The 49,170-nt window shown below is 34.4% G+C and carries 45 protein-coding genes, 3 pseudogenes and 1 riboswitch; of the genes and pseudogenes, 19 read left to right on the top strand and 29 right to left on the bottom strand.

Going from position 1 to position 49,170, the window contains the following annotated elements; all coding sequences use genetic code 11:
- From ACGH6Q_RS09080 to ACGH6Q_RS09070, 3 genes are all read left to right on the top strand, one after another.
- Positions 1–588 (top strand): hypothetical protein (locus tag ACGH6Q_RS09080; RefSeq protein ID WP_411592647.1); only part of this gene is annotated, 588 nt, incomplete at its 5' end.
- 916 nt (positions 589–1,504) lie between these two features.
- The gene (locus ACGH6Q_RS09075; RefSeq protein ID WP_411592646.1) at positions 1,505–2,518 is read left to right on the top strand and encodes a hypothetical protein; all 1,014 of its coding nucleotides are present in this window, start codon (positions 1,505–1,507) and stop codon (positions 2,516–2,518) included.
- Between the two features lie 956 nt (positions 2,519–3,474).
- The gene (locus tag ACGH6Q_RS09070; protein WP_411592645.1) at positions 3,475–4,452 is read left to right on the top strand and encodes a hypothetical protein; all 978 of its coding nucleotides are present in this window, start codon (positions 3,475–3,477) and stop codon (positions 4,450–4,452) included.
- A gap of 326 nt (positions 4,453–4,778) precedes the next feature.
- On the opposite strand, the gene ACGH6Q_RS09065 is transcribed toward ACGH6Q_RS09070, so the two are convergent.
- The 3 genes from ACGH6Q_RS09065 to ACGH6Q_RS09055 all read right to left on the bottom strand — a co-directional run bounded on the left by ACGH6Q_RS09065 (position 4,779) and on the right by ACGH6Q_RS09055 (position 8,312).
- Positions 4,779–5,810, bottom strand: a complete 1,032-nt coding sequence (locus ACGH6Q_RS09065) for an AI-2E family transporter (RefSeq protein ID WP_065589472.1) — start codon at positions 5,808–5,810, stop codon at positions 4,779–4,781.
- 280 nt (positions 5,811–6,090) lie between these two features.
- Positions 6,091–7,029, bottom strand: a complete 939-nt coding sequence (locus ACGH6Q_RS09060) for a hypothetical protein (RefSeq protein ID WP_411592644.1) — start codon at positions 7,027–7,029, stop codon at positions 6,091–6,093.
- Positions 7,030–7,376: 347 nt separating this feature from the next.
- Positions 7,377–8,312, bottom strand: coding sequence for a hypothetical protein (locus tag ACGH6Q_RS09055; RefSeq protein WP_411592643.1), 936 nt, complete (start codon positions 8,310–8,312; stop codon positions 7,377–7,379).
- A 122-nt stretch (positions 8,313–8,434) separates the two neighbouring features.
- Between ACGH6Q_RS09055 and ACGH6Q_RS09050 the strand changes: the two genes are divergently transcribed.
- Together ACGH6Q_RS09050 and ACGH6Q_RS09045 are read left to right on the top strand one after the other, a co-directional pair.
- Complete coding sequence (locus ACGH6Q_RS09050; RefSeq protein WP_034912296.1) at positions 8,435–8,635, top strand: heavy-metal-associated domain-containing protein; 201 nt, start codon at positions 8,435–8,437, stop codon at positions 8,633–8,635.
- Between the two features lie 179 nt (positions 8,636–8,814).
- The gene (locus ACGH6Q_RS09045; protein ID WP_296318155.1) at positions 8,815–9,273 is read left to right on the top strand and encodes an STY0301 family protein; all 459 of its coding nucleotides are present in this window, start codon (positions 8,815–8,817) and stop codon (positions 9,271–9,273) included.
- Between the two features lie 66 nt (positions 9,274–9,339).
- Here ACGH6Q_RS09045 and thiD read toward each other — a convergent pair whose 3' ends face one another.
- From thiD to ACGH6Q_RS08980, 13 genes are all read right to left on the bottom strand, one after another.
- Positions 9,340–10,134 (bottom strand): bifunctional hydroxymethylpyrimidine kinase/phosphomethylpyrimidine kinase, encoded by a 795-nt coding sequence (thiD, locus tag ACGH6Q_RS09040; protein ID WP_411592642.1) that lies wholly within the window; start codon positions 10,132–10,134, stop codon positions 9,340–9,342.
- A gap of 11 nt (positions 10,135–10,145) precedes the next feature.
- On the bottom strand, positions 10,146–10,787 hold the full coding sequence (gene thiE, locus ACGH6Q_RS09035) for a thiamine phosphate synthase (RefSeq protein ID WP_411592640.1): 642 nt from the start codon (positions 10,785–10,787) through the stop codon (positions 10,146–10,148).
- 12 nt (positions 10,788–10,799) lie between these two features.
- On the bottom strand, positions 10,800–11,585 hold the full coding sequence (gene thiM, locus ACGH6Q_RS09030) for a hydroxyethylthiazole kinase (protein WP_411592638.1): 786 nt from the start codon (positions 11,583–11,585) through the stop codon (positions 10,800–10,802).
- A gap of 64 nt (positions 11,586–11,649) precedes the next feature.
- Positions 11,650–11,751: riboswitch (TPP riboswitch) on the bottom strand.
- Between the two features lie 37 nt (positions 11,752–11,788).
- The gene (trkA, locus tag ACGH6Q_RS09025; protein ID WP_065589479.1) at positions 11,789–13,150 is read right to left on the bottom strand and encodes a Trk system potassium transporter TrkA; all 1,362 of its coding nucleotides are present in this window, start codon (positions 13,148–13,150) and stop codon (positions 11,789–11,791) included.
- A 108-nt stretch (positions 13,151–13,258) separates the two neighbouring features.
- Positions 13,259–14,254, bottom strand: a complete 996-nt coding sequence (gene trpS, locus ACGH6Q_RS09020; protein WP_411592636.1) for a tryptophan--tRNA ligase — start codon at positions 14,252–14,254, stop codon at positions 13,259–13,261.
- Positions 14,255–14,277: 23 nt separating this feature from the next.
- Positions 14,278–14,973, bottom strand: coding sequence for a phosphoglycolate phosphatase (locus tag ACGH6Q_RS09015; protein WP_411592634.1), 696 nt, complete (start codon positions 14,971–14,973; stop codon positions 14,278–14,280).
- A complete protein-coding gene (gene rpe, locus ACGH6Q_RS09010; RefSeq protein ID WP_065625683.1) occupies positions 14,966–15,643 on the bottom strand; it encodes a ribulose-phosphate 3-epimerase in 678 nt (225 codons plus the stop codon). Before rpe ends, ACGH6Q_RS09015 begins: the two co-directional genes overlap by 8 nt.
- 36 nt (positions 15,644–15,679) lie before the next feature.
- A complete protein-coding gene (locus ACGH6Q_RS09005) occupies positions 15,680–16,501 on the bottom strand; it encodes a Dam family site-specific DNA-(adenine-N6)-methyltransferase (RefSeq protein WP_065589483.1) in 822 nt (273 codons plus the stop codon).
- 48 nt (positions 16,502–16,549) lie between these two features.
- Positions 16,550–17,371, bottom strand: a complete 822-nt coding sequence (locus ACGH6Q_RS09000; RefSeq protein WP_411592633.1) for an SPOR domain-containing protein — start codon at positions 17,369–17,371, stop codon at positions 16,550–16,552.
- A 67-nt stretch (positions 17,372–17,438) separates the two neighbouring features.
- Positions 17,439–17,960: a shikimate kinase AroK gene (gene aroK, locus ACGH6Q_RS08995; protein WP_034912252.1), complete on the bottom strand. Its 522-nt coding sequence runs from the start codon at positions 17,958–17,960 to the stop codon at positions 17,439–17,441.
- Positions 17,961–18,145: 185 nt separating this feature from the next.
- Positions 18,146–19,108, bottom strand: a complete 963-nt coding sequence (gene gutQ, locus ACGH6Q_RS08990) for an arabinose-5-phosphate isomerase GutQ (protein ID WP_065589485.1) — start codon at positions 19,106–19,108, stop codon at positions 18,146–18,148.
- 165 nt (positions 19,109–19,273) lie between these two features.
- Positions 19,274–19,897 (bottom strand): LysE family translocator, encoded by a 624-nt coding sequence (locus ACGH6Q_RS08985; RefSeq protein ID WP_065589486.1) that lies wholly within the window; start codon positions 19,895–19,897, stop codon positions 19,274–19,276.
- A gap of 9 nt (positions 19,898–19,906) precedes the next feature.
- Positions 19,907–21,349 (bottom strand): LTA synthase family protein, encoded by a 1,443-nt coding sequence (locus ACGH6Q_RS08980; RefSeq protein ID WP_411592632.1) that lies wholly within the window; start codon positions 21,347–21,349, stop codon positions 19,907–19,909.
- A gap of 250 nt (positions 21,350–21,599) precedes the next feature.
- Here ACGH6Q_RS08980 and ACGH6Q_RS08975 point away from each other — a divergent pair, with 250 nt between their 5' ends.
- The 10 genes from ACGH6Q_RS08975 (at position 21,600) to ACGH6Q_RS08930 (ending at position 31,082) form a co-directional block, all read left to right on the top strand.
- The gene (locus ACGH6Q_RS08975; protein WP_167370044.1) at positions 21,600–22,238 is read left to right on the top strand and encodes a nitroreductase family protein; all 639 of its coding nucleotides are present in this window, start codon (positions 21,600–21,602) and stop codon (positions 22,236–22,238) included.
- 16 nt (positions 22,239–22,254) lie between these two features.
- Complete coding sequence (locus ACGH6Q_RS08970; protein WP_411592631.1) at positions 22,255–23,451, top strand: FTR1 family protein; 1,197 nt, start codon at positions 22,255–22,257, stop codon at positions 23,449–23,451.
- Between the two features lie 118 nt (positions 23,452–23,569).
- Entirely contained in the window at positions 23,570–24,133 is a 564-nt protein-coding gene (locus tag ACGH6Q_RS08965; protein ID WP_034943540.1) for an iron transporter, read from the top strand.
- Positions 24,134–24,229: 96 nt separating this feature from the next.
- Complete coding sequence (locus tag ACGH6Q_RS08960) at positions 24,230–25,480, top strand: Fe-S-containing protein (protein WP_411592630.1); 1,251 nt, start codon at positions 24,230–24,232, stop codon at positions 25,478–25,480.
- Positions 25,481–25,503: 23 nt separating this feature from the next.
- Positions 25,504–26,790 (top strand): ABC transporter permease, encoded by a 1,287-nt coding sequence (locus ACGH6Q_RS08955; protein ID WP_085163998.1) that lies wholly within the window; start codon positions 25,504–25,506, stop codon positions 26,788–26,790.
- A 17-nt stretch (positions 26,791–26,807) separates the two neighbouring features.
- Positions 26,808–27,950 carry an ABC transporter permease gene (locus ACGH6Q_RS08950; RefSeq protein WP_411592629.1) on the top strand — a complete coding sequence of 381 codons (1,143 nt, stop codon included), beginning with the start codon at positions 26,808–26,810 and terminating at the stop codon, positions 27,948–27,950.
- Between the two features lie 10 nt (positions 27,951–27,960).
- Positions 27,961–28,620, top strand: a complete 660-nt coding sequence (locus ACGH6Q_RS08945; protein ID WP_065561315.1) for an ABC transporter ATP-binding protein — start codon at positions 27,961–27,963, stop codon at positions 28,618–28,620.
- A gap of 20 nt (positions 28,621–28,640) precedes the next feature.
- Entirely contained in the window at positions 28,641–29,120 is a 480-nt protein-coding gene (locus ACGH6Q_RS08940) for a DUF4418 family protein (protein WP_411592627.1), read from the top strand.
- Positions 29,121–29,205: 85 nt separating this feature from the next.
- Positions 29,206–30,417, top strand: coding sequence for an ABC transporter permease (locus tag ACGH6Q_RS08935; protein ID WP_411592626.1), 1,212 nt, complete (start codon positions 29,206–29,208; stop codon positions 30,415–30,417).
- Positions 30,417–31,082: an ABC transporter ATP-binding protein gene (locus ACGH6Q_RS08930; protein WP_296302605.1), complete on the top strand. Its 666-nt coding sequence runs from the start codon at positions 30,417–30,419 to the stop codon at positions 31,080–31,082. The genes ACGH6Q_RS08935 and ACGH6Q_RS08930 overlap by 1 nt, the downstream gene beginning before the upstream one ends.
- A gap of 24 nt (positions 31,083–31,106) precedes the next feature.
- On the opposite strand, the gene ACGH6Q_RS08925 is transcribed toward ACGH6Q_RS08930, so the two are convergent.
- Positions 31,107–31,688, bottom strand: coding sequence for a Maf family protein (locus tag ACGH6Q_RS08925; protein WP_411592625.1), 582 nt, complete (start codon positions 31,686–31,688; stop codon positions 31,107–31,109).
- A 251-nt stretch (positions 31,689–31,939) separates the two neighbouring features.
- Between ACGH6Q_RS08925 and ACGH6Q_RS08920 the strand changes: the two genes are divergently transcribed.
- Complete coding sequence (locus ACGH6Q_RS08920; RefSeq protein ID WP_065561310.1) at positions 31,940–32,368, top strand: universal stress protein; 429 nt, start codon at positions 31,940–31,942, stop codon at positions 32,366–32,368.
- A 365-nt stretch (positions 32,369–32,733) separates the two neighbouring features.
- Here the strand turns inward: ACGH6Q_RS08920 and rlmL are convergent.
- The 7 genes and pseudogenes from rlmL to ACGH6Q_RS08885 all read right to left on the bottom strand — a co-directional run.
- Positions 32,734–33,070: pseudogene (rlmL, locus tag ACGH6Q_RS08915) on the bottom strand (23S rRNA (guanine(2445)-N(2))/(guanine(2069)-N(7))-methyltransferase); the annotation flags it as partial.
- A gap of 109 nt (positions 33,071–33,179) precedes the next feature.
- Positions 33,180–33,731, bottom strand: coding sequence for an MltR family transcriptional regulator (locus ACGH6Q_RS08910; protein WP_411592624.1), 552 nt, complete (start codon positions 33,729–33,731; stop codon positions 33,180–33,182).
- Between the two features lie 6 nt (positions 33,732–33,737).
- Complete coding sequence (locus ACGH6Q_RS08905) at positions 33,738–34,901, bottom strand: mannitol-1-phosphate 5-dehydrogenase (RefSeq protein ID WP_411592623.1); 1,164 nt, start codon at positions 34,899–34,901, stop codon at positions 33,738–33,740.
- Positions 34,902–34,979: 78 nt separating this feature from the next.
- Positions 34,980–36,857: a PTS mannitol transporter subunit IICBA gene (locus ACGH6Q_RS08900; protein ID WP_411592621.1), complete on the bottom strand. Its 1,878-nt coding sequence runs from the start codon at positions 36,855–36,857 to the stop codon at positions 34,980–34,982.
- Between the two features lie 380 nt (positions 36,858–37,237).
- Positions 37,238–39,358, bottom strand: coding sequence for a bifunctional 23S rRNA (guanine(2069)-N(7))-methyltransferase RlmK/23S rRNA (guanine(2445)-N(2))-methyltransferase RlmL (gene rlmKL, locus ACGH6Q_RS08895; RefSeq protein ID WP_411592620.1), 2,121 nt, complete (start codon positions 39,356–39,358; stop codon positions 37,238–37,240).
- A gap of 433 nt (positions 39,359–39,791) precedes the next feature.
- Positions 39,792–40,283 (bottom strand): hypothetical protein, encoded by a 492-nt coding sequence (locus ACGH6Q_RS08890; protein ID WP_085164009.1) that lies wholly within the window; start codon positions 40,281–40,283, stop codon positions 39,792–39,794.
- A gap of 166 nt (positions 40,284–40,449) precedes the next feature.
- On the bottom strand, positions 40,450–40,866 hold the full coding sequence (locus ACGH6Q_RS08885) for a hypothetical protein (RefSeq protein ID WP_065589504.1): 417 nt from the start codon (positions 40,864–40,866) through the stop codon (positions 40,450–40,452).
- A gap of 381 nt (positions 40,867–41,247) precedes the next feature.
- Between ACGH6Q_RS08885 and ACGH6Q_RS08880 the strand changes: the two are divergent.
- Positions 41,248–41,595: pseudogene (locus tag ACGH6Q_RS08880) on the top strand (DDE-type integrase/transposase/recombinase); the annotation flags it as partial.
- A gap of 228 nt (positions 41,596–41,823) precedes the next feature.
- On the opposite strand, the gene ACGH6Q_RS08875 reads toward ACGH6Q_RS08880, so the two are convergent.
- Complete coding sequence (locus ACGH6Q_RS08875; protein WP_174798609.1) at positions 41,824–42,438, bottom strand: hypothetical protein; 615 nt, start codon at positions 42,436–42,438, stop codon at positions 41,824–41,826.
- A 78-nt stretch (positions 42,439–42,516) separates the two neighbouring features.
- Between ACGH6Q_RS08875 and ACGH6Q_RS08870 the strand changes: the two are divergent.
- Positions 42,517–42,754, top strand: a pseudogene (locus ACGH6Q_RS08870) (integrase core domain-containing protein); the annotation flags it as partial.
- A 148-nt stretch (positions 42,755–42,902) separates the two neighbouring features.
- Entirely contained in the window at positions 42,903–44,828 is a 1,926-nt protein-coding gene (locus ACGH6Q_RS08865) for an ABC transporter ATP-binding protein (RefSeq protein ID WP_411592619.1), read from the top strand.
- A gap of 105 nt (positions 44,829–44,933) precedes the next feature.
- Here the strand turns inward: ACGH6Q_RS08865 and ACGH6Q_RS08860 are convergent, their stop codons facing one another.
- The 4 genes from ACGH6Q_RS08860 to ACGH6Q_RS08845 form a co-directional block, all read right to left on the bottom strand.
- On the bottom strand, positions 44,934–46,115 hold the full coding sequence (locus ACGH6Q_RS08860) for a sugar transporter (RefSeq protein WP_065589508.1): 1,182 nt from the start codon (positions 46,113–46,115) through the stop codon (positions 44,934–44,936).
- Between the two features lie 140 nt (positions 46,116–46,255).
- A complete protein-coding gene (tpx, locus tag ACGH6Q_RS08855) occupies positions 46,256–46,768 on the bottom strand; it encodes a thiol peroxidase (protein ID WP_085166029.1) in 513 nt (170 codons plus the stop codon).
- A gap of 523 nt (positions 46,769–47,291) precedes the next feature.
- Positions 47,292–47,618, bottom strand: a complete 327-nt coding sequence (locus ACGH6Q_RS08850; protein WP_411592617.1) for a hypothetical protein — start codon at positions 47,616–47,618, stop codon at positions 47,292–47,294.
- Between the two features lie 14 nt (positions 47,619–47,632).
- Positions 47,633–48,934, bottom strand: a complete 1,302-nt coding sequence (locus ACGH6Q_RS08845; protein WP_411592616.1) for a PAAR domain-containing protein — start codon at positions 48,932–48,934, stop codon at positions 47,633–47,635.
- Positions 48,935–49,170 lie beyond the last annotated feature (236 nt).

Raw genomic sequence — 49,170 nt, 5'->3', positions numbered from 1 at the left:
ACAGTTAACACAAGAGGTAGTTTGGGAGCAACGGTGAGTAGGGTTGGTTCAAACACACGGGTAACGTTAAATGGTCCAAGGGCAAGTAGTAGTCAGATAAGTTCAAGTAATCCTGGTCAAATTACCGTGCCATCTTTGCCACAGACATTTGAGTTGGTGGGTAGGGATAGTAATGGTAATGAGGTTCGGTATGGTTTTAAGTTAAAGCAGTGGTTCGTCCATCGGGGTGATGAATATGATACCGTTTCAGCTCAAACAGCATGGTGTAATAGTTTGGGTTATCGATTGTCTAAGGTAAGTGATTTAACCAATGCGAAGTGTGGTGTTGATACTTACTTTCCATGTGTAAATGGCATAGATGGCGCAGCCCCTAGTTCATCAGTTAATAATTACATGCGTCACATAGGAGCTGGCTTTTTCACGGAGTGGGGCATCATGTACCACTACGCTGATGCGGGCTTCGTCTTCAGCGACCACTGGACAAGCGACGTGTCAGGTAGCAACCAGTTCACTGTCTCCTCGTACTTCGGTAACGTCGACAGCGACCGCACTTCACGCGGCTGGTACGCTGTTTGCACCGCACCTTAGTTCTTAGTGTTTAGTCCTTAATCCTTGGGCTGCGGGGTTGGTTATGGTGCTTGAGGGGATAATATAAAAAAGAATAAAGCCCCAGCGTAAGTTGGGGCGCTGAGCAGGCAAAGTCTGTGAACCTAGCGCTTTAATGGCAGAAAATCAAAATAGCACCCCGACCGATACGACTTAAAAGCTTGCGCTTTTGCTATTAACTGGCTGTTATTAACAAGTTGTCATTAATAGCTATTATCAAATAACAAAAGCGCTTTTATTAAAAAGCCAAATTCAATGTAATAAAAAACTAGCCTATAAGTGTTTGATTTTATTTAAAAATACAAATAAAAACTTCAATAAAATCAATAGTCTACCTGAACGATTTTAAAGTAAAAAACACACTTATAGCACCACAATGCTAATATGCTTGCCTTATCAGAGCGCCAAAATATACCGATAACCAAGTAAAGCTAGCACGCCAAACTTGGATGTTGGGTGTGTTTGTGTTTTAGATGTTATTAGCAATATTAATCATTCCGCAAAAGCCAATATGTCCTAAAGCTAATACCCTATTTTAATTATAAAATTCACCTATCTATAAAACCGAATCGTTTTCATCTTTACATTTCTTTACAAAAAAGTCCGCCAAAAAACTAGCCAACTATTTTATAAATGGTTATACTTTTATCGCTGTAGGAAAACAAGCTTATTAAATAAGCGAATAATTATAAAAATTCAAATAAAACAAAATATTACTTGACACGAGGAACGTAATGTATTATCATTTTAGGCACAAGGCACAAGGCACAAGCACTGGCAAACCTATGTCTTAAATTTATCAAATAATCCTATTCGACGCGTTCTTGCACGAAATTTATTTGTATCTTCCAAATTATCTCTCAACGTATTATCGAAATTGTTCCAAAAAAGCTTATTGGTGTTGGGGCTGTTATTATTGTTATCTTCATGGAGTTTACAGGCATTAACTAGTAAAAGTGGTCGTGCAAATAATCATCGTAGTGATGCAATAGTGCTACCTGCTGATCCAGTTATCTTATTTGCGACCCCTACCCTTTCCCCTTACTATCTTTATAATGAAGGTATTAACGATATTCAACCTGAACCCACGACACCTGAATTTGTTTACAATAAAGGATTTTTTGCTCAACTACATCCTTTATATGCTTTTAATTTTCCTACCACAGGTGCTGATGGGTTATTTTTTGATTTAGTTTTAGAGGGAAATGTAAATGATTTAATATGGGATTCTGATACACATGAAGGAATTACTGCCACAGTGACAAGTATACCAAGGAATGAGTCTTGGTTTTATGAGGTTTGCAGTACTCTGGAAAGTTTTATGCCTTCCTGTAGTACAAGAACTATTTTTAAAAAAAGTACATTTATACGCGTTATTTTAACAGGTCCATCAGCAAATCATGCTCAAAGAAACTCCAATAATCCAAGTCCAGTTCGTAAGCCACATTTGCCGCAAACATTTGAATTAGTGGGTAGAAATAGATCTGGTGAGGTATTAAAGTATAGTTTTATATTGAAGCAGTGGTTTGTCCATCGTGGTGATAAAATGGGTAACCAATCTGAGCAAACCGCATGGTGTAATGCGATAGGTTATCGTATGCCAAGAGTAAAAGATCTGACCAATGCGAAGTGCGGTGTAGGTGACTCCCGATACGACAATTTTCCTTGTAGAAATGGAATAGACGGCGCTTCACCACAGTCACGCCGTAATGATGTACTACGCAGTATAGGAGCAGGATTCGTAACGGAATGGGGAACCTTGACTATGTACAATAGTGCAGGCTTTACCAGGCGTGGTAACTATTGGACTAGCGATAGCGATTTCTTCGTAGAATCGGGCAGTGGCCAGGTTAATAACCTAAACTCAAATTGGGTTTCTAGCTCTAATGGTGGTATTTGCGTTTATCCTTAATACTAATTTCTTATTTTTTATATAAAAGAGATATTAAGCTTGGAATTAATCAAAAGTAAAGCAGTTAAAGAATAACGCTCAGCTTAAGTGAATCTAAGCTATGAAGCAAGCGTTAAGCGCTTTTACACAGCAAGTAAAAGCGCTTTCAGTGAAATAATAAAATAACAAAAAACGCAGTAATTTTATCATTTTACAAAAAACTAGATTACATCATGAAGTGCAACTCGTCTTAGCTCCTTAGAATAAAAGGAGGCAGGGCTTTTATTCTAAGGCCGTTTTCTTGGGCGCGAGTTCAATAAATATTGTATTTTCTTTATCTGTTCGTCGTCAACGAATGAAATAGTCGCTGACGTTTGTTTAAACATGCGGCAATCTGCTCTGGCTGTAATAATGTATTAGGTATTTTTCAATTTGATGTCATACCGAGCCTCTATGGGCCTATCATTACCGCTGTTTTTTCGCCTTTTCCGAGCAAGTGTCACCGCCTCATGCGCTTGATAGGCTTGTTTACGTTTGAATTTCTTTTTATCTCACGACTTATTGTCGAAGGATATTTAGAAACATAACACCATATTTTAATTAAAAATTTAACTATCAATAAAACTGAACCGTTTTTATTTTTACATTTCTTTATAAAAAAAGTCCGCCAAAAAACTAGCCAACCATTTTTTAAATGGTTATACTTTTATCGCTATAGGAAAATAAGCTTATTAAATAAGCGAATAACTATAAAAATTCAAATAAAACAAAATATTACTTGACACGAGGAACGTAATGTATTATCATTTTAGGCACAAGGCACAAGGCACAAGCACTGGCAAACCTATGTCTTGAATTTATCAAATAATCCTATTCAATGCGTTCTTGCACGAAACTTATTTGTATCTTCCAAATTATCTCTCAACGTATTATCGAAATTGTTCCAAAAAAGCTTATTGGTGTTGGGGCTGTTATTATTGTCATCTTCATGGAATTTACAGGCATTAACTAGTAAAAGTGGTCGTGTAAATAATCATCGTAGTGATGCAATAATTTTATCTTCGACGGTGCTTATTGACTATGTAAGACCGAATCTAATGAAAGCTGACAGCCAGTTACCTGCAAGTCCAGCTGATATATGGAATCCTCATAAGGGCTTTTTAGTTCAATCAATTGATCCTGAATCATACAATCTAAATTTCCCGACCACAGGTGCACATAATTTATATTTTGATTTACTCATAACAGGAATAGATGTAAATGAATTGACATGGTTACCTGTCACACATGAGGGAATTACTGCAACAGTGACAAATGTTGTAGCTAATGATAGGTGGATTCCTGATGAAGACAAGGGAAAAGTTTTCCCCCGTGTTAAGCTAACAGGTCCAGTGGCAGGAAATCAATGGGATAATCCGAATCCTAGCCGAATTACTGTACCAAAGTTACCGCAGAAGTTTGAGTTAGTGGGTAAAGATAGTGATGGTAATGAGGTAGTAAGATATGGGTTTGAGTTGAGGCAGTGGTTCGTCAATCGAGGAGATAGAAGAGATACCGCTTCTAACCAAACTACATGGTGTAGCAGTTTGGGTTATCGTATGCCACAAATAAAAGATTTGACTAACGCTGTCTGTGTGGATCATAATCCTTATTCTTCTGATCCTTCCTATTCTAAGTGCAAAAATGCAGTAACTATTGATGCTAAGCTGTCGTCAGGTAATCGGTTTTATCAACGACGAATAGGAGCAGGATTTTTCACAGAGTGGGGAATGATAGACACATTCTTTATCCCCGATGCGGGTTTTGTAGGTTCTGCTTATTTGACCAGTATCCCTTGTTCGGAGGAAAAAAATGGCTTCTTAGCAGTACACATGGGGGGGGGGGACCTAGGTATGTGTGGCAAGGATGACGACGTGGCAACCTTGCGTGATCATGTTATTTGCAGTACACCTTAGCTGTTTATCTCTCCATTTTTGAGTTGCAGAGGGGCTGAAGCAGACAACGTATGTGCGCTTTTGTTATTAAGCAGCGGTTATTAAATAACAAAAGCGCTTTTTTTAATCCAAAATCGGTGTAATAAAAAATAGTCAGTCTATAAATGTTTGATTTATTTAAAAACATTAAACATAAGCTTCAATAAAATTAATGGTTTATCTGAACAATTTTGGTGATTTTAAAGTTTTGACTATGTGGTAATAAATTAACTTATTTTTTACTATGAAAATCTATTTTATAACAATCAGATAACTATCAATTTATACAAATCTTAATTTGAATAGATTTAAATAATTCGTAATTCTTTTAGTGATAATTTTATAAACGCATAAAAAATAGGCGCAAAAATTAAACCAATGACACCAAAAAGAGTTTCTAAAAATAGCATCGCAATTAGTAATTCACAGATACCAGCATGGATTTTTGTGCCGACAATTTTAGCATTAAGTACATATTCCATTTTATGGATTAAAATTAAATAAACAATAATTATTATTGAAACAGAAAATGATACGGTAAATGCGACAAAAAAGATTATTGTATTGACAATCAGGTTTCCAATAATTGGAATTAGACCAAAAATAAATGTTGCTAGCACTAAACTTTTACTAAATGGCAAATGAATACCAAACACGGGCAGAATAATAAATAGTAAAATAGCCGTCATTACGGTATTAAATAATGCAATCACAACTTGAGAGATAGCTACATATTGGAAAACCACTACTAATCGGTTTAGGCTGGTTTTCAAGGCTTTAGTCAATGGCCTTTGTGTAATTTGATTATGATCAGCGTTGCGTTGATTTTCTTTATAACCCAGAATTAATCCAATGATCATTCCTACAATTAATATAATTAAATCATGAAACACTTTTTTAATAATAGATTGTAGATAAAACACATGATCTTTAAGGTAAATCATTATAGTTGATTTAACTTCATCTAGATCATCAGGTAAATAATGGGTAATACTTGTTGGTAGACTGCTGATTACATTGTTGACCAGTAATTTCAAATTTGTTAATGTTTCGGTTGGATGCTTGGCCATATCAACAAACCAAGCAAATAAATACCAAAAGCCACCAATAAAAATGCCAATAATTAAAGTGGTAAGTACCAATACCGAAATTAATTTTGACCTATGGCTAAAACGTAGCATTTTTTGTGATAAAAAATCATCTAATTTTTGTGTTAACGTATAGGTTAATAAGCCTGCAATTACTGCAGGCATTAAATGCACTTGCATTAAGATAATGAAACTAACCGAAAATAGCACAAGGCAAAACAGCCCTAATTTTTGATTGTTATTAAGTAACATTATTGATTTATTTCCTTTAATAATTAATGCGATATATTAAAACTATGAGTATATGAAGTAAAAATAGATGAAATTATAACAGATGGTTAGTTATTCATCCGCTTATTATTACTAGCTAAACAAAGTCAGTTTTAACAAATATTTTTTATAGTGATAAAAATATGGGAATGCAGTCTGTCATATAAACGCTAAGGTATAAAACTATTTAAAATAATCTTATACCTTTAAAGTGAGGTTGTTTAACAACCTCTTTTATATTTTGGAAATGACTAAGGCAATGCTATTTAATTACATAAAAATTAACATCGCGAGTACTTCGGAGGGCATCAACAAATTGCCTTAATTCTTTACGGTAACTTTGCTTAGGATCGTTTTCTTTTGTGCATTTGTCTACAGAAGAATAGCTTTTCGCCATTGCATCATTTGAGGCTAAATTATTGTATGGTTTTGTAAAATCACTACCTTTTAATGTCATAAGATGATTCCAATCATTTAACAGGCCTTCCATATATTGGCGACCTTCTTCGCATTTTATGTTATTTAAGTCAATCTTAGGAATAACATATTGGCTTATCTCGCTGAACTTTTTAGGCTGGTAAGGAAAACTAATGTCTTCTTGTTCATCTTCTTTTATAAGCTCAATAAAGTCGCTTTCACGATATAATTTTCTAAAACGTTCTTGATAAGATTGGTTTTTCTTTAATCTTAGGTCTTGGGTTATTTCTTCTGGGAAAGCCTGATCATAAGAATAATTCCAATGATAATCACTCCTTTCAATCAATATATCATTAATTAATTTTGCTGGCATTTCTATTTCTTGCTCTTTACCATCAATAATGGCTGGGATTTTATTGATTTCTCTGTTTTGTTTTAAGATCTTTTCGTATTCCTCATCACTAATTTCAGAGGTTGAATAGATGACTGTATATAAATAATAGTTGCTTTGAGTTGGGTTAATAAAACCTGATTCTCCAAATTGAGCCGGTTTTACGACAAAATTGAAGTCGTCATTATTATACGATAAGGTATGTTTGCCGTATTCAAATGTATAATTAACACCTGATTTGGCAGGGATAGTTAGTTCTTTACCATCGATAGTGACTTTTATTTCATTAGCAGTAGGATTGTCAATCCAACGGTCGATAGTGCTAGGTTCAGAACAGCCAACAAGTGTTAGGCCAAAAGCTAGTAGTAAACTGTATTTTATTTTCTTCATCATAAAATTTATTATAAATATTAAAAAAAGACTATGATGCTATCATATTATGAATAAATTTGTAGCGGTTTTAAGTTTTTATATGAATTTTTTTTACTATTAACCAAGCTGGCTAAGTGTAGGTTGTCAGGAAATTTGCTTTAATTCCCTAAATTTGATGTGGTGATTGTAGCTATTTTGATCACTAAAAGCCCAAACGCCCGAAGCCACCGCATAAAATCCACGCTATTACTAGTAAAAAATTTGTTATTAAAGTTGTTGATTTTATTGTGGTTTTTATTTATAGGCTTTTTAATTAAAAACAAAAAAGGCTACTAAGTAGTCTCTATTTGTCAAAGTAACACTCAATACTATTTAATTACATAAAAGTTTGCATTGCGAGTATTTTGGATAGCATCAGTAAATTGTCTTAATGCTTTGCTATAAGTTTGCTCTGGATCGTTTTCTTTTGTACACAGGCTTTCTGTTTCGTAGTCTTTATCTATTGCATCTTCTGATACTAACTCATTGTATGGTTTTGTGAAATCACTACCTTTTAAGGTAAGAAGATGATTCCAATCATTTAAAAGACCTTCTAGATATTGGCGACCTTCTTTACACTTTATGCTATTTAAATCAATATCAGGAATAACATATTGTTCTATTTCGCTGAATTTTTTAGGACGATAATGGAAACTAACTTCTTTCCAATTAATATTTTCTTTTAAAAAATCAATAAAATCACTTTCACGATATATTTTTCTAAGTCGTTCGTAATGTGGTTGGCTTTTATCTGATTTTTGGGTGACTTTTTCAGGAAATGGCTCATCATAAGAATAATTCCAATAATTATCAATTTTTTCGATAAATACATCGTTGATTAATTTTAGGGGAAGCTCAACTTCCATTTCATCACCGTCAATAATGACTTCAATATTATTGAACTCTTTGTCTTTTTTTAGAATTTTTTCATATTCTCCTTCACCCAAATCAGATTCTGAATAAATGAGAGTGTGTATAAAATAGTTGCTTTGTGTTGGGTTAATAAAGCCTGATTCTGAAAAATATTGAGCTGGTTTTGCAACAAAATTGAAGTCTTCATTGTTATACGATAAGGTATGTTTGCCATATTTAAAGGTATAATTAATACCTGATTTTGCTGGAATGGTTAGCTCATTTCCATCAATAGTGACTTTGATTTCGTTATTGATAGGGTTGTCAATCCAACGCTCAATAGAGCTAGGCTCAAAACAACCAACAAGTGTTAGGCTACAGGCTAGTAGTAAACTGTATTTTATTTTCTTCACTATAAAATTTATTATAAATATTAAAAAGGAATATGATGCTATCATATTGTAGGTAAATTTGTGGTAATTTTAGGCTTTTATATGAATTTTTTTTACTATTAACCCGTAAATAGTGAGGATGTATGAAATTAATAGTCGATAATATGAGTTGTCAACACTGTGTTAAAGCAATAACAAAAGCAATTAATGATATTGATCCAAATGCAAAAGTGACCGTTGATTTAACCAAACACGAGGTTGATATCGAAAATAGTTCTATTTCGCAAGAAGCTGCGATTACTGCTGTTAATGAGGCTGGTTATGAGTTTGTTAGGATTGTGTAATAACTACATCTATATTTGACGGCACTAGGCTATTTTGAAGCATCTTTTCTATTTTAATTTGTTGAAATTTCAAATTAAAACAGAACTAATAAAACTTTGTTTAAGGTATTGGCATATTTTGGGGAATGCTAGAATGCTTTTATCTGTTTATTAATAGGCTATTGTTATAAGGATATATTATGAAAGGTAAAATATTGAGTGTTACTGTGGCTATTATGGCTTGGTGTGGTGCAGTTTTTTTTGTTAATGCTTATCAGATTGATTGTCCACAAAAATTTAATATTAAAGAAGAAGTTGTAAATATGCCTGATGGGTGGGAAGTTTCTAATGATATAAATAGTAAGGAGGCATCCTTTTTTAGTATGATTGTTTATCACGATAAGCCTTCTAGAATGGCGGCTTTAAAACCAGCAAAAGGAACGGTTGACGGTAAGAAACATGAGTTAATATGGGAAGTTAATTATAAGACAGATGTTGAACCTTATTATGTTAGTTGTTCTTATAATGGAACTAGAGTTGAGTTGATAAAACAAATTGATTTATCAATGAAAAGTTGTTGGGCTGATTATTTTGAAGACGAGCAAGGAAAGCGAGGAACGCTCAGTTGTAGTACGAGTGAAGCAAAAGATCTGCATTAGTTGCGTATGGGATTTGTTGTTATATGCAATAGTTAGTAACGTAAATCCCATTAATATTTTGAACAATTACCACCAGCGGTAAAAATGATGCGTTGGTCCAATTCCTTTCCCTATATTTAAATCATCGGCATGGCTAATTGCGCCTTGTAGATAATTTTTTGTTTGGGCGACTACTTCTTCTAAATTATTTTTAGGTAATAATGCTGCAATAGCTGCTGATAATGTGCACCCCGTTCCGTGAGTATTTTTAGTTTGGATGCGTGGAAAGGTCATTCTTATTATATTATTGTGTGTGATCAAATAATCAGGGCTTTCATTGCTAGGCAAATGTCCTCCTTTCATTAATACCGCTTTACAGCCTAACTTGAGTAATTCACGCCCTTGCTTTTGCATTTCATCTTCGGTTTTAGCTTCATCACAATCGAGTAGCGCTGCTGCTTCTGGTAGATTGGGAGTAATAATTGTGGCTAAGGGTAATAAAAGCTCACGAATAGCTGTTACGGCATCAGACTTTAAAAGGGGATGTCCACCTTTAGCAACCATTACAGTATCTAACACGATAGTAGGAATAGGGTTTGTTTTAAGAAGGTGGTGAACGGTTGCAACTATTTCTTTATTCATTAGCATACCCATTTTTACGCTATCAATTTGAATATCTTGATAAAGTGTATTAAATTGGGCTTCAATAAATTCGGGCGATATAGCTAATACCGCATCAACTCCTTGCGTGCTTTGTGCTGTTAGGGCAGTGATAACTGACATACCATATGCACCAAGTGCAGAAAAAGTTTTTAGATCGGCTTGAATACCTGCACCACCGCTAGGATCAGATCCTGCAATGGTTAATGCAATTGTTGTCATGATAGTATTTCCTATTTAACTTGTTTGATTTTGTTGATAAGCGATAATGTTGCTTGTTGAATATCTTTTTTGCCACAAATAGCCGAAACTACAGCAACGCCGTCAATGCCCGTTTGAATAATATTAGTTATATTGTTTTCATCAATACCACCAATGGCAACAGCTGGGCACTGTTTTAGTTTGACTAATTCAGTTAATTGTTCTGTTCCTATTGCTACCGTTGCATTTTTTTTGGTTATGGTTGGGAAGATAGGCCCTATGCCAATATAATTAACCTGCTGCCAAGGAACTGCTTTAAGTTGTTGTTGGTTAGTTACCGAAAGACCTAACCATTTATCTTTGCCGATAAGTTGTCGAGCTACATCAATAGGCAAATCACTTTGTCCAATATGGACACCATCGGCATCAATCGCTAAAGCAATATCTACATGATCATTTATAAATAGTGGAACAGAGGTGTCGCTTAATGCTTCTTTCAATGTTAAGGCAGCGTAGTACCAATCTTTACCGCTAAATTCATGTTCAGATCTTAACTGTATTGCAGTCACACCATTTGAAACAGCAATCTTTGTGGTGTTTATCATGCCATTAATGCCGCCGCATAATAATGGATCAAGGACTAAATAGAGGGTTAAATCCAGTTGTTTTTTCATCTGATTTCCTTATTAAAGCGATGGGTTAAATGTTGAGAGTTGATCTAATAGTGATATCGAGAAAGTTCCTAATCCTTGTTGTTTATTAGCTAGCTCACCAGCTTTTTTCATCATAAAACATGCACAGGCAGTGGCTGATAATGGGTCAGGAGAATTAGCTATGAAAGCCGCTACCATTGCAGATAATGAACATCCTGTACCTGTTACTTTTGTTAAAGCAATATCACCTCCAGTTATACTATATGTGCTGTTTCCGTTAGTTATGTAGTCAACATCGCCCGTCATTGCAACAATAGTTTGATATTTTTGCGCAAGCTCTTGGGCAGCGTTTAAGGCTGATTGAGTTGTGTCTTGACCGTCGGGGCCTTTTGAGAAAGATTTTTGACCATTTAATGCTAATATTTCTGAAGCATTACCTCGTGTTACTGTGGGATTAAATGATAATAATTGATGTGCAATTTCAGTTCGATAATTAAGTGCAGTTCCTACAGCAACAGGATCGAGTACCCATGGGGTTTGTGTTTGCTGTGCCTTGGCGGCCGCTAATAGCATACTTTGGGCTGTGTTGCTGTGAATAGTGCCAATATTAATCAGTAAGCTATCGGCAATGTTGACAAATTCAGCAACTTCTTGTTCTGCAATTACCATTGCTGGAGATGCACCAATAGCAAGTAGTACATTGGCGGTAAAGTTTTGGACTACATCATTAGTAATGCAATGCACTAGTGGGCGTTGTTGTTTTATATGATTGATAAAAGGAGCGGTTTGGGTAATTTGGAATGATTTGGCTACTGACATATTTCTTCCTTTCTTACTGATTTATTAATTCTATAAATGTCGGGAAGAATTTGCCAATTTAAGGCTTTTATGGCTTAGACTTCCCTACGCTGGTATAATCCAGATCAGGTTCAACGGGTGAAATCTCAGTTTTTTGTTTAGACAAAAAACACCCCGAGTCAAAATGATTTTTTATTATGAACTGATTATCTGTTTTTAACAAGCTATTGTAATAATCTTTCAATATCAGTAATTGCTTTTCTATCTGGTAAGAAGATGATTAGATGATCATTGTCTTCAATGGTTAAATCAGTATTAACGATAATAACATCTTCTCCACGCACTACAGCTCCAATGGTTGCACCCGATGGGAGTTTTAGGCCATTAATATTTTTGCCAACCAGTCTTGATGTTTCACCATTACCATTGGCAATAATTTCGACAATTTCGGATTCTCCTTGTCTTAATGAAACAACTTTAACAACCCCAGTTTGTCTAACATGGCTTAATAGCTCAGATATTGTGGCGTGTTGTGGGGAAATCGCAATATCAATCACACTATCATTAATTAGTTCAAGGTAGGCTTGGCGTTGAATTAATACAATTACTTTTTTCGCTCCCATTCTTTTGGCTAACATAGAGGACATGATGTTGGATTCATCATCACTGGTAACAGCGATAAATAGATCAGTAAGTTCAACTTGTTCTTGTGAGAGCAATTCTTGATCCGATGATTCCCCATGTAATACTGTTGTATTAACAAGTTGCTCGGCAATTAATTCTGCTCGTTCGGCATTTCGCTCAATTAATTTGACTTGATAGTTATTTTCTAAACGTTTTGCTAGAGCGACAGCGACACCACCACCGCCACTGATAATTATTCGTTTATATGGTTTTTCTAACCTTTGTAACTCACTGGTCACCGCTTTGATATTAACGGGGGGAGTTATAAAGTAGACCATATCGCCCGCTTCTATAAGTGTTGAACCAAGCGGTCGGATAAAACGGTTTTTGCGGTAAATAGCTACTACTCGAGCTTCAACATGTGGTAAATGTTCTTTGAGTTCTGATAATTCACTACCTACTAAAGCACCGCCATAATAAGCGGTAACGGCAACCAAACAGACACGATTGTCGTAAAAGGATGCAAATTGTAGCGAACCAGGATATTGTACTAATTGACTAATATGGTTGGTGATAAGGTTTTCTGGAGCAATGATATGATTGATATTAATACAATCTTTATTGAAAAGAGGGTAGTTTTCGTTATTGTATTCAGGTGATCTAATGCGTGCAACTTTTTGTGGAATATTGAACATGACATGCCCAATTTGGCAGGCCATCATGTTGACTTCATCAGAGTTAGTTACAGCAACAAGCATATCAGCTGATTCAGCACCAGCACTTTCTAAAACTTGTGGGTATGATGATTTTCCGCAAATCACCTGTAAATCAAAACGTTCTTGTAGTGATTGTAATTTATCATAATTTTCATCAATCACCGTGACATCATTTTGTTTTTCAGTAACAAGATATTCAGCAAGCGCACTACCTGTTTGTCCTGCACCAAGAATAATAATCTTCATAACTAACCTGTATATTTAAATGGCTTTAAGTGTTACCCATTTTCCTTGTATATTAAAGCCATTGCATACTGTTTTATTTTTAGTAACAATCAGTTATTAATTTTTCAATTATACAAAACCGATTGCATCATAAACTTTTTTCAAAGTTGGTGCGGCTTTTGAGCGTGCTTTTTCTGCCCCTTCCTGCATTATTGAAATTAGATAACTTTCATCATCTCGATACTGATGATAATTCGCTTGAAGTGTAGTTAGCATATCAATGACTTGTGTTGCTACTTCGGTTTTAAGGTGGCCATACATTTTGCCTTCGAACTCTTTTTCAAGTTCGCTGATAGGCTTACCTGTCACGCCAGTTAAAATGTCAAGTAGGTTTGAAACACCAGCTTTATTTTTTAGATCGTAACGTACCACAGGTGGCTCATCTGAATCGGTCATTGCACGTTTTATTTTTTTCTCGATATCTTTTGGATTTTCGAGTAAACCAATTACGTTATTGCGATTTTCGTCTGATTTAGACATTTTTTTAGTGGGTTCTTGTAGTGACATGACGCGAGCTCCCACTTTCGAAATAAAGGGTTCAGGAATAGTAAATATGTCACCGTAAAGCGCATTAAATCGCATAGCAATGTCGCGTGATAGTTCAAGATGTTGTTTTTGGTCGTCACCTACTGGTACTAAGTTTGCTTGATAGAGCAAAATATCCGCAGCCATCAGTACTGGGTAATCAAACAATCCCGCATTGATGTTTTCAGAATGACGAGATGATTTATCTTTAAATTGAGTCATACGGCTAAGTTCACCAAAGTAGGTGTAACAGTTTAATGCCCAGCCGAGTTCTGCATGCGCAGGCACTTGTGATTGTACAAAAATGGTACTTTTTTGCGGATCAATACCACAAGCTAAATATAGAGCGAGTGTGTCTAATGTGGCTTTACGTAATTTGTTCGGATCTTGGCGTACGGTAATTGCATGTTGATTGACGATACAATAAATGCAATCATATTCGTCTTGCAGAGACACCCAATTTTTTAAAGCACCTAAGTAGTTGCCAAGTGTTAGTTCTCCTGATGGCTGAGCGCCACTAAATACAATCGGTTTGCTCATAATTTATTCCTAATCTATGCTAATTATTTTTTTGCTTTAGCTTTTGGCTGAGGTAATAATGTTAATATTTCTTTAAAATCGTCAAATAAGAAATCAGGGTTGCTAGTGGCAATCGATATGCCATAGTTATAACCATAGCTTAATGCAACAGTTGGGCAGTTAGCATTTTGGGCTGCAGTAATATCATTTTTTGAATCACCAACAAAAAGTAACTGATCACAGAATAATCCAAATTTAGCCATTACTTGGTATAAAGGGGCAGGGTGTGGTTTTAATTTGATCACATCCCCTCCACCAAGCACTAATGAAAAGTACTCTTTTATGCCTAAAGAAGTCAGCAAAGCAGGCAAAAACTGTGCCGGTTTATTGGTTACTAATGCTAGTGGATAATTATTATCGTGAAGTACTTTTAAGGTCTCTTTAACATTGGGAAACAGTTTTGTTTCTGCATCGATGACTTTATCATAGTGTTGATTAAATAGATCTTTAGCTTTGGCAAATAGTTCTGTTGATGGATCGACTTCAATTGCTTTGAATACTCGTTCTAGCATAATATCAATACCATTGCCTACAAAATTTTTGACTTGTTCGTTGCTGATTGTAGGTAGATTCAAGTCTGCTAACATATTTTGTGTTGCTAATGCTAGTCCTGGTACGCTGTCAACTAATGTACCATCTAAATCAAAAGCTACTGCTTGAATATTTTCTAGTTTATTCATGTTCAACTCCTGCTAATTCTTTACGCATGGCGTCAATAACTGTTTTATAATCGGGTTGGCTAAATATAGCTGAACCAGCAACAAACATATCGGCACCAGCTCTAGCTATTTCGGCAATATTGTCAATTTTTACACCGCCATCAATTTCTAAACGAATATTGCGTCCAGATTCAATAATGCGCTGTTTAGCTTGTTGTAATTTCTTAATTGTTGAAGGTATAAAAGATTGACCTCCAAAACCTGGGTTAACACTCATTAATAAAATAATATCAATTTTATCCATGACGTAATCTAAATAATCAAGCGGTGTAGCTGGATTAAATACAATACCAGCTGTGCAGCCATGATCTTTAATTAACTGTAATGAACGATCCAAATGGACAGTAGCTTCCGGATGAATAGATATATTGGTTGCCCCAGCTTTGGCAAATGAGGTAATTATCTCTTCAACAGGTGATACCATCAAATGCACATCAATGGGAGCCTTAATACCATAGTTTCGTAAAGCTTTACAAAACATTGCTCCCATTGTGAGATTAGGTACAAAATGGTTGTCCATGACATCAAAATGTATTACATCAGCTCCTGCATCTAGCACTTTTTGTGTATCTTCACCAAGGCGAGCGAAATCAGCTGATAATATTGATGGAGCAATAATGTATTCTTTCATAACTTACCTCTAATAACTCGCTTTATATTTAGCTATCTAAGACTTTTTGTATAATGCTAGAATCTCGTCAATTTTTTTTCTTCCTTTACCAGCACAGCTAATTGATCGTCTCATTTCTGTTCGATAAAGTTCGCTTGCATTATTATAAAGGTTCATTGTGTAATCAGTATAATGATTAGACACAAGCACGGGTATGTTTTTTTTATACGCCATAGTTTCAGCTAATTCTGACAAGTTTTTGTGCTCTTCAAATCCAAATATATTTGAGTAATAAGCCGTAAATCCAGCTGATTCATTTGGGGGTATATAGGGGGGATCACAATAAATTACTGAATTTTTTGCCGCTTTCTTCATTACTTCGTGGTAAGGTGCGCAAAAAAATTGTGCTCTTTGAGCTTTTTCTGCAAAAAAGTAAAGTTCTTTTTCAGGAAAATAAATTGTCTTATAGCGTCCAAATGGTACGTTAAATAGTCCATTGTTGTTATAACGACATAAGCCGTTATAACAATGTCGATTTAAATAGACAAATAAAAGCGATCTGATGTACTGATCTTTACTTCCATTAAATACATCACGCAGTTGATAAAACGCATCTGGGTGATTGTTTTGAGCAACAAATAGTAATCTAAGGTCACGGATAAATTGATCTGGACTTGATTTTAATAATGTAAATAATGAAATTAAGTCATGGTTGATATCCGCTAAGATATAACTTTTATAGTTAGTATTTAAAAAAACAGAACCAGCTCCAACAAAAGGTTCTATTAGCTGATCGCCCTCTGGTAGATACCGTTTAATTGTGTCCACAAGCTCATATTTTCCTCCAGCCCATTTTAAAAAGGCTCGTTGCTTCTTCAACGGATACTCCTATTTGTCGTTGATCGGATAAATAAACGATATCCTTGGTTATTTTGCTACTTTTTCTTTATTAATCATTGCACCAGATTTAACCCATGGTTTGTCTTTCTGTAGTGCATTTGGCAAAGACTTGATTGCTTTATGTGCCTCATCTACTGATGAATAGTTGCCTTTTATTAAAATAAACATTGAACCAGATTTATGTTTGGTTTCATAAATATGGTAATCTGTTATATCGTTTTGTTTTACAAATTTTTTTAGACCTTCAAGTGATTTAGAGGCACTAAGCTGAACGACATAATGATCATTTTTTATCTTAATATTTTTCCCTAAATCATTATTTTCAGTTTTACGATTAACAGAGTTCGATGTGTTTTTTTTCGTATTATTTTTATTTGATTTAACCCTACCATTAGATGTTGCCGCAGAATGATGATTTGCTTTAGAATCTCCATTTGAGTCATTTATTGATAGGTTTAAGCCATCACTTGTATCTGAAAAGGATTCAAGTTGCTGTTGTTGTGTATTAAATTTATTTAATGTACTGTTTGATGTATCTGTCACCAGTTCATTACTTTTAGGTTGATTTCCACCAATTCCAACACTATTTTGTTCATCAGTGATTGTATTATTGTTTTCTTCTGTTGAAGCCACTCCATTAACCACAGGTGGTGTTAATGGTGTTCCTTCTTTTTTACGAGAAGAATTAAAAATAATCAAACCAAGCAATAAAAGAATAATAATTGCTGAACCAAAAATAATTAATTTTTTCTTTGGAAGATCTTGAAGAAAACTAAGTAATCTGAATGAATGCGCAGAATCCTTATTGGGTTGTTCTGATATATAACGGTCATCTTTGTCTACACGCATACTTACTCCTTAACCTATCAAAAGATTTATTACTTAATGATTAGCTATTATTTCTAAAATACACGACTTAAATTTGCTCTATTTTATCAATAATATAATTAGCAACACCTTTGGCGCTTTGTTCATCGGTTTTAATTGTAATATCAGCAATCTCTTCGTAAAGTGGTTCGCGCTCTCCAGCTAGCTCTTCGTAAAGCTCACGTGGTGTGTTGCTTCCTTGTAGTAATGGGCGGCGTTTATCTTTTTGTGTTCTTGCCATCTGTTTTTCAATGGTTGTTTCAAGATAGACAACGATTCCTCGAGCGGATAATCTATTTCGTGTCTCTTTAGATAAGACTGAACCCCCACCAGTTGCAAGAACTACACCTTGTTTTTCAGTCAATTCGTTAATGACTTTTTCTTCTCTGGCTCGGAATCCCTCTTCTCCTTCTAGGTCAAAAATCCATGCAATATCGGCTCCAGTACGTTTTTCAATCTCTTGATCTGAGTCAAAAAAATCCATGCCTAACTGTTGTGCAATTTGTCGGCCTATAGTGCTTTTTCCTGCCCCCATTGGGCCAATTAGAAAGATATTTCGCTTTTCTGCCATTGTTGTTTCATCATCTGTTAATTTTGGTTAAAATATACAACACAATGTCAACTTGCTTTGATTTATATGATCATTCGCTTTATCATTGTGTAACTTTTCTTGGATCTCCGTCTAACGACAAAAATTTAGGTCGGTAATTATCTCAATAGATAGTACCTTTTGGCAATAGGTATTTACCAATACTTTTAGCTAATACCAGCTTGATGCAAATCATGGATGTTTAAAACCCCTACTAATTCATTGTTGTTATTAACAACCGGAGCGGCAGTAATATTATGATCAGTAAATAATTTTAGTGCTTCGACAGCCTTCCAACTTTCAGGAATGCGATGTCCCAAGCTGGTCATAACGTCCATAATGTTATCTTGTAATGTACCATTTTTTAATAATAAGCGACGTAAATCACCATCGGTAAATACACCAACTATTTTATTATTATCTTGGCAGATTGCAACTAGCCCTACTCCTGTACGGCTTAATTCTAGCATGGCATCAAATACGGTTGCAGTTTGTGGTATTTTAGGAATACGATCACCTGTTCGCATTACATCTTTGACATGATTGAGTAATTTAGCCCCTAAACTACCTGCAGGGTGGGAGCGTGCAAAATCTTCTTCTTTAAAGCCTCGTGCTCGCATTACTGCAATTGCTAGCGCATCCCCCATTAATAATGTATTAGTTGAACTAGAGGTTGGCGCAAGTCCCATAGGACAAGCTTCCTTTTCAATTGAAATATCAAGAATTGCTTGGGCTGATTTAGCAAGTGGTGAATCCAACCCTCCAGTGATAGCAATAACAGGCACCTGCATTTCGGTAAGAATAGGTAAAATTAAATTAAATTCCTTAGCTCGACCCGAGTATGAAATTAATATAGCTACGTCGTTTTGAGTTATCATTCCTAAGTCGCCATGCAGGGCTTCCGATGGATGCATAAAAAAAGCAGGACTTCCTGTACTAGCTAACGAAGCGGCAATCTTTTTCCCTATATGCCCTGATTTTCCAATACCCGAAACAACGACTTTACCTTTGGCGGTTAAAATAAGTTTGCATGCGTTAACAAAATCTTTGCCTAATCTATCTGGTAATTTTTTTGCTTCGTATATCTCCAATTCAAGAAGCTCTCGACCATATTGTAATAATTTATCCATTTAATTAGCCTATTGAATAAAACGTGTTATCAGTGCATTTATAATCGGAAATTAAGGAAAAGGCGATTATAAAAGATGAACAGGTTTTAGTTTAACAATTAATGTTTAAATATTCAAAAAAGTATGCATTTTAGACTTAATATTTACTAATTACTTTTTAATAATCTAAAAACCTAGGGCAACTTTAATTCCTAGTGTAATTAAAATGCCTCCTAATAATTTATCAATTATAAATTGAATTTTAAAGTAACGTCGTTGTACACTTTGCCTTTGAAAAATAAAGACGACAAAAGGCCACCAAAAAACACCTTCAATCCAAATAATAAACGCAACGATTAGCTTATCAAGTGTTGATGATTCTGCATTAAGCACTTGAGTAAAGGTAGCTAAAAAAAATAACGTTGCTTTAGGATTAAGTAAATTACATAAAAAACCTTGCATAAAGGCTGATTTTTCTGAAATTGGCTGCATGAGTTGTGGCTTACCAATATAGGTGGTATTTGGTTTTTGAGCGAGCAGTGCCTTTATGCCAAGCCATATTAAGTAAGTGGCACCCGCATAGCGTAAGGCGTTATAAAGAAGTGGAGTTGTGGTGATAAGTACTGCAATACCCGCAATACAATAGCTCATATGAACTAAGATGGCGATGATGACGCCTAGACAAGTGAGCAATGCTATCTTGCGGTTATAGCTTAAGCTATTTTTTAACACCAAAAAGAAATCAGGCCCAGGTGAGATCATACCTAAAAAGCTAATTGTAGAGACAAAAATTAATGTATCAAACGTCATTTTTCGTGCCTATTTAAATACTTGTGCTGAATTATTGAGCGTTGCAATATTAGATTTATTTTGTTCAATAAACTGTTTTTTATCAAAATTAGGTTCAGTTAAATAGTCAGTCAAAAATTTAGCGTTAGTTTTGACTTGGGCTCCATTTAAAATTAAACGAGGTAAGTCAATCTGATAAATAGTTTGATCAGTGTTTTTTTGTAGATCTTGCGTATGTGCATTTGTTAATAAATAAAGTTTGCGTTCTTTTTCTGAAAGACGATTGATTGTTGGTGTGCCTGCTCCCATCATTAAATGATCTGGAAAAATATAAAATACAGTATCTTCTAATACACCTTCTTCTTTTAGATGTTGGATAAAAATTCCCAAATTATGATCTAGTGAAGCAGCAACGAAAGACATATTATCTGATTTTGGTGAAATAACCGATTTCATTCTTTCATCATCAAAACCATTTGGTGCATGAGTTGAAACAGTTGAAATAAATAAAGCAAAAGGTTTTTTTGTTTTGCGCATTTCAGTAATTTGTTTTTGCGCTACATCAAAAATGTCTTTGTCATACAGCCCAAAAGGTGCTGGTGGATATTGGTCGACATAGTTTTTTTCAGAAATGACTTGCATACCAAACAGTTCTGCAGTGTGACCAATACCAGCAAAATCAGGGCTAGCCATTACATAACGGGTTTGATAACCCGCTTGATTAAGTATATCGCCTAGGCTAACTAGATTGGTCTTGTCTGCGCGCATTAGTGGTGATGTTGTGTAGCCACCAATTAGAAAGGGCATGCCGGTCATATAAGTGTACATTGATGCGGTAGTCCATGAGCTTCCTGGACTCATGGGCATATTAGCAAAAAAGGTATAATCTTGGCGAAGTTTTTGTAAATTAGGGGTAATATCCTCAAAATCGAAAAAGCCTTGTTCAAATGATTCTAAAGATAAAACAATAATATTTTTACCTTGATAGTTAACAAGCTGATCTTTATTGGTATAGTGAGTCATATTAAGTGATTGTAACGCCTGCTCAAATGGCTCACGAGGTGCGCTTGTAACTTGATAGATTTCGTATAAGCGACTGAATGGACCATTATTGTAACTGATGGATACTATTGCCACAAAGGCTAGTAACAGACGAAATACTAAATGACATTTACGTTTGCATAAATCTGCGAGTTTTGATAGCAAAAAAATAAGGGAAAAAAAGACAACGATAACTAAGACTGCTTGTAATTTAAAAATAAATAGCCCTTCGATTATGTCATTAATGTTTAAATTTACATAAAACTGATAATCAATAAAGCCACCACTAAAATAGATAGAAGTTAGCTCCATTACAATAAAGATCGTTAGTAAAGTTATGGTTAGCATTTGCCATTTTGTCTGTTTAAAGAGTGAGGCAAAAACAATTGTAATAATAAAAAGTGGCAAAACAATTAATGTCGATAATGGCATAAGATATTGTTACTCAATATATTCAAAAATCAATTTTGCCTAAGTATATACTTAATGGATAAAAAATAAAAATATCGGTTGATAATGTTTGATTTGTGGTTTTGAAATTCGAAATTGGGTATGTATTGTATGAATAATAATTATAGCGCCATAGTACCTTAAATGATAATTATTATTATTTGAGGTTGATAATTAATTCTATTCGCAATAAGATATTGATGAAATTATTGCGATAATGTCCGAGGTTGCTATGCCGTGGTTTATACGGAAAATAGTTGTTATTTTATTTGTATCTTTGTTTTCACACTCTTTTTGTTATGCCGATATTGCATTACCTACCCCTCAAACTAAAGATGGAATGAGTCTATTTGAAAGTCTAAAAAAACGATCTTCAACTCCTGGGGGGGGCTTTCCTACTGGTAAAATTTCTGATGACGAACTTTCGACAGTACTTTGGGCTGCAAGTGGTTTAAATCGTGGTAAAACAGGGTGGACGGTGCCGATGGTTAAGGGTAAATCTCCTTATGTGAGAATCTACCTCGCCAGTGAAAAGGGTACTTTTTTATATGAGTGGGAAGGTCATTATTTAAAAGAAATTAATAATAAAGATATTCGTGCTGATATTGGTTTGCAAAGTTTTACAAGGCGAGCAGCCTATTCATTGATTTTTGTGTCGGATGCTAGTGCATTAACCGATATAAATCCAGAACAAATCGCTAACTTTAATTACACGGCCGTTGGTGCAATGAGTCAAAACGCTTATTTAGTTGCGTCGGCACTAAAATTAAGCGCTCGTTATATTCACTCCATTAAACCAGAAGTTATTAGCCAAGAGCTACAATTACCAGAAGGCAGTAAACCACTAGGTATGCTTTTAATAGGAAAATAAAAGGTAAAGTTAAGATATGAAACGATTTTTAATACTTGCTTTGCTTCTTATTGGAAGTTTAATGGCTTTGGCCCCATCATCTTATGCTGCCGAAAAAAAATACGAAAGTTGGAATGCTATTGTTGACGAAATGGATACCATCTTAAATGACGCTTATGATATCTATTTTATAAAAGATGTTGAGCGTGCTAAAGCTCGAGTTAATAATGCCTATTTTGGCTTTTATGAAAAGCATGGGGTTGAGCGTGCGGTTATGTCTTATATTTCGGGTAAACGGGGAACCGATACCGAATATCAATTTGCCAAAATTAAACGTTTAATGACCGATGGTGCGTCGAATAAAGTTGTTAGAAATGAAATTGATACTATTTTAAAAATGTTACATGAAGATGCTAACGAACTAGATGGTAAGCAAGAGAGCGGTTGGAGCATTCTGTTAGCTTCGTTTATTATCATTTTTAGGGAAGGGCTGGAAGCGATTTTAGTGATTGCGGCAATTTCAGCTTATTTGGTTCGTTCTGGACATCTTGCCATGGTAAAAGTAGTTTATATGAGCTCACTTGTAGCTATTTTTGCCAGTATTTTAGCGGCAATTGCTCTTCATACTGTGTTTGATATTAGCGGCGCAAATCAAGAAATTGTTGAAGGAATTGCTATGCTCTTGGCAACAGTTGTACTATTTTTTATTAGTAATTGGATGTTTTCAAAGGCAGAAGCTGAGGCTTGGAAAAGCTATGTTGAAGAAAAGGTACAAACTGCAGTGTCATCTGGTAGTCGCTTTGCCTTAGGTTTTGCTGCCTTTTTAGCTGTTTTTCGTGAAGGTGCTGAAACGATCTTGTTTTACCAAGCAATGCTAATTGAAGCTAAAGAACACATGAATATGGTTTGGTATGGGCTAGCTATTGGAACGATAATTCTTGCGATTATTTTTGTCGTTATTCGTTTTGGTACTATGAAATTACCAATTCGCCCATTCTTTATTGGCACTAGTATTTTGATGTATATCATGGCAATAGCTTTTGCAGGTGGTGGAGTAAAAGAATTACAAGAGGCTGATATGATCCCAGTTACCTCTGTTGATTTTATACATTCTGTCGAAGTTTTAGGTATTTACCCAACAGTCGAGACATTAGTTCCACAAATAATTATGGTATTTATTGTGGTAGTTTCTGTCATATATTACAAAGCTAAACATAGTTGTAAAAAGCAATAATTATTAATATTGCTTATTTGCTTAAAATTGCATAAATGCGGATTGAAAAACTGAGTTGTGTTAATACCCAAAAAAACAAGTGTAATAAATTTTCAAAAACTAAGAGAAGGAGTTTTCAATGAAAAAATTAGTTTTATCAGCAGGTATTGCTTCAATACTTGCCTTATCTTCATTCGTTCATGCAGCAGCACCGGCACCTGGCGAACAAAAAGGATTTGAAGAGTTTCCAATTGGTGATGAAGTAACCGTGGGGCCATTACACATTGGTGCTGTTTATTTCCAACCTGTTGATATGGAACCCGCTGGTATGGGTGGTTTACCAGCCTCAAAATCAGACATGCACATTGAAGCTGATATTTCAGCTGCAGAAGGTAATAACTTAGGTTATGGCGTAGGTGATTTTGTTCCTTACTTAACTGTAAAATATAAAATTCAAAAGCAAGGCAGTGATAAAGTAATTGAAGGTAACTTTATGCCAATGAATGCCTCTGATGGTCCTCACTATGGTAATAATATAAAATTAGATGGTGCTGGTAAATATAAAGTAACATTTATGATTGAAAACCCAGAAAAACAAGGTTATTTACTACATGTTGATAAAGAAACAGGTGTGGAAGGACGCTTTTGGAGCAAACCTATCGAAGTTTCTTGGGACTTTGATTACATTCCACGCGCATGGTAATGATTTTAAAATAACTAATTATATTAAATAATTAATAATCAGTTATTGGTGAGCATTATGCTCACCAATAATATTTGCAATAGTTAGGCAATGAATATGCTTCAATACCTTATCAATATTACCGATAATACTTTCGTTCCAGCAGTGATGATGGCATTACTGAGCGCTGCAATTATAAGATCCACGCCTCATCATATTAAAAAAATTATTTTGTTTGGTTTTGTATTGGGCTTTATTGCTGCATTGATTTATGCCATTTTAAAACGCAACACAGGGTTTGCTGTTCGTGAATATTATGATCTTGGAGTGATCATACCTTGGGTTATTATTGCTGTACCGTTGATTGTTGCTATTTGCTTGCAAAAATCCACTTATAACCGAACAGCTAATTTCTTTTTTACACTACTATTTGCACTCAGTATTGGTTTGATAAGTGCCCAGTCTTTACCTAATTTAATGCTCTATCCATTCGAATTTTCTGTCGGGATGGATTCTATTTTTAATAATGATTATTTGTTTAAATGGGTTGGTTATGGTTTTGCTTTACTTATAATCTTGTTAACTGGGCTATTTACTTTCCGTATATGTGGACAATTATCAACAAAATTTATTTTTGCTATTACTTCACTGTCAATTATTATTTTCACTATTCAAAATAGTATTAATATTCTACAAATTTTAATTGTTAGGCGTTTTATTTCATCCCAACCATGGATGATGGAGTTGGTTATTTTTATTCTTGGTCATGTTAATTTCTTTATCTTTATTTTCATGACAATTGTGCTTTGTTTAGCCATTGTTTTGTATATCAAATCAAAAACAACTTCGTTAGTGGGTAATAACCCTGCTCAAATTCGTAAACTTAAAGCACAATTACGTAGCAATAGAAGATCTGCCCTAATGATTATGGCTGGTACAGCAATAACCGCATATACTGTGACGCGCGCGCGTTACATTTTTGAAAAAGGCGTAGAACTTACACCGGCAGAGCCTATATCGCCTAATGCTGATGGCTTAATTGTTATCCCTCTCGATAAAGTGAACGACGGTAATTTACATCGTTATGGTTATCAGGCAACAGATGGAACTTTAGTTCGCTTTATTGTTATTAAAAAAAGCGATAATGCTTATGGTGTAGGTTTTGATGCTTGCGATATTTGTGGTGCAAGTGGTTACTACCAACGCGGTGATCAAGTCGTTTGTATTTTGTGCGATGTAGTAATGAACATTGCAACGATTGGATTTTCAGGAGGATGTAACCCTGTTCCACTTAAATACGAAATTATTGACGGCAATATGGTGATTCGTCCAGCTAACCTTGAAGCAGAGAAAAGTCGTTTCAAATAAAAGCGTATTAAAAGGAATATTGTATGTTTTGTAGAATGTTATTAAGTGTTTTAATTCGCCAAAAAAAGAAACTTTTTCTTATTGCCTTAACGGTTGCATTGGGTGTTTCGCTTGCTACTGCTATGCTAAATGTAATGTTTGACGTAGGTGATAAGGTGAATCAAGAGCTAAAAGCCTATGGTGCTAATCTCAATATCGTTCCTCGTGGTAGTGCTGTCATTAATGAAATGTACCAGCTTGATAACAATGATAGTGGGCAAGCTGTGCAATATATTAAAGAAGAAGAACTTGTTAGAATTAAGATGATTTTTTGGGCTTATAATATTGTTGATTTTGCACCTTTTCTAACAACTCAAGCGACATTTCATGATAAGCCAATTACGGTGGTAGGTACTTGGTTTAATAAACATCTTAATATTCCAACAGGTGATCAGGTTGATACGGGCATGTTAGCCATGAAATCATGGTGGACAATTGAAGGAAACACCATGACCGATGATAATTTGCAAGGAGCTATGGTGGGTGAATCTGTAGCCAAACAGTGGAATCTAAAGCTAGGCGATACGATAGATATAATTTCAACGAAAACAAACAAAAAGTTTACATTAACTATTAACAATATTTTTCATAGTGGTGGTGCTGAAGATACGCAAATTTATGTCTCTTTACCAGTTGCACAAGATCTTGCCGATAAAAAAGGACTAGTTGAACGTGTTGAGGTTAGTGCATTAACCACTCCAGAAAACGAATTAGCTCGTAAAGCAGCGCAAGATCCAAACAGTTTATCTAGAACAGAATGGGATACATGGTATTGTACTGCTTATATTAGCTCAATTGCATACCAGCTAGAAGAGCTAATGCCTGATGTGCGTGTGAAAGCTATTATGCAAGTTGCTGAGTCAGAAGGCTCCATTTTACAAAAAACACAATTACTAATGTTATTACTAACTATCTTATCATTGATTTGTTCGGCGCTTGCTATTTCGAATTTGGTTACTGCTAACGTTATAGAGCGCAGTACCGAAATTGGCCTATTAAAAGCGCTTGGTGCAACTAATACAGCTGTTGCAATGCTAATATTAACTGAAATCTTTATTATTGCCTTACTTGGTGGATTTTTTGGTTACTTTATTGGTTTTGGTTTTGCGCAAATTATTGGTCATACTGTGTTTGGTTCTTTTGTTGAGCCTAAGATGATAATTATTCCTTTAGCCCTAATTATGGTGATCTTAATTACCTTTTTAGGTAGTTTACCAGCATTGCGTATTATGATGTTTTTGCGTCCAACTGATGTGTTACATGGTCGATAAGGTGAAAGGTAAGTCTCATGATCAATAAAAATAGGCGCTTTATAATTAAAACCGTGTTAAGTTCACTTATCCGGCGCCGTTCTCGCATTACAATTGCCTTGTTTGGTGTTGCTATTGGTGCAACGGTTCTTCTTGGTATGATCACACTTTGTTATGATATACCACGGCAAATGGGACAAGAATTCCGTTCTTATGGTGCCAATCTTCTACTACTACCTGCCAATAATCAATCAACAGTAGCAATGACCGAGGTTAATAAAGCGGTTGCCTTTTTACCAGAAGATAAATTACTTGGTGTTACCCCATTTCGTTATAATTCAATTCGTAGTAATCAGCAACCTTATACTATTGTGGGGACCGACTTTAAACAAGTTGTAAAAACCAGTCCTTATTGGTCTATTGAAGGTTCAATACCACAAAATTCACATGAAATAATGATTGGTACTGATATTGCTAACTTTGCTAAATTAAACATTGGTAGCACTATGCCGATTTCCGGCAAATCTAAACAAGATTCTCGTTTTGATGAAGAACTCACCGTTACAGGTATTGTTAAAACTGGACGTTCCGAAGATAACTTTATTTTTGTTGATCTGCACGATTTAGAAGAATTACTTGAAGAAAGCGAGCAAGCAGAAGTTGTTGAAGTAAGCATTGCCGCCACAGAAACAGAATTAAAACAGTACATTGAAAAAATAAAAAAACAAATGACAACAGTTGAACCTCATTTAATTAAATGGGTGACAAAGTCAGAAGCATCTGTATTAGGCAAACTGTCCTCGTTACTCTATTTAGTTACTTTTGTTGTACTCGTTCTTACCATGATTTGTGTAGCTACCACTATGATGACAGTGGTAATGGAGCGTCGTAAAGAAATTGGTCTTAAAAAAGCGATAGGAGCCAACAATAAAAGTATTGCAAAAGAGTTTTTAGCTGAAGGATTAGTTTTAGGTGTTATTGGTGGCTTTATTGGGGCTATATGCGGGCTTATCTTTGCTCAAATTATTAGTACCAATGTGTTTGGACGTTCAATTATTATTGAGTTTTATCTGATCCCAACCACTATCATTATCTCAGTGATAGTAACGGTAATTGCGTGTTTAATTCCAGTAAAACGTGCTCTTGAAGTAGAGCCTGCGTTAGTATTACGCGGTGAATAGGATATAAAGTATGAATATGCTCGAAGTAAAAAATGTGTCTAAAATTTATGGTTCACTACATGCACTGTCTGAAGTAAATTTAACAGTTGAAGAAGGTAAATGGCTATCAATTATGGGACCTTCTGGTAGCGGTAAAACAACTTTGATGAATATCATTGGTTGTATGGATAAACCTTCACTTGGTTCAGTGATTTTAGACGGGCAAGATATTACTCAGCTTTCTTTGTCAGAATTAACCGAAATACGTCGAGATAAGATAGGTCTGATTTTTCAACAATTTCATTTAGTATCGTATTTAACCGCACTAGAAAACGTCATGCTTGCTCAATATTATCATAGTATGGTTGACGAAAAAGAGGCTATGCAAGCACTCGAACGTGTTGGGCTTGCTGCTCGAGCTAAACACTTACCTAGGCAGTTATCAGGTGGCGAACAGCAACGTGTTTGTATTGCTAGAGCATTGATTAACTATCCAAAACTGATTTTGGCCGATGAGCCAACTGGTAATTTAGATGAAAGCAACGAAGCGATGGTCATGAATTTATTACATGAGCTGCACAAAGAAGGCAGTACCATTATTGTAGTTACTCACTCACTAGAAGTGTCAAAACATGCACAAACCACTGTAGTACTAGAGCACGGCAAAGTTGCACGTGTAATTGATAATTAATCAACTGAAGGCTGTTATATATGAAAAACCGTCTTATTTCATCAAGTATTTTTATTATTATTGGAGTATTAATTATCTTATTTCCATTATATATATTGCCAGTTTGTCCTCTTCCAGACGTTGTAAGCATGCCTGTTGATACATTGAATCACGCTAGTAGCGAGGTAGCACATAACGGGCATATACATAGTGGCACAGGAAAAATCATGAAATGTTTTTGGACAGCAAGAGCTGAAATTGGCATTGGTTGTTTAGTGATAGCCATTGGTGCATTGCTACTAATTAGCCGTATTGCTTTTGTGCGAGTAGGATTAAGTATAGCACTTGCGTGTATTTCTTTATTAGCGGCAGCTATACCAACAATTCTAATTGGTGTTTGCGGTAATGAAATGATGCGATGCAATATGGGGTCTAAACCGGCGTTAGTTTTATTATCAGGTTTATTATTTATTGTCGCTGTTATTAACATCTATTACTTAAATAAAAGAACAAAAAATTGATAGCGTTTTGTTATCAAACAAAGACCACTCTTATCTTTACCAGATATAGGTATAACATTTAAATCCAACAAGCAGGAAAGTCAATATGCACGAAAAACCGATCACCATGGCAAATTTAGCATGGCGAAATATTCAGCGGCGACCGTTTAGAAGTTGCTGTTTGATTATCATCATTACGCTTTTTTCGGCAACGCTGTTTGGTGGAAGTATACTGATGAAAAATCTCAGCCTTGGTATTTCAGGCATGGCTAACAGGTTAGGTGCTGATATTCTTATTGTGCCTAATGGTTACGAAAAAAATATGGAAGTTGCCTTATTGCGTGGTGAACCGAGTACTTTTTATTTAAAAGTAGATTTGATTGATAAAATAAAAGGTATCAAAGGTATTGAGGCCATTTCACCTCAGCTATTTATTGCTTCATTAAATGCAGGATGTTGTTCGTCTAAAGTCCAATTAATTGGTTTTGAACAGCATACTGATTTTATAATTAAGCCTTGGTTACAATCACAACTTTCAGAGCCATTGACTGATAATCAAGTCGTTGTTGGTTCTAAAATTAGTTCTGATGTGGGCGATGAAATCTTATTTTTTAATCATCCTTTTAAAATTATTGCTAAAATGGATAGCACAGGGATGGGATTTGATACCTCTGTCTTTATGACTATGTCGGCAGCCCAATCATTAATGAAAAATGCAAAATTAATTGAAGGGGATGTCGACCATTTTGCTGATTATGCCTCGTCGATTTTCATTAAGGTCAATTCAGATTATCAACCTAAAGATATTGTTAATCAAATTATGCCCAGATACGCGATTGACTATAATATTGACTTTATTATGACCAAAGGTATGTTAAGTAATATATCAAAATGGTTAACTAGCTTTTCAACTATTGTATATAGCCTATCGGCTATTTTTTGGGTTTTAGCTATTATTGTGATTTTTGTGATATTTTCTTCAAGCTTAAATGAACGCAAGCGTGAAATTAGCTTATTACGGGTATTAGGCGCGTCACGGCGTGATTTAGTTAAAATGTTGCTTCGTGAATCTTTAATAATTAGTGGATTAGGCGGAGTTAGTGGCATTGTTATCGCCTCGGTATTACTTTATGCATTTAGCTTATTAATCTGCCAATCTATTGGTTTGCCGTGTGTAAATATCTCACTATTTGATGCATTATTATATGCAATTGTTGTTTTTATTCTTACGCTAATTATAGGACCTTTATCAAGTATCTATAGTGCCTTATCTATGACTAAATTTGATACTTATAGTACCCTTAGAGAGGGCGAATAATGTTACTGAATGTTAAAAACCTACGTAAAGATTACACAAGAGGGCAACAAACCTTTTCAGCTGTGAATAATGTTAGTTTTTCAATGGCAAAAGATGACTTTATATGCATTATGGGTAAATCAGGCAGTGGTAAAACCACTTTGCTAAATATGATTGCTGGTTTACTTACACCAACGCAAGGAAAAATCACTATTAATAATACAAATTTATTTGATCTTAATGATCAGCAAGTATCTGCCTTTCGTAATCAGCATATTGGTTATATTCCTCAAGGTAGCAGTTTACTACCTAATTTAACAGCAATTGATAATATTCGACTGCCTTTTTATTTAACCAAGCGAGAAAACCAAAATCCCTTAAATGAAGCTAAGAGGTTGCTTGAAAAAGCCAAAATAAGCCATTTGCAAGATGCATACCCAGCTAATATGTCGGGCGGTGAAATGCGCCGTATTGCGATATTGAGAGCACTGATTTGTAAACCACAAATGATTATTGCTGATGAACCAACAAGTGATCTTGATGAAGAAAGCGCTGCTGAAATTATGCAATTACTGACTGATATTCATCAGCAAGGCACTGCGTTATTAATTGTCACTCATGATCATGATGTTGCCCGTTATAGCCAAAAAGTTATGAAAATGTCAGCTGGACGATTTATTGACTAATGGGTTTAGTTATTAACTGAATTGTTATATTAAAAGTGGATTACAACCCATGTCGATCATAATTTTATTGAGTTTTAATAATGGCAACCCAACTAATGAATTAATATCATTACCTTCAAGTTTATCAAACAGGGTGATGCCCAGTTCATCACATTTAAAACTGCCAGCACATTGTAGTGGCTTCTCTTTGCTAATGTAAGCATCAATTTCTGAATCAGTTAAATGCCGAAAAGTCACCTTAAATGGTTCGCAAATAGTAGTTTGTTGTTGTGTTTTGGTATTAATTACTGCCATACCAGTATAAAAATAGAAAGCTTTACCGCTGCTTTGTCGAAGCTGTTTACGGGCATTATCAATTGTATGCGGTTTGCAAACAATATTACCGTTTAACACACCAACTTGATCAGAGCCAATAATTAAACTATCAGCAAACTGCGTCGCTAATGATTGGGCTTTAAGTTTTGCTAGTCGAACCACCAATTGCTTAGCTGACTCACCTGCTAGGGGTGTTTCGTCACAAATTGGCGGTACACACTCAAAAGGGATAGCTAATTTTTCGAGCACTTTTTTACGGGATATAGATGTTGATGCTAATATGATTCTCATTTTAATTATCTCTTAAAATCCAAGCAAAAGGGTGTTCATTAAACCCGATATGACCATAACGATCAACTATGTGTTCTAACTAGATTTTTATATTGGATTGATAAATAATATAGCTCATGTTGATCTCCATCATAAAATGAATAAAAAATAATTAAAGATTAAATTTAAAACGAGTATCATACTAGCTAGGTAAAACCTATTTTAGCTTCACTGAATATATAATTGAATCTTTAACAAAGTAAGGGGGAGTTATGTACAAAAAAATTCTAGTTCCTATTGATGTGCTTGAAGACCAATTAACCAAGAAAGTGATTCCACATGTAGAGTGCTTAGCCAAACTGTCCAATGCCCAAGTTATCTTTTTTCATACATTACCAGTTGCCTCAGCCATTGTGAATGTTTACTCATTTGGTTTTGACGAATTTAAGGATAAAGCTACAGTACAAACGGAAAAAGACTTGCATAAACTTATTGACTCGATTGATTTACCGCGTGAAAATGTATCCTTTTCTATTGCATTTGGTAATCCAAGGGATGAGATTCTCCGTTTAGCGGAAGAAATTCAACCCGATTTAATTATTCTAGGCTCACGTCGTCCTAATATCTCAACTCATCTTTTAGGATCTAATGCTTCTGGGGTGGTTCGTGGTGCTAAAACTTCGGTGTTAGTTGTTAGGTAGGATGATTAAGTTTTGTTGAAAAATTAAATAAAATTAGGTGAATATACCAATGAATTCTTTTTAAATATTTAGAATTACAGGTTTCGGGTGTTATAAACTTCAGTGATCATTTCTATACGATGACAACACCCGAATTAAACCAGTTATACCACAGCCTTTAAAAACAATCTAAGGAGATATGTTTACATACCCAAGAGTAGTTTAAGTCATCGCTCGGTTTTAACATACTAGTTGTGAATTATTTAGGACATTGTAAAATCATGCCAAATATCTATGTTTAGCATACTAACATCGTATTAGTGCCCAGTACCCTCTAACGGCTATTTTGATATTCGGGTGGATTAGCTGTTTTCCAGCTCCGTCTATTAATGTTTTACAATAAAACAGCAGTGAATCTGTTTGTTGCGTTTAAAATCCAGCGAAAGGGTTTTATTATTAATTTCTTGATAGGTGAGCCCCAGATTCTGCATACCACTACTATCCATTTTAAAACTACGCTTGTTGTTGGAGAAAATGATAGTATCATTAGGTCTTAACAGACGTTTTAAATCCGTCATCAATTTTAGATGATCACGCTGAACATCAAAGGTATTATTCATGCGTTTCGAGTTTGAAAATGTGGGCGGAAAGATAAAAATTAAATTGAATTGTTCATCAGCTTAAGATAAATAGAGCAAAACAATCCGCCTGAATTAATCGATGTTTTTACTCGTTAAATTATTTTTTTTAAATTGCGAATCATTTCTTTAAATAGATATAAGTGACGAGCAGAGTAAATTTAACGTATCAACAAAATATACAATCAATATTATTATAGAAAATAGTCAATCTTTTGTTTATTAATGATTCGAACCGTTAACTCTGTGATAGCGATGATGAGTGCCGAGCGTATCATTTGTTGATAGCGATTTTGGTAAATGGAAGATTTTAAAGTATCGACAATACCTGATTGTTTTACTTTTTCATGTTGCGATTCCCAGCTTGGTGGTAATACCATATCATGTAATAAGCTAATAGGACCTAAAATTTCATCATCTAAATAAGTGTATTGTTTGTCGTCTAGCTCTAGTTCGTCCAAAACAGCAATCAGTAGCTCTATATCTTCGTAATCCTCACGAGAAATAATACCCAACACATAAAGCAGTTTTAGGCACACTGAGGTATCATTGAGAGGTCCATTTTTACCCACCAATGAGGGAATAACAAATTTAATGGCGTGAGGCTCTTTTCGGAAGACTTTAAGAATCAATTTGATGACATTATCATTAATTAATTTAATGGCAACTTTTAGCAAGCTGTGAATATCAGCTTGCTGGTTGAGTTTTTCTAATATTATATCTTCTTGTAATATCGATTCTGGCATTGAGAATTAGACAAATTGATGATCTTGCATTGCAGTATAAATTTCTTCAACCTTCATAACAATAGAATTATTAACGTCAATATTAGAGATTTCACAAAAAGCTTGTTTAACGCCTTTTTCAGTAATGAGTTTTTTTAGTTTAACTGCTTGCTCATCATCATTATTACGATAGTTAAGCGCAGCAGCAACTCCAATTAGTAAGTTAGTATTTTTAACTTGATATTCAAAGGTGCCAAGTAATGGTTTTATTAAACGATCGTCTGCACCTAATTTACGAATTGGCTGACGACCAACACGTGCAGTATCATCCTGTAAATAAGGATTTTCAAAGCGGGATAATATTTTTTCAATATATACCATGTGTTTTTGCTCATCAAAATTGTAACGTTTGATAAGTACTAACCCGCTCTCTTCCATGGCTCCGCGTACAATTAAACGAATACGTTCATCTAGAATTGCATCACGTATTGTGCCAATACCATTATAAAATCCTAAATAAGCAGTTATTGCGTGACCAGTATTAAGTGTAAATAACTTACGTTCCACAAAAGCCATTAAATTATCAACGGGTTGCATGCCTTTAATAATTGGAATAATACCTACAAATTGTGTTTCATCAACAATCCATTCCGAGAAAGTCTCAACAGTCACTTCTAGTATATCGCCTGTTTTTGATGTTGCAGGTGGTACAATACGATCCACCGCAGAATCGACAAAACCGATATGGGTGTTTGTCCATTGCTGAATTTCTTCTGGTAGCGCTTTAAAGATTTCTTGTTTAAATTGGCTGGTACCTCGTACCATGTTTTCACAAGCAATAATATTAAGTGGCTTACTGTTACCTCGATTATGTCTTGCAATAATTCCTTGGGCTATCGTTGGAGCAATACGCGCTAAAATTTGTGGACCAACGGCAGTGGTGAGTAAATCAACGCTGGCAATATAATCGATCACTTCATTAGAGGTGCTATTAATTCCATCAACATTTTTAACTATCTCAGTGGTGGATTGCTCGCCAACAACATTTACCTGATATTCATGACGAGTGGCGATGGCATCAATAATTTCCTGATTGACATCAGCAAATGTAACTTGTACACCAGCATCGGATAGTAATTTGCCGATAAAACCTCGTCCAATGTTACCTGCGCCAAAGTGTAGTGCTTGCATAATAATAATCCTTAACTTTATAATTTAATTTGAAATATTTCACTCTATTTCCCGTGTAAAGCGGGAAATAGAAATAGGTTAACTTAGTATTGCTAAAACTTCTTCAATATTATTTGTCGTTGCTAATTTTGCAATAATAGTTTCATCATCTAATGCATTAGTCAGTTTTGCTATGACATCAAGATGTTCATTATTGTGAGCAGCAATACCAATCACAATTTTTGCTTTATCATCTTCTTCATCACCAAATTGAACCCCAGCAGGGTATTGGCAAAATACGATACCAGTTTTAATAACATCGTCTTTTGATTCAATAGTGCCATGTGGAACAGCTATTGATTCTCCTAAATAAGTTGATGTTAATTTTTCACGCTCTAGCATTGCTTCAATGTAAGTAGGTGTGACATAACCATTATCAACCAATTTTTGCCCTGCAAAACGAATTGCTTCTTCTTTATTTTTAGCGGTTAACCCTAAAAAGATATTTTGTTGTGATAATTTAAATAGAGGAATATTATCAGTCGATTGATTGCTTATAGGCACTGTTTCACTTGCTTCATTATTTGCTTGAGAGCTTAAAAGATCCGCCACGAGTTGGCTATATAATTGACTATCTAAAAAGTTAGTTAATGAAATATGATGTGCATTTGGTGCGTGTTGTTTTGCTCGATCGGTTAAGTCTTTATGTGTAATAACAATGTCAACATCATCAGGCAGATTATTAATTGCTACATTAGTGACAAAAATATCCAAATCTGCATCTTGAACTTTTTTGCGTAATACTCCTGCGCCCATAGCACTTGAGCCCATTCCTGCGTCACAAGCCACTATAATTTTTTTAACTTTAGTAAGATCAAGTGTACCATTTACAATTCCTTTTGATTCATTTTTCATTGCAGAAATATTCGATTTTGCCTCTTCAAGGCTTTTATCTGCTTCTTTGGTGGTTTTTAATAAAATAGCGGAAACGATAAAAGTAACCATTGTTGCTGCAATGACAGAAATAATTACGCCAAACATTGATGATTTTGGAGTGACCGCAAGAACGGCGATGATTGATCCTGGCGATGCTGGTGAACTTAATCCAGCACCAAATAGTGTTAAAGTAAATACTCCGGTCATTCCACCTAAAATCACTGCAATAATAAGGCGAGGGTTCATTAATACATATGGGAAATAAATTTCATGAATTCCCCCAAAAAAATGAATGATTGCTGCACCACTGGCTGAACTTTTTGCAGAACCTTTACCAAGCAACATATAAGCAAGTAATAAACCTAATCCAGGACCAGGATTTGCTTCGATTAAAAAGAAAATAGATTGAGAATGCTCTGCCGCTTGTTGAATACCTAATGGTGAGAATATACCGTGGTTAATTGCATTATTTAAGAAAAGAATCTTGGCAGGTTCAATAATAATTGAAGTTAAAGGTAGTAAGTTATGCTCAACTAAGAAATTAACAGCAAGAGTTAATTTACTTGATGCAACAACGACAGAAGGTCCAATTGCAAAAAAAGAAAGCAATGCAAGTAGCATGCCAATAATACCAGCTGAAAAATTATTGACTAACATTTCAAAGCCACTTTTGACTTTTCCGTCTATGGTTTTATCAAATTGTTTTATTACCCAGCCACCAAGTGGTCCGACTATCATAGCACCTAAGAACATCGGAATATCTGCACCAACAATGACCCCCATTGTCGTAATTGCACCGACAACGGCGCCTCGTTCACCGTGAACTAATTTACCACCAGTATAACCAATCAACAGTGGTAATAAGTAAGTGATCATCGGGCTAACTAACTTGGCAATAGTTTCGTTTGGGTACCAGCCCGTTGGAATAAAAATAGCGGTAATAAATCCCCAAGCAATAAATGCGCCGATATTTGGCATGACCATATTACTTAAAAATCGTCCAAAATTTTGAACTTTTAATTTGATGTTTGAACTTGTCATAATATAAAACTTTCCTTATTGATTGTATAATCATCATGCTGTTATTGTAGAAGGATTTAGTTATTCAATTCATTAAAAAAAATTGATAAGTGTGATGAGTATCACATTGTTAAAATGGGTCTATTTTTTGTTTTTGTGATTAAGATCACTCTTCTGGAAGGTGGTAAGAGAAAAATATACTAAAACGTATAGTTTCCTGAAACTTTTTTACAAGATTGAATTTTATTATTAGTGATTACTGCTTATATATTATTTAGCAAATCAAACCCAGCTGAAATGGTTTAATTTTGATTAAAAATGCTCAGTAAAGTTTTTAATTTTGTTGAATGTTTTATTTTGTCATAATTTTAATAAATTAACCGCCTTATGGCGGTTTGTGTTTATTGATGTTTTACAATAAAACAGCAGTGAATTTGTTTATTGCGCTTAAAATCAAGCGATAGCGTTTTATTGGTAATTTCTTGATAGGTTAACCCTAGGTTTTGCATACCGATACTATCCATTTTAAACCCACGCTTATTATTCGAAAAGATAATTGTTCCATTAGGGCGTAACAAGCGTTTTAAATCGGCCATCAATTTTAAGTGATCACGCTGAACATCAAAGGTATTGTTCATCCGTTTCGAGTTTGAAAATGTCGGCGGATCGATAAAAATTAAATCGAATTGCTCATCAGCTTGAGATAAATAGAGCAAACAATCCGCCTGAATTAATCGATGTTTTTTACCTGTTAAACCATTTTGTTTTAAATTACGATCTGCCCATTCCAAATAGGTGCGAGACATATCGACCGTGGTGGTTGATTTTGCTCCGCCAAGTCCAGCATAAACCGTTGCACTACCTGTATAGGCAAATAGGTTTAGAAAGTCTTTGCCTGCACTCATTTCACCAATCATTTTTCGTGCTAAGCGATGATCTAAAAACAGTCCTGTATCTAAATAATCGGTCACATTAACCCAAAATGCGGTTTTGCGCTGATTAATCGGGTATTCATGGACTAAAAAATAGTCCTGTTTTTGTCCTAGCTTTTGGTATTGCTGTTTGCCTTTTTGCTTTTCTCTTGTTTTTAATACTAACTGATCGGCGGTAAGCTCAAGCACTGACATGGTAGCATTTATAGTATCAAAAAGCCGTTGGCGAGTTTTTTGTGGATCGATGTTTTTTGGCGCTGCGTATTCTTGCATCACTATTTTATCTTTATAACGATCGATAGCGACATTGTATTCAGGCAAATCTGCATCATAAAGCCGATAGCATTCTAGTTGTTCTTGGGTTGCCCACTTTTCTAATTTTTGCTTATTTTTGCGTAATCGGTTAGCAAAATCCACAGCTGGAATAGTGGAATTTGTGATTGCTTCTTCAGTATTACGCTTAGCAATGACATAATTTTTTTGTATACAGTCGAGAGGGCCATTTTTTGCTTTGAATTGTCTTTCTGCTCTCATTTGTAAGCAATCTAACAATTGTGGCGCACCGCTAAATAATGATAAACGCCATCCACCAAAATTTTGTTTGATTTGTCGACCAAGTGCCGTATGCAAAGCAATAAGCGCAGGCTCACTTTCTAAGCGTTCTCCATAAGGTGGATTACTGATGATCATGCCTACTGTTTCAGTTGGCAATGGATTGGTCAGTTGAGTTACATCTTGCATCGAAAAAGTAATTAAATCCCCCACACCTGCTTGAAGAGCATTTTGTTTAGCTCGTTCAAGTACCGTCGCATTATTATCATAACCGATAAATGGTGTGTTTGTTTTGGATACGTTATGCTTTGCAGTGAAAAGCAATTCGTTCCACAGTGTCGGGTTAAAGCCTTTCCAAGCAAAAAATCCCCACTGTTTACGATGTAAACCGGGTGGGATTTGTGATGCGATCATTGCCGCTTCAATTAGTAATGTACCTGAACCACACATCGGATCGAGCAATGGCTCAGTTATTTTCCAACCAGAACGCATAATAATAGCTGCCGCTAGGCTTTCTTTTAGTGGGGCTTTCCCTGTTTGCTCTCGATAACCACGCTCATGTAAACTATTACCACTTAGATCTAAAGATAGTGTGACACGGTTTTTATTTAAATAAGCATGAAGTCGAATATCGGGATCTTGTTTTGCTACATTAGGACGTTCATTAGTATGACGCAAAAAGTGATCAACAATAGCATCTTTGATCTTTAGCGCACCATATTGACTATTACGGATAAATTCGTTTACGCCAACAAAATTAATCACGAAAGAGTTATCAACAGCAAAAATATCTGGCCATTTAATATTAAACACACAAGAGTACAGATCCAAATCGCTATAGATGTCGAACTCGGCAATAGGTAGTAAAATGCGAGATGCCAAACGCGACCATAATAATGATTGATATAGCGTTTTGTCATCGGCATCAAAATAAACACCACCTTGTGCAATTTTACAATTAATTGCACCAATTTGTTCTAACTCTTTTTTTAATAACTCTTCAAGCCCGCGAGATGTACTGGCAAATAGCGTTTTCATGCATAATCCACTTAACAATAAAATTGCTGGCATTATACCGACTAATTGTAATAGTGGGAAATAAAGGCTGATATTAGTTAGATGAATATTGGGTTAGTTTATTAATAATCAGAAAAGTTTGGCGGTAATGAAAATTAATGTTAGTTTAGTAGAAGAATTAAAATGTAATCTAATAAAGCATCAAGATATTTATAATATGACGCCTATTGAATTTAAACACGATAACAGGCAGTGTAATTTTCTACGTGAGTTTTGTGCTAAAAATTTGGTATTTACAGTAGCTTTTGAGATATCCACATAATTTATAAAATTGCCTGTTTCAGTTGCGTTTGTTATTTCTTTTCAAAATCTATAATATGAATTATCAAATTTTTGCAAAGCATCAATTAGAATTCTTTAACCCTGCCATTGGTTTTCCTTTATGAGAATAACTTCATTTATATTTTTCATAAAAATCGTTATATATCTCAACTATATCTTTATTCTCACTCTTTTTACATTTGTTAATAAAAGAGTTTTTTAACTCTTTGTAATTCAATTCTAATAGCAATTCTGCAATTCTTCTATATATGAAATCATCAGAAGAATCGAGATATTTTAAAACCATTTTTGGTAGTGTTTTCTTTACAATATTATTATGTCTATATTTGAATAATATATCTCTAGCTATTGGAATATGATCTATATTGCCGCCTATTGATATTTCTATGACAATAGGAATTAAATTATCTAGCTCTTTGTCGTCAAAATCTTCATCTCTTACAAACCTTAGTGCTGTTCCTTGTTCTGACAGAATTTTAAGAGCAAATAATAATTGATCAAAATACAGATTTGATTTTTTGAAGTAGTATTTAGCAGAAAATAATTTTTTTTCAGACTCTTTTAAGCGGAGCCATTCTATAGAATATTTGTCTTTATCTTTCATTTTTTATTGCTACACAGCATGGAACAAAATAACTTTTCAAAATCATTCGTAGATTTTTATATTGTCTGAAAAATTTGTTGCCATCCAACATAATTTTTTGCTTGAGTCAGGTAAAGTATGCAGAAATGGATAGCAGAATTAGTTTATAGTATCCAATTTTCAAATATTACAGTTCTATCGAGAATAACATAACATTATCCGAAGTTGTAAAAAATGATACATAGCTGTTTATTTCGCATGTGCCAGATGTTTCTATAAAAATAATATCTCTTCCTAGTGACAAAACTAAAATACCTGTATCTTCACAAGATATCACTTTAGCCTTGAAAAACATGTTGTTATTAATTAAATAAAAGCCATACCCAGGTATTTTTTCAAGAGTTATATTCTTACCCCACTCAAAAAAATCATCGATTTCTAATTCAATATTATAATATGTGTTTGATAATGATTTACTATTGTCCCAAATCGCAACACCACATCCTAAATCAGATTTGAACTCTACTAAATTCTCGTCTATTTTACTTACTAAAGTAATTTTCATTTTTTTATGGTATTTAATAACTCTATTATTAGTATTCATGACATTATCAACAAGATCGGAATTACATGTTTATTCATGATAATGGTGTTTTGTTTGCTTGCTTGCTATTTATTTCATGATTGCTATAACAAATACATTATTTTGCATCATGAGACGTGATTCTATCATAATTTGGTAAGCTCTTTCTAGGATGCTTGCTTATTTGAATAAAAACTTAATTTAAATGCAAATTGATATCATAAGGTGTAATAGTCTTTATTTGTAGGATTTACTAGCGTTGTTTACAGTAATTTGAGAAGCTACTGTAAGGAATATACATAAGAAAACAAAACTAACGCCTTGTTAAGCTATTTGCCTGAGGTAGAATTTAACAAATAGCTACCCCTTAATTTTGTTGTTTGAACAGGTGTGGTCATTCCACACTACATAGACCGCCATTTAGTGTGTAATACATTAAAACAAGCCTTATTTCGGCGTCAATTTCCTAAAAATGTACTCATTCATAGTGACCAAGGAAGCCAATATTGCAGTGCTGATTTCAAGCAATTATTGTTACAATATGGGCTAAGGCAAAGCATGAGTCGAAGAGGAAAGTGCTTTGATAATGCGGTTGTTGAAAGTTTTTTTCATACACTCAAAACACACATTATTCATGACTATTACTACAAAACGAGGAAACTGGCTAATAAAGCACTATTTGAATATATTGAAATCTATTATAATCGGATACGCCGTCATTCAGCCAATGGCTGGGTATCACCTGAATAATATGAACAACAATATTACCAAAACGAAAAATGATAGAGGCGGGCACTGTTTAATATTTTGGCGAGGATCACCGTATTTTAGGAAATATAATTTTCTCATTTATCGCCGCCACATTTCCCTGGAATTCTGATTTCTTTAGCTTTGACTTCAACTGAAGACTTAAATATCATAGCAATTACAGGTCTATCCATCTTTCTGATTCCAATATAAATATATAATTTATAAGATTCATTTTAATTTACTTAACTTCAAAAGTATTTCCTTATAATCATTTTTGTAAAAATCATTTTTAGCTTTATTATACATTTTTTCAAAAGAAGCTATAAATTTATCTAAGTAATTGTCTGGAATGCATTCATTACGATTTAAAATCTTTTTTATTTCAATGTAAAAATTTCTTTCTGATTTCGCTTTTGGACTGATATTTAAAATTGATAAGATATAATCCCATTTTTTATCCTCCATATAAAACTGTGGGAAATTAGTAATAAATAAAGAAACATAGTAATCTATTTTCTTAACATTTTTCAATTCATTAAAAAATTTAAAAAAATTATCTAAAGGGGGGAGATTATATCCTTTTATCATATTTCCTATGCAAGATACTATATTTATAGTAGCTTCTTTGGTTAAATTTTCATTTTTATACAAGTATATTAATTTTTCAGCCAATGCAACATCGGAAAAAAACTCTTTATAGTACAAAGATCTTTCTTTTCTACTAAATTTTTCTAAATCAGATATTAGCTCTGATAGTTCTATAAGATCATTTTGTCTATCCCAACTTTTAATTTTATAAGTAAGAATATTCAAAATATCGATATTTTTTTTTAATCGTGTCATCTAGCATGTTCCTTTACTGATAAATTTACCTTACTCATTAAAAAAGTTGTATGAATTAGTGTAGTCGATCCACATGATATAGCCATTGATTATATGGAGCTCGGTAGCCCTTACCAAAATGGCTATATTGAACGATTTAATCGTACCTATCGTACTGAAGTACTCGATTTATATCTTTTTAACAACTTAGCGCAAGCAAGGCAAATAACCGAAGTATAACACCGAAAGACCGCATGATGCATTAAATAACATGACACTGTTCAAATATAAAACATTAAAACAGGCAGCTTCATTTTCTACGTCAGTTGTGTACTAAGTTTGAGGTAGTTACAATGAAAGTATAAATAATGCCAGTAATTCTTATATATTGGTTTATCTTTTGTATTTGCTTTAGTTGCCTTTGGTCACTTTATGATAGAATAATGTTTTATTACTTAATATCTAAATAAAAACCACCAATAACTATGTCATTAATTAATCTTACCAATGCTTATCTTTCATTTAGTGATGCGCCGTTGCTTGATCATATCGATATGTCTATTGAGCCAAATGAGCGTGTTTGTCTTGTTGGCCGTAACGGTGCTGGAAAATCGACTTTACTTAAAGTTTTAAATAAAGAAGTGCCATTAGACGAAGGGCAAATTATTTATGAAAATAATGTGATTGTTTCACGATTGCAACAAGATCCTCCTCGTGATGTGCAAGGTAGTGTGTTTGATTTTGTGGCAGAAGGATTACACGAACAAGCACAGTTATTACGAGATTACTATGATTTAGCTCATCGTGTTGAGCACGATCCTTGCGAAAGTAATTTAGATAAATTAGCTAAAATGCAAGAACAGTTAGATCATCAAAATGGTTGGCAATTAGATAGCCGTATTCGTAATGTTATTTCTTCATTATCGCTTGATGGTGATGCGTTGTTGTCTTCGTTATCGGGTGGGTGGTTGCGTAAAGCCGCATTAGCCAAAGCGTTGGTTTGTCAACCAACAGTTTTATTGCTTGATGAACCAACCAATCATTTGGATATTCAAACCATTAAATGGTTGGAAGATTTTTTGAAAAGTTTTAATGGCAGTATTGTGTTCATTTCCCATGATCGTTCGTTTATTCGTCAAATGGCAACGCGTATTATTGATTTGGATCGAGGTAAAATTGCGTCTTGGAGTGGAAATTATGATAACTATTTGCTTGGTAAAGAAGAAGCATTGCGTGTTGAAGAGTTACAAAATGCTGAATTTGATAAAAAATTAGCTCAAGAAGAAGTCTGGATCCGACAAGGTATTAAAGCTCGTCGTACTCGTAATGAAGGGCGAGTGCGAGCATTAAAAGCAATGCGCCAAGAATATAGCAAGCGACGCCAAGTTATGGGTAGTGCTAAAATGCAAATCGAGGAAGCATTACGTTCAGGAAAAATTGTTTTTGAGCTTGAAAATGTGACATATCAGATTGAGGATAAGTTACTAGTTAATGATTTTTCTGTGCAAGTATTACGTGGTGATAAGATCGCTCTGATTGGTCCTAATGGTATTGGTAAAACAACTTTATTAAAACTGTTGTTGGGTAATTTGACACCAACATTAGGTAGTGTGCATTGTGGCACTAAGCTTGAAGTGGCTTATTTTGACCAGTATCGGTTAGAGCTCGATCCTGAAAAAACAGTGATGGACAATTTAGCCGAAGGTAAACAAGAGGTAATGGTAAATGGTCGTTCACGCCATGTACTTGGTTATTTACAGGACTTTTTATTTCCGCCTAAACGTGCCAGAACACCTGTACGAGCACTGTCTGGTGGGGAGCGTAATCGTTTATTGCTGGCTAAACTATTTTTAAAACCTAGCAATTTATTAATACTTGATGAACCAACCAATGATCTTGATATTGAAACATTAGAATTGCTAGAAGAGTTAGTGAATGATTATCAAGGAACTGTCTTGTTGGTTAGTCATGATCGGCAATTTGTTGATAATGTGGTCACTCAATGTTGGTTTTTTGAAGAAAAAGGCCATATTGGTGTTTATGCTGGTGGTTATGCCGATGCTCTGCAACAACAGCAGCAAGCACAACCAGTTAAAGTAACGACAGTTAATAAACTTGAGCAACCTAAAAAAGAATTATCTGCTACTAATAATCAAAGTAGTGAGCGAACCGCTAAAAAGAAAGTTAAACTGAGTTATAATGAACAACGAGAATTGGCACAATTACCAAGCAAAATAGAACAATTAGAATTAGAGATTACTGATTTACAAGCACAAATTGGTCAAAGTGACTTTTTTAATCAAACTCATGAAATTACTAGTCCAATTTTACAATCTTTGGCAGATAAAGAGGCTGAATTAGAAGCTGTTTTTGAAAGATGGGAACAGTTAGAGTCTTTAAGTAAATCATAAGGTAAATGTTAGTATTTTTCAGCATTATTTATTTGTGTTATAAAATAAATAATGCTGTTTCCTTACCCTAAGGTTTTTATATAATATTTTTTACATAACCCTTTTTTAAATAACCGTTTTATTATTCCATAATTTTCTAGATAAAAAGTAGAATAATAATAGTGCGATGATGACAAAACACGCACCAACATAACCAATGTAATCAATTGAAAGTAAAATTAATACCTTACTGCCTATAAAAGCACCGCCTCCTATTCCAATATTGAAAATACCAGAATAGACTGAAGTGGCTATATCTGTGGCATCGGGTGCGGCATCAATTACTTTGCTTTGCATAACCATTCCAATAATTGTAATGGAAAGTCCCCAAATTAAACATTGAATGATTGCAGTATAAAGCGTGAATGAACATACATAAAGCGATAATAAGCAAGTAATCAGTAGTAGCATAGGGATGATGAAAATTGCGGTTGGATTTTTTTCAGCATATTTTGCAAAAATAACGCTACCAATCATTCCAGAAAAACCTACAACTAATAATAAAAGGACGATAACATTTTGGTTAAATCCACCAATATTTTTCATGAATGGCGTAATATAGGTATAGGCAGTAAAGTGACCTGCAATAATAATGGCAATTAATAAATAAATGTTTAGCAGTATTGGGCGTTTTAATACCATTGGAATATCTTTGATAGAGATAATATCCATGCTTGGTACAGTAGGCAATAAGCGGAGTAGTAATATCATCACGCAAAAAGCGATACCAGCAATACATAAAAAAGTCACGCGCCAGCCAACGAGTTGTCCTATGATGGTGCCAATTGGAATACCTAGAATGGTTGCCATCGATACGCCAATAACAATAAAGCCCATTGCTTTAGCTTTTTTACCATTGGGCGCTAACCGAACTGCAAGTGGTGTTGTAATTGCCCAAAATACCGCATGTGCACAAGCAATACCAATTCTTGCTATCATTAAGCTGTAAAAATTCCATGCGACTCCAGCTAAAATATGACTACCTATAAATAGACAAAATAAAAGGATAAGTAGCTTCCTTCGTTCCATTTTTGATGTTAATACTGTGAGTGGCAATGATAATAACGAAACAGCCCACGCATAAATAGTGAGTAATAATCCAGCATGAGCTACGTCCATTGAAAAGCTTTCAGCAATATTGGGTAATAGCCCGACAGGTACAAATTCCGTTGTATTAAAAATAAATGCCGCAAATGCAAGACAAAGAATTGATGACCAAACCCGAGATCGGTTAATACTATTATTCATGATTAAGATTTTGGAGGGAATATTAGATTACTTTTGATTATAACTGAATATGTTTGTCTATTAAATAGTTGCTAAGAATAAATCTTAAACTTAATCGCCACCAATATTAGTATTTGAGGGCGATGTTTCATTATAGCGATTTATTCTAGTGCTTTAGCTGCAGCTAGGACTTTGTCATAATCAGGTTCAGAAGAGGTTTCTTTAACATATTCCACATAAACAATTTTGTCGTTTTTATCAATGACAAATACAGCTCGAGAAAGTAATCGCAACTCTTCAATAACAACTCCATATTTTAAACCAAAGTTGAGTTCTTTATGATCTGAGGTGACTTTAACGGCATCAATACCTTCAGCAGCACAGTAGCGATTTAAGGCAAAAGGTAGATCGACGCTAATTGAAAATATCACTGTGTCTTTTAATTTTGCCGCTTCGACGTTAAAGCGATGCACTTGAGCACTACATACTGAGGTATCAATGGATGGAACCGAATTAATAATTCTGATTTTACCTTTAAAATCGGACAATTTAATGGGCTTCATTTTTAAATCTTGCACGATAAAATTGGGCGCTGTGTCGCCAACTTTAATTTGTGTGCCTAACAAAGTAATAGGTGCTCCGCGCATGGTGATTTCATTAACTCTTTTTTGCATAACAGTTTCCTTAGCGTTGTGACTAATAACGTTGTTTCTATAGAGTGAACTTATTGAAGTTTTACAGCTTTATTTAATATAAATTTAGCATTATTCAGCTGTCATATTCATATTATGCTAGATTTGATGATTTATCCAATGAATAAAATTTTTGATTACTCAATTTAGTGAGCAATGATAAGCCAAAAAATTTCAATAAAAATAAATGTGATAGTTATCACATATAAAAAAATGGGTTTGTTTATTTGTAGGAATAAAAGCTTCAATCGGGCTTTCTTTAGTACGTTATAAATGACCTAGAGGCTGACCATAAAGCGTTTAGCCAAATTGGTGACCGTTATTTTTTTTATGATATAAGCGCCATATCTCTTGTCTGTGATAAGGCGTTAATTTTGTTTTTTATGTATATTCATTACAGTCGTTTCTCAAATTACTGTAAACAACACGAGGAATTTCTACAATTTGTTTGGAAAGTAATGCGACAGTTGTTAATGGTTGAAAGCTAACTTCACTAAATTCATTATTATTTCCATTTTTTCTTTTTCTTTTTTAAATACTCTTTTGGGCTTTCTAACCAGGATATTGGAAAAGGATAAATAATTATAAATATACATGCTGATAATAAAAGAGGACGATAATCTGGATTAGAAGGAACGATACGTTCAAGTTCACCTGCAATTATAATTTGAACAACTGAAGCAACATAATTAAAAAACAACATGATGCGCCTTTGCCATTTCAACTTTTTATTATATTGATAATCACTTATTGTATATTTTCTAAAACGATAAGAAATCATAATAGGCAAAATTGAGAAAAAGTAATACGCAATGTAAATCAATATAATCATCTGTGTTATTCCTGTTATTCAATAGAACCTTCTTCAATATGGCCATCAAAATATTGCCGATATGTAGTACCATCCAAGCGCGTACACAACGAGTAATTAGGTTGGTCATCTACATCAGATTCACTACCTGTAATACGTATTACTATTGTACAACTATCTACAATTTTCTCTATATTATCAATCTTTTCTGGTTTTGAAATATATAAATTTGTCTCACTACTTTCATTATCTTTAACTAATATATTTTCAGCCTCTTGATAAATTTCATATAATGATATAGCATCACTCAATAGTTCATAACTTAACAACCATTTATTCATCTGTTTATATGCTTGTATCAAATCCTTTCTACCATAATAAAATAATTTGAATTTAGCTGGATTAGCACGATTGTATTGATTAATTGCAAAACTTTTATCAATTTTAGGAACTAATTTAAGTTTACCATGTACGGATATACCGATATCAACTAAATCATAAGCCAAAGAACCTGCCTCTTTAGACATTCCCAATCTTTCAGCCGCATTTTGATACACTGATTTTAAAAAGCCATCTTCATCAGTTATCCCTTCTTGAATACTATTAACTCCATGCGCTGCTACATATGAGCCAAGTATACAACCCACACCAGTTGTGCACATTGCAACCCCCATCCTTATCAAGCCAAAACCACCTAAAACACTTAGTCCCCGACCTACCCAGTGCAGGCTTTGATCCAATAAACTCTTTTCTTCAGATTTTATCGCTTCTGAGCCTTGTTCATAACTCATCGCTCCGCTTTCCACTTGATTTACAATGCGCGTGGCGAAATCATCAACATTGTTAATGAAATCTTGTTTTATATCATCATGGTAAAGGTGTTTTTCACAAACTTCATGCGCACAATCAAGTAAATTTTGAGCGTCAAGACGAATCTTTGTTTTATCTTCATTTGATGCTACTAATGAATTAATTTGTGTGTGAATATCATTTTGCGCGATTGTTGAAAATGTATTATTAATAGGATTTGACTTATTTGTATAATAGGGGGTTGTCACATCAACAAATATCAGACTTTTGGTTGCAATAATTCGATTAACACCTATAGGCCGACAACCACAAGCAATAATACACCCATCATAAGCAGCTGGTTTGCCATCAATGATTAATTTATCAGTTGCCTCAATAATTTTTCCAGAACTTTTACACTTAGGACATGAAGCATAATCCCCTAAACAGGCTATAGCATCGAGATGGTTAAAAGCTAGAACTGACGACGAAATAACTTTACCACCGGTTGTAGTATCATCACCCATTACAGCAATTTTTTTACTCATTACAATCTTTCCATTTAACAAACTTTAAACAATTAATACTATATCAAATAAATTAAAAAACCAACGGAAAAACTGTAGCCATGCGATTTTTATAGCAGTAAATTTATTTTAACTTACCGAAAAATAACACAATAACTTATTTACAATACCTAATCAGCTTTGGACCGTTGGATAACGCAAGCAAGCCAAAGCGGCTCATTTAAAACAAAAGATAATCGCAGTCCACAAGAACAAGA

Source organism: Gilliamella sp. BG2 (assembly GCF_046635645.1).
GTDB classification, from domain to species: domain Bacteria; phylum Pseudomonadota; class Gammaproteobacteria; order Enterobacterales; family Orbaceae; genus Gilliamella; species Gilliamella bombi.
The sequence above is the reverse complement of the archived record's forward strand: the minus strand, read 5'-3'. Positions and strand labels throughout refer to the sequence as shown.

Bases quoted from the DNA above. Each gene is read 5' to 3' on its own strand.
- ACGH6Q_RS09065 (WP_065589472.1), bottom strand. From the start codon at position 5,810: ATGTTACTTAATAACAATCAAAAATTAGGGCTGTTTTGCCTTGTGCTA.
- ACGH6Q_RS09060 (WP_411592644.1), bottom strand. From the start codon at position 7,029: ATGATGAAGAAAATAAAATACAGTTTACTACTAGCTTTTGGCCTAACA.
- ACGH6Q_RS09050 (WP_034912296.1), top strand. From the start codon at position 8,435: ATGAAATTAATAGTCGATAATATGAGTTGTCAACACTGTGTTAAAGCA.
- ACGH6Q_RS09045 (WP_296318155.1), top strand. From the start codon at position 8,815: ATGAAAGGTAAAATATTGAGTGTTACTGTGGCTATTATGGCTTGGTGT.
- thiD (WP_411592642.1), bottom strand. From the start codon at position 10,134: ATGACAACAATTGCATTAACCATTGCAGGATCTGATCCTAGCGGTGGT.
- thiE (WP_411592640.1), bottom strand. From the start codon at position 10,787: ATGAAAAAACAACTGGATTTAACCCTCTATTTAGTCCTTGATCCATTA.
- thiM (WP_411592638.1), bottom strand. From the start codon at position 11,585: ATGTCAGTAGCCAAATCATTCCAAATTACCCAAACCGCTCCTTTTATC.
- trkA (WP_065589479.1), bottom strand. From the start codon at position 13,150: ATGAAGATTATTATTCTTGGTGCAGGACAAACAGGTAGTGCGCTTGCT.
- trpS (WP_411592636.1), bottom strand. From the start codon at position 14,254: ATGAGCAAACCGATTGTATTTAGTGGCGCTCAGCCATCAGGAGAACTA.
- ACGH6Q_RS09015 (WP_411592634.1), bottom strand. From the start codon at position 14,973: ATGAATAAACTAGAAAATATTCAAGCAGTAGCTTTTGATTTAGATGGT.
- rpe (WP_065625683.1), bottom strand. From the start codon at position 15,643: ATGAAAGAATACATTATTGCTCCATCAATATTATCAGCTGATTTCGCT.
- ACGH6Q_RS09000 (WP_411592633.1), bottom strand. From the start codon at position 17,371: ATGCGTGTAGACAAAGATGACCGTTATATATCAGAACAACCCAATAAG.
- aroK (WP_034912252.1), bottom strand. From the start codon at position 17,960: ATGGCAGAAAAGCGAAATATCTTTCTAATTGGCCCAATGGGGGCAGGA.
- gutQ (WP_065589485.1), bottom strand. From the start codon at position 19,108: ATGGATAAATTATTACAATATGGTCGAGAGCTTCTTGAATTGGAGATA.
- ACGH6Q_RS08985 (WP_065589486.1), bottom strand. From the start codon at position 19,897: ATGACGTTTGATACATTAATTTTTGTCTCTACAATTAGCTTTTTAGGT.
- ACGH6Q_RS08980 (WP_411592632.1), bottom strand. From the start codon at position 21,349: ATGCCATTATCGACATTAATTGTTTTGCCACTTTTTATTATTACAATT.
- ACGH6Q_RS08975 (WP_167370044.1), top strand. From the start codon at position 21,600: ATGCCGTGGTTTATACGGAAAATAGTTGTTATTTTATTTGTATCTTTG.
- ACGH6Q_RS08970 (WP_411592631.1), top strand. From the start codon at position 22,255: ATGAAACGATTTTTAATACTTGCTTTGCTTCTTATTGGAAGTTTAATG.
- ACGH6Q_RS08965 (WP_034943540.1), top strand. From the start codon at position 23,570: ATGAAAAAATTAGTTTTATCAGCAGGTATTGCTTCAATACTTGCCTTA.
- ACGH6Q_RS08960 (WP_411592630.1), top strand. From the start codon at position 24,230: ATGCTTCAATACCTTATCAATATTACCGATAATACTTTCGTTCCAGCA.
- ACGH6Q_RS08955 (WP_085163998.1), top strand. From the start codon at position 25,504: ATGTTTTGTAGAATGTTATTAAGTGTTTTAATTCGCCAAAAAAAGAAA.
- ACGH6Q_RS08950 (WP_411592629.1), top strand. From the start codon at position 26,808: ATGATCAATAAAAATAGGCGCTTTATAATTAAAACCGTGTTAAGTTCA.
- ACGH6Q_RS08945 (WP_065561315.1), top strand. From the start codon at position 27,961: ATGAATATGCTCGAAGTAAAAAATGTGTCTAAAATTTATGGTTCACTA.
- ACGH6Q_RS08940 (WP_411592627.1), top strand. From the start codon at position 28,641: ATGAAAAACCGTCTTATTTCATCAAGTATTTTTATTATTATTGGAGTA.
- ACGH6Q_RS08935 (WP_411592626.1), top strand. From the start codon at position 29,206: ATGCACGAAAAACCGATCACCATGGCAAATTTAGCATGGCGAAATATT.
- ACGH6Q_RS08930 (WP_296302605.1), top strand. From the start codon at position 30,417: ATGTTACTGAATGTTAAAAACCTACGTAAAGATTACACAAGAGGGCAA.
- ACGH6Q_RS08925 (WP_411592625.1), bottom strand. From the start codon at position 31,688: ATGAGAATCATATTAGCATCAACATCTATATCCCGTAAAAAAGTGCTC.
- ACGH6Q_RS08920 (WP_065561310.1), top strand. From the start codon at position 31,940: ATGTACAAAAAAATTCTAGTTCCTATTGATGTGCTTGAAGACCAATTA.
- ACGH6Q_RS08910 (WP_411592624.1), bottom strand. From the start codon at position 33,731: ATGCCAGAATCGATATTACAAGAAGATATAATATTAGAAAAACTCAAC.
- ACGH6Q_RS08905 (WP_411592623.1), bottom strand. From the start codon at position 34,901: ATGCAAGCACTACACTTTGGCGCAGGTAACATTGGACGAGGTTTTATC.
- ACGH6Q_RS08900 (WP_411592621.1), bottom strand. From the start codon at position 36,857: ATGACAAGTTCAAACATCAAATTAAAAGTTCAAAATTTTGGACGATTT.
- rlmKL (WP_411592620.1), bottom strand. From the start codon at position 39,358: ATGAAAACGCTATTTGCCAGTACATCTCGCGGGCTTGAAGAGTTATTA.
- ACGH6Q_RS08890 (WP_085164009.1), bottom strand. From the start codon at position 40,283: ATGAAAGATAAAGACAAATATTCTATAGAATGGCTCCGCTTAAAAGAG.
- ACGH6Q_RS08885 (WP_065589504.1), bottom strand. From the start codon at position 40,866: ATGAATACTAATAATAGAGTTATTAAATACCATAAAAAAATGAAAATT.
- ACGH6Q_RS08875 (WP_174798609.1), bottom strand. From the start codon at position 42,438: ATGACACGATTAAAAAAAAATATCGATATTTTGAATATTCTTACTTAT.
- ACGH6Q_RS08865 (WP_411592619.1), top strand. From the start codon at position 42,903: ATGTCATTAATTAATCTTACCAATGCTTATCTTTCATTTAGTGATGCG.
- ACGH6Q_RS08860 (WP_065589508.1), bottom strand. From the start codon at position 46,115: ATGAATAATAGTATTAACCGATCTCGGGTTTGGTCATCAATTCTTTGT.
- tpx (WP_085166029.1), bottom strand. From the start codon at position 46,768: ATGCAAAAAAGAGTTAATGAAATCACCATGCGCGGAGCACCTATTACT.
- ACGH6Q_RS08850 (WP_411592617.1), bottom strand. From the start codon at position 47,618: ATGATTATATTGATTTACATTGCGTATTACTTTTTCTCAATTTTGCCT.
- ACGH6Q_RS08845 (WP_411592616.1), bottom strand. From the start codon at position 48,934: ATGAGTAAAAAAATTGCTGTAATGGGTGATGATACTACAACCGGTGGT.